Consider the following 55,522-nt stretch of genomic DNA (forward strand, 5'->3'; position numbering starts at 1 on the left):
GGTCATGAGTGAAAAAGCCGTCATCAAAGTATTTATTGCCGACGACCATGCCATCGTGCGCGAGGGCCTGAAGCAGATCCTGGCTGAAACCAAAGACATCGTCGTCGCCGGCGAAGCGGAAAATGGCCTCGATGCCATCAAGCTGTTCCGCAAGTCCGGCTGCAATGTCCTGCTGCTCGATATCTCCCTGCCCAACCGCAACGGCATCGAAGTGCTGAAACAGGTCAAGAAAGACAAACCCGAGCTGGCCGTGCTGATGCTGTCCATGCATCGCGAAGACCAGTACGCCATCCGCTCCCTCAAGGCCGGCGCTGCCGGCTACCTCACCAAGCAAAGTGCACCGAAAGAGTTAGTAAATGCAATCCGCCAGTGCGCAGCGGGGTTAAAATATGTTAGCCCGGCACTGGCCCAGGAATTGGCCAACCATGTCGGCGAGGACCATCAGGCTGCGCCGCACGAAACGCTGTCCGACCGCGAGTACCAGACCCTGACCATGATCGCCTCCGGCAAGACCGTAGGCACCATTGCCAAGGAGCTATCACTCTCGGTCAAGACCGTCAGCGAATACCGCTCCCGCCTGCTGGCCAAGATGAACCTGAAGAACAGCGCCGAACTCACGCACTACGCCATCAAGAACCAGCTGATCGATTAGAAAATGATGCCAAGAAGTAAGCACATTTTCTCCCGTTTATCATTGAATCATGCGACTGGACAGTGGCTTAAGATGCTGGTAATCGGTAAACCTTAATGAAGGCTGTACGTCAGATGTCTAGCAAACCCACCAATCCAGCCGCGGCGGACATGAATCCGGCTGATATCGCTCGCGAGGCATTCCGCCGCCTCGCTGTGCGCCGGATTGCCCCTACGCCAGACGCGTATCGCGACATCTACAATGAAATCGCCGGCATCGTGCCGGTGCCGCCGGCCCCGGTCGTGCAGGAGAGCCCGGCAGAAGCCATGCTGGTCCAGTTCGCCGCCCGCCTGACCGACCAGCCGGGCGACCTGGCCGACTTCGGCCGTCGTTTCAACCGTGCCGTCAAGGCGCGCGACTGGGATACCTACGCCCGCACCCTGGCTGCCCTGGCCGAACGGCCCCTGGTCAAGGTCGGCGCCGGCGGCCTGGTGCCTGAAGAAAACAACGAACAGGCGCGCCTGCTGCGCGAACTGCTGAGCCGCACCCTGACCTTTGCCGTCGCTTCCTTGCTGTCCGACAGCCCGAACCTGGTGGCCGAAGCCGAGTCGCTGGGTGCCGCCACCAAGGAAGCCCATACCGAGGCTGCACTGGCCGAGATCGGCAGCCGCCTCAAGGAGCTGTGTTACCAGATCGAGATCCGCAGCGGCGACACCGCCGAGCAGCAAGAACTGCTGCTGCGCCTGTTCCGCCTGCTGCTGGAAAACGTCAGCGAATTGCTCGATGACGACTCCTGGCTGCGCGGCCAGATCGACGCCGTGCAAAACCTGATTGCCGGCCCGATCGACCAGCGCGCGCTGGAAGAAGCCACGCGCAGCCTGAAAGACGTCATCTACAAGCAGAGCCAGCTCAAGCACTCAATCACCGACGTCAAGGCTACGGTCAAGAACATGATGATGACCTTCATCGACCGCCTTGGCGCTGTAGCGACCTCGACGGGCGACTTCCACGAAAAGATTGGTGGCTATTCCGACAAGATCCGCGCCGCCCGCGATATCGGCGAGCTGAACCAGATCCTTGACGACGTGCTGAAGGAAACCCGCCAGGTACAGAGCGAAGCCCTGAAGGCGCGCGACAATATGATGGTGGCGCGGCAGGAAGTGCAGGATGCCGAAGCGCGCATCCACGCGCTGGAAGCGAAGCTGCAGCACCTGAGCGAACTGGTGCGTGAAGACCAGTTGACCGGCTCGCTGAACCGGCGCGGCCTGGACGACGTGTTCGAGCGCGAAACCGCGCGCGCCGACCGCCGCGGCACCCCGCTGTGCATCGCCGTGCTGGACCTGGACGATTTCAAGAAGCTCAACGACACCATGGGCCACATCGCCGGCGACAACGCACTCAAGCACCTGGTCAAGGTAGTCAAGGAGACCCTGCGCTCGATGGACGTGATCGCCCGCTTCGGCGGCGAGGAATTCCTGATCCTGCTGCCCGAGACGACCATCGAGGCGGCGGAAGCCACCATGACCCGCCTGCAGCGTGAACTGACCCGCCACTTCTTCATGCATGAAAACGAAAAGGTACTGATCACGTTCTCGGCCGGTGTCGCCCTGCGCCGCCCGCACGAGGGCCAGTCCGACCTGGTCAAGCGCGCCGACGAGGCCATGTACAAGGCCAAGAAGTCGGGCAAGAACCGCGTGGTGGTTGCTGAATAGCAGGCTCAGGGCCTGAGCGAAAGAGCCCGCCCATGGCGGGCTCTTTTCTATTTAGCGCACGCGCCGGGCCGCCAGGTTTCGTGCCAGCGCCAGCATCGCCAAGCCCAGCAGCGTGAGCATGCCGGCGCCTGGCGCCGGCACATCGGAGGCCGGATCCGTTGCGGCAGGGTCCGGGATCATCCAGGTGGTGAAGGCCAACGAGCGGTCGGTTCTCCGCATCGGGAAATCCGAAAAGTTGTTCTTTTCGTACAGCGGCCCCAAGCCATGCTGCACCATGAATGCGCTGCCACCACCGCCAACATCAAAGACGATGTCGTCACCTGCATTCACGTGCAGCTTAAAGCCTGTCAAATCGACCAGCGTCCCGTCCAGGCGAGACGTAAACGGTGCAGTCCAGCCATCGGTCTGCCAGCTGTCGCCGCCGCCAATCTTGATCTTGACGCTGGTCGTCTGCCAAGTGTAGCCGGGGGCCGTGAATATGCCCAATCCCGACAGGAGTCCGGTTTGGGTCGCGAAAAAATGCTGTTGGTAATGACTATGGATCGCATCGACCGCGGCGCCCGGCCAACTGACCGGGTTATTGACGTCGACGACGGGCAGGACGCCGGCGCACGCCTGGGTACAAGCCACGGCGCATAAGGCGGCAGCCAAACGTTGAGGGAGAATATGCATTGTGATTAACAAAGAGTTATCGGAATTGCATAGTACTCAATATATTTCCAAATGCAAACGTTAATTACCAAGCATAAACATCCCTATTTCTCCGCCCGCCGAACTTTTTTTGCGCGTGAAAAATATTTTTTTTCGGCCTAAAGTTCATGAAAAGCCCGCCGACTAAGCGGCACTCCGTAGGCAACTTGAGGGGTAAAACAGGGGGATTTGCCGGCTAAATCGCCCTAAAGGTTCCCGTGCGGCAACCGTTACCCAAAACAACAGCGGCTTGATCGTCACAAGAACAGCGTGGCGGGCCAAAGTGAATGAGCAAATTGCCCAATCAGTAGTACCGAATGGAGAAATACCATGGCTTCCGTAATTAACACCAACATCTCGTCCCTGAACTCGCAGCGCAACCTGAACGCATCCCAGAGCAGCCTGTCGACCTCCCTGCAACGTCTGTCCTCCGGCCTGCGTATTAACAGCGCTAAGGACGATGCTGCTGGCCTGGCAATTTCGGACCGTATGAATTCCCAGATTCGCGGCATGAACCAGGCAATGCGCAACGCCAACGACGGCGTTTCGCTGGCTCAAACCGCTGAAGGCGCGCTGGCTTCCTCCGGCGACATCCTGCAGCGTATCCGTGAACTGGCAGTGCAGTCCTCCAACGCGACCAACTCGGCTTCGGACCGTCAGGCGCTGCAGACTGAAGTTGGCGAACTGGCATCCGAACTGAACCGCGTTGCCCAGACCACCAACTTCAACGGCAAAAACCTGCTGGACGGCTCGATGGGCACCGCCACCTTCCAGGTCGGCGCTGACGCGAACCAGACCATCCAGGCTGTTGGCGCCAACTTCCTGACCAGCACCTACGGCGACAACCGTATCGAAGGCGCGCCTGCTGCCGTGACCGCTGCCAACACCTCGGCTGCCACCACCGCGACCATCAACGGTTCCCGCGGTTCGGCAACCATCACCACCTTGGCCGCTACCAGCACCGCCAAGTCGGTCGCTGCCAGCATCAACGCACAGACCGCCAACACCGGCGTCACTGCATCGGCCAAAACCGACGCGGCACTGACCCTGGGCGCTGAGTCCTACACCATGACCGTCGAAGGCGACAACGCTGGCTCCCCAGTGACCGTGTCCTTCACCATCGGTACCGGTGCCAACTCGGCTGACGACTATGCTTCGGCGATCAATGCCTTCAATGCGCAATCGTCCAAGACCGGCGTGACTGCCCAGTACGACGAGACCAATAACAAGCTGAAACTGTCGCACTCGACCGGCTCCGACATCAAGCTGACCAACACCAAGACCGGTGGCAACACTGTCCTGAGCGCACAGAACTACAACGCCGCTGGCGCGCTGAACGGTGCAGCCAACGCGATGACTGCAGCAGCTGCTGTGTCGACCGTGATGGGCCGCGTGACCATGGACTCCGAGAGCTCGTTCTCGGTGACGGAAGCCGCTGCAACTGGCTTCAGCCTGGCTGGTGGTTCGACCCTGAAGTCGGTGGCAACCCTGGACGTGACGACCTTCGACAACGCCCAGCTGGCAATCAAGATCGCTGACGCCGCCCTGGCTTCGGTGAACAGCCAGCGCGCATCGTTCGGCGCACTGCAGTCCCGCTTCTCCTCGACCATCTCGAACCTGAGCGCGACGACCGAGAACCTGTCTGCATCGCGCAGCCGTATCGTGGACACCGACTTTGCTGCAGAAACCGCAAGCCTGACCCGCGGCCAGATCCTGCAACAAGCTGGTACCGCGATGCTGGCCCAGGCTAACTCGCTGCCTAACGGCGTGCTGAGCCTGCTGCGCGGCTAATCGCCAATAAGCTAGGTAAAAAAGCGGTTCCCCGCTCCGGTTCGCCGGACCGGGGAATTTTCCGTAGGAGGTCTGTATGACTATCGATTCAATAACTGCTACTGTGCCGCGCGCTGACCGCGGCATCGCGGTCCCGGATTTCGTGGCCCTCCCGGTGGCAGGCCGCAGCCCGGCTGCTGCGGTGGAAACCATCGATGCGGTCAAGGCCAAGGAAGCAACGCCTTCCAAGAAGGATGTGGAAGAAGCCGTTGCAAAGCTGAACAAATCGGTGCAGCAGCGGGCCCAAAGCCTGCTGTTCTCGATCGACGATGACAGCCACCGCACCGTCGTCAAAGTGATTGACCTGCATACCCAGGAAGTGCTGCGCCAGATTCCGACTCCGGAAGCCCTGGAGATCGCCAAGGCGATCGATGCCTTCAGGGGTTTGCTGGTCGATCAGGAAGCCTGACCACTAGCAACAGCGTTCCCGGCCCGGCCTGCCCTTGCGGCAGCCCGGGCTTTTTTGCGCTATGCTGGCCGCAGGGAAGCTTGTCATTTCAGACAAGAATAAACAGGTATTTCCCCCTCTCAAGTCCCCTTTGATTCTGCCGTAAACAAGTTAGACTTATCTTGTTTCCTCAGGAGTTTGCCGTGGCCCTTTCCAGCACCCCAGCACTATCATCTCCCGGTATCGGTTCCGGCTTGCAGGTCAACGACATCGTCGACAAACTCATGGCGGCCGAAGCGGCGCCACTGGCGGGCTACGACCGCAAGACCGCGTCCTACCAGGCCAAGGTGAGCGCCTTCGGTTCACTGACCGCAGCGGTCGGCGTGTTCCAGAGCGCCCTGGGCGGCCTGACCTCGGCCAACTCCTTCAAAGGCTTCTCTACCACGGTAGGCAACAAGGATTTGCTGACTGCCAGCGCTTCGGCCAAGGCAGTGGCGGGCAATTACAAGATCAATGTCAGCCAGCTGGCGCAGGCGCAGACCCTGATGACCACTGGCCTGGCGAGCAAGACGTCGACTATCGGCCTGGGCGGTTCGACGACCCTGTCCTTCCAGTTCGGTACGGCCAGCGGCAGCTTCGGCTTGCAAGGCACGGGCCTGAGCTCATCGATGCTGGCCAACGGCTTGGCCAATGGCTCGCTCAGCATCAACGGCACTGCCATTCCAACCTCAAGCGGCACCAATAGCGCCACGGCACTGGCAAATGCCATCAATGACAAGACCAGCACGACCGGCGTCACTGCCACGGTGGCGAATATTTTCTCCACCTTTGGCGACGTGGCGACCGATGGCACGGGCTCTTACGCGCTGAAAGTCGGCAACGTCACGATCGCCAGCCAGGGAGCAGGCGTCGCGGCGGGCGCCGGCGTCACGGCTGCTTCCCTCGATGCCGACCTGGCCAATGCGGGCGGCGCCACCGCTACCGCACTTGCTGCTGCCGGCATCACGTTTACCGGCAGTGCCGCCGCCGGCACCCTGGAATTCCGCAGTGCCAGCGGCGCCAGCGTGGCCATCACCGAAACCGCCAGCGGCGTCACCGGCGGCGCCAAGACTGCGGCGGGCGCCGCGAACGCCGGGGCCACCTACGCTTCGGCCAGCAGCGTCACCCTGACCTCGGCCAACGGCAGCCCAATCACCATCGCCGGCAACAATCCTGCCGCCGCCGGCCTGACTGCCGGCACCGGCGGCAGCATGTTGGGCGGTGGTTTCAGCCAGGATGCCAGCCAGCCAACGGGTTCCGTCGTCATCGACAGCACCAACAACACCCTGCAAGGCGTGGCCGACGCCATCAACAAAGCCAGCCTGGGCGTGACCGCCACCATCGTGTCCGACGGCAGCGCGTCCCCGTACCGTCTGGTGCTGACGTCGAACAAGACCGGCGAAAACGCGGCCATGAAGATCAGCCTGAGCGGTGATGGCAGCAACCCGCCGGACGCGGCCTTGAGCAGCCTGCTCAGCTATGATCCGGCCGGCACCCAGTCGATGCAGCAGACCAGTGCTGCCCAGGACACCAAGCTGACTGTCAACGGCATTGCCGTCAGCAGCCACTCCAACACTGTCAACGAATCGATCCAGGGCGTGGGCCTGACGGTCAACCAGGTCGGCAGCACGACGCTGAACGTGGCGCGCGACACCAACAGCGTGAAGACCAATCTGACGGCCTTCGTCAAGGCGTACAACGAACTCAACGGCGCGCTGAAAAAACTCACCGCCTACGACCCGGAAACCAAGAAAGCCGGCGCGCTGCAAGGCGACCCGACCGCCCAGTCGATGCAGGCGCAATTGCGCCGCATGATGAGCGGCCAGATCACCGGCCTGTCCGGCAGCCTGACCAATATGGGCCAGGTAGGCATTTCCTTTGCAAAAGACGGCACGCTCAGCCTCGACGACGCCAAGCTGAACAAGGCAATCGAGAAGAATTTCGGCGACATCGCCGGCCTGTTTACCGCGATCGGCAATGCCACCGACCCGAACGTCAGCTTTGTCAGCTCGACTGCAAAAACCAAGCCGGGCAGCTATGCGCTGAACATCACGGCACTGGCCAGCCAAGGTGCATTGACCAGCTCGGCAGCGCTGGGCAGCACCACGATTGCCGCCAACACCACCTGGGCGGTGACCCTGAACGACACCACGCCCAGCAACTCGAAAAATATCGCCAATGTCACCATCCCGGCAGGCACCTATTCGCCCGCCGAACTGGCCAAGATCGTACAGTCATCGATCAACGGCACAGCAGCCTTCTCGGATACCGGTTCCAGCGTCACCGCAGCGATCGACGGCAGCGGCAAATTGGTGCTCTCGTCCAGCAAATACGGCTCGGCCTCGAATATCGCCCTGACCAGTGTCAGCGGCAGCACCGTGGACAGCGTGTTCGGCGGCGCAACGCCGGTGGTCGGCACCGACGTGGCCGGCACCCTGGGTGGCAAGGCAGTGGTCGGAACCGGACAGACCCTCACCGGCGCCGAGGGCACCGATGCGGAAGGCCTGAAAATCGACATTACCGGCGGCGCCCTCGGCGATCGCGGCACCGTCTCCTTCTCGCAAGGCTATGCCTACCAGCTCAACAACCTGGCCACGTCATTCCTGGGCAGCAAAGGCTTGCTGACGACCGTGACCGAAGGCTTAAACAAGAGCATCAAGGACGTGGCCAAACAGCGCGACGCCTTCTCTTCCAAGCTGGACGACATTGAAAAACGCTACCGCACCCAATTTACGCGGCTTGATGCGACCTTGGCGAAAATGCAGAGCACGCAAGCGTATTTGACTCAGCAACTGGCGGCTATTGCCTCCAACAGCTGAGCGCAGGAATAAGGAGAGATTATGTTTGGAACTACTTCACGCGGCGTCAACGCCTACGCGAAAGTCGGTCTGGAAACCGGCGTCAGCTCCGCTTCGCCGCACAAGCTGATCGTCATGCTGTACGACGGCGCCCTGGCTGCGATCATGACTGCGCAGACCCAAATGAATGCAGGTAATGTGCAAGAAAAAGGCAAAGCCATCTCCAAAGCCATCCGCATCATCGACGATGGCTTACGTGCCAGCCTGGACAAGGAAGCCGGCGGCGAGATCGCCCGCAACCTGGATGCCCTGTATGACTACATGAGCCGCCGCTTGCTCGAAGCAAACATAAAGAACAGTCCGGAAATCCTGGACGAAGTGCGCGGCCTGCTGGCCGACCTGCGCGATACCTGGAACCAGATCGGCGGCAACCCTGCCGCGACCACCAATGCCCAGCCTGCTGCTTTGTCCAGCATGTAATCGAGGATGACAATGACGAACGTGGAAATTTTGACCGCCTACACCGCCATGGCAGCACTGACCCACAAGATGGTGGCGGCAGCAACGATGTCCGACTGGGACGGACTGGAAGTGCTGGAAAGCCAGGTAGCGGCCCAGGTGGCCCTGCTGCGCGGCAATGAGGAAGCAGTCGTGCTGGACGCCGCCGAGCGCCAGCAGAAGCTGGGCCTGATCAAGCAGATGCTGGACGACGACCGCCAGATCCGCGACCTGACCATGCCCTGGATGGCCCAGCTGTCCAAACTGATCAACAACACCGGCACTGAACGGCGCCTGGCCGCCGCCTACGGCGCCGTCTGAGCGGGGCGGCTGCCATGCTGCCCCCGCGCCTGGATGTCCGGGGCGTCAGCGCCACCAGCGCGGCTTCGGCCGCGCCAGCGGTTGCCGCACCGCGCCAGGAAGCCTTCCAGCGCGCCCTCTCGCAAATGGTCGGGCAAACCCTGCCCGCCCAGGTCCTCAGCAAATTCTCCGATGGCAGTTTCCTGGTGCGCGTGGCCGATACCAATGCGCGCATGTTGCTGCCAAACGGCATCAATGCCGGCGATGAACTGCCTCTGACCGTCGTCAGCGGCCAACCGCGCGCCACGCTGCAGGTGGGCGCCGGCAGTCCGCAAGCGGGCCAGATGGCGACCTTCGTGTCGGGCGACCAGATGCCCGACATGCCGGCCCAAGGGCGCCTGCCTTCGCAGGAAGCGGCCATCCTGAACCTGAGCGGCAAGCAACCGCAGGCAGCCGGCGGCGCAGAAGCCGGCCAAACTGGCGCCGCGCAAGCCCAGGGCCGCGCGCTGAGTGCCGGCGCTGCCCTGCTCAGCAAAGCCCCGCTGGTGCCGTCCGACCAGTTGCCCTCGCTCGGCAAGGACACGCCGCAGGCCGCGCTCAGTCCCGCCGCACGCGCCATCGCCAGCGCACTGGCCTCCGCCTACACGACGCCGGGCATGCCGGTCACCATCAACGGCAAGGCGCCGCTCAGTGCCGGCGGCCCGCCCGATACGGGAAAACTCAGCCAGGGCTTGCAGCGCGCCCTAGGCGACAGCGGCCTGTTTTACGAATCCCATGTGGCCGAATGGGCCTCAGGCAAGCGTTCGCTGCAAGACTTGCAGCGCGAGCCGCAAATGCAGCGCCAGGCTGCCGCGCAAGGTGCGGGACAAAGCCAGGCTGATGCCGTGGCGAAAGCGTTGGCAGGCCCCGATCTGTCCGCCGCGCAAATGATCAACCAGCAGTTGCACACCCACGAACAAGGCAAGGTCATGTGGCAAGGCGAAGCGTGGCCCGGCCAGCAAATGCAATGGCTGGTCGAGCGCGACCAGCAAGGCGAAGCCGGCGGCAAAGGCAGCCGCCGCGAGGGGCGCGACGGCGAAGCCGATCCCGTCTGGCGCAGCGGCGTGCGCTTCCGTTTCCCCATGCTGGGCAAGGTCGCGGCCAACGTCACCCTGGTCGGCGACCAGGTGCATATTGCTGTCCAGTCCGGTTCGGAAGACACGGCTGCCACCCTGCGCGCCTGGGCCAGCGCCTTGCAGCAAGCCATGGATGCCGCAGGCGCACCGCTGACCTCCCTCGCCATCAACGCGGAGGGCAACGATGGCGCCGAGTGAGCAGAACGAGCAGCCGCGCAAGCCGCTGCAAAGTGCCGTCGCCCTCGCCTACAAGAGCGGCGAAGCGGCACCAAAAGTCGTCGCCAAAGGACGCGGGCTGGTGGCCGAGCAAATCATTGCCGTCGCCGCCGAACATGGCGTGCACATCCACGAGTCGAAAGAACTGGTATCGCTGCTGATGGAAGTGGACCTGGACCAGCAGATCCCGCCACTGCTCTACCGTGTAATTGCGGAACTGTTAGCGTGGCTTTATCATATTGAAGCAGCGCAAAAGACTGGCCAGCCCCCGCCCCCGGCGCCCGATCTCAGCGTACCGAATGAATCCCCAGAAAACGGACTTTGATGCACAGCTATATTTCGGAATCGGACATGGAAAACTGGCATGATTTCGAGGTCGCATCGCGCCGTGAGATCACTGCGCTGCTGCGCAGTATCGGCGAGAAAAACCAGTTGATCCGCATGCTCATCAAGGGCGAGTCCGATGTCTGCGTCACGTCGATCCTGGAAGTCGATGCCGAGGGCGGCAACGTCATCCTCGACTGCTCCATCAGCCCCGACCAGAACCGCCGCATCCTTGGCGCAAAAAGGCTTTCCTTCGAAACCACGCTGGACAAGATCCGCATCATGTTCAGCGGTGAGCACATCGAATCGACCACGTTCGAAGGCAGCCCGGCCTTCAAGATGCCGCTGCCGGCCAGCCTGGTGCGCCTGCAGCGCCGCGAGTTCTACCGCATCGCCACGCCGGTCACCAACCCCGTGCGCGTCCTGATCCCGCAGCCGGCTGAGCTGGGCGGCGGCAGCAAGCCGTTCCCGCTGTCCGACATCAGCTGCGGCGGCATTGCGATCCTCGACAACAGCCTGGAATTGGGCGACACGATTGGCAAGGTCTACAACGACTGCCGCATTGAACTGCCCGAAGTGGCCACGATCACCACCGGCCTGCAGATCCGCAACTCGCTGGACCTGACGCTTTTAAACAACAAAACCAACCGCCGCCTCGGCTGCCAATTCGTCGACATGCCGCGCTCCTCGCTGACCGCCGTACAGCGCTACATCACCAAGCTCGAGCGGGAACGCAACGCCCGCATCGCCGGCCTGGAATGATGAAAGTCGGGGTCAGGTCTGGCAATCGGACAAATCGCGTCGCGATTTGTCCGATTGCCAGACCTGACCCCGACTTTCAAACCTGCATGTTCATGATGTCGTGGTAGGCCTGCACCAGCTTGTTGCGCACCTGGACGGTGGCCTGGAAGTTGATGCTGGCTTTCTGCATCGAGATCATCACGTCCGACAGGTTGACCGAATCGTCCCCCATCTGGAAACGCTTGGTCAGTCCTTCGGCCTTGTCTTGGCTGGCCTGCACCGCGTCCAGCGCGCCTTTCAGGGCGTTGGTGAAGTCGGGCTTCTCGGCCACTTTCTCGGTCTGGATCACCGGGGGCGTGGCTGACGGCCGCGTGGCCGCCGCATGCAGCTGGGCGATCATGGCCTGGATTTGGCTAGAATCAATTCCGCCTGTTCTCATTAGTTGACTCCAAGATACAATATTCCTGTTTTCAGGCTTCCAGAATACCCGTGTGAAAGCAAGGGGATAGCCTTGAGCAGCAAGGCAAACGGCCTCCTGTTCACGCATTTAAAGGACGCAACATCGCCTGATAATGTGCAACAGGCCCATTAACCCACAGTGATTACCCATGGCTGCAGCCGCCGAACAAATCGATATCGACGATCCAGAAGCCCAACAGGCGCCCAGGGGCCGCTTCGCCTTCTTCCAGACCCCTATGGGCAAGATGGTGATTCGCGGCGCTGCCGTGGCAGGCGTCCTGGCGCTCATCCTGATCCTGTGGATGTGGAATAAGGAACCGGATTACAAGGTCCTGTTCGCCAATTACACCGACAAGGATGGCGGCGCCATCACCGCTGCACTGGACCAGATGCAGGTCAAGTACAAGCTGGCCGAAGGCGGCCAGGCGATCCTCGTGCCCGCCGAGCAAGTGCACAATGTGCGCCTGCGCCTGGCCCAGCAGGGCTTGCCGAAAGGCGGCAATGTCGGCTTTGAGGTCATGGAAAACCAGAAGCTGGGCGTATCCCAGTTCCTGGAACAGGTCAATTACCAGCGCGCCCTGGAAGGCGAACTGGCGCGCTCCATCCAGTCCATCGGCGCGGTGGAGTCGGCGCGCGTGCACCTGGCCCTGCCGAAGCCTTCGGTCTTCGTCCGCGACCAGCAGAAGCCCACCGCTTCGGTGATCTTGCAACTGCACGCCAACCGCATGATCGATCCGGCCCAGGTCAGCGCCATCGTGCACCTGGTCGCTTCTTCCGTGCCGGAGCTGTCGCCGGCCAATGTGACCGTGGTCGACCAGGCCGGCAACCTGGTGTCCGACATCAACAAGAACGGCAACGCGGCCAACAACGCCAAGAACCTCGACGCATCCCAGCTCAAGTACGTGCAGGAGATGCAGAAGCAAGTCATCAAGCAGGTCGAGTCGATCATCACCCCGATCGTGGGCGAAGGCAATGTGCGCGCCGAGGCTGTGGCCGACGTCGACTTCTCCGCCATCGAACAAGCCGCCGAGACCTACAAGCCGAACTCGCCGCCCGCCGCTTCGGCCATCCGCAGCCAGCAAAGCAGCGAGACCAGCGGCAATGCCAACGCCAACCCCGGCGGCATTCCTGGCGCCCTGTCGAACCAGCCGCCGGGCGTTGCCACGGCCCCGCTGACGACCACGCCGCCAGGCGCTGCCGGTGCGCCGGGGCAGCCAGGCACAGGCGCCGCGACTGCCGCGGCCGGGCCAAGCCATAAGGAATCGACAACCAATTATGAAGTCGACAAGACGGTGCGCTATGAACAGAAGGCAATGGCCGGACTGAAGCGCATGACCGTCGGCGTCGTAGTAAACTATCGTCGGACCATCGATAAAAACGGCAAGGTCGTCGTCAAGCCGCTCAGCGCTGACGAAATGGCCAAGATCAACAGCCTGGTCAAGGAAGCCATGGGCTACAACCAGGACCGCGGCGATTCCGTCAGCGTGGCCAACGCGCCATTCGACGGCGTCGACAGGGAACCGGAGGCACCGCTCGAATGGTGGCGCGACCCGGCCAACCTGCCGCTGGCCAAGGAACTGGCGAAGTTCCTGATTACGGCCCTGATCCTGCTGTACATCCTGCTGCGTATCGTGCGTCCGATGATGCGTCCGGTATTCAAGAAGATCGACCAGATCAACGAACCGGAACCGGAACCAGAACCGGAGCCTATCGTGGAACCAGTCGGCCCGACACCGGAAGAATTGCTGGCGGAGGAGATCGCCAAGATGGAAGAAAACACTGCCCGCACCTACCGCGACAACCTGGCGCTGGCGAAGAAACTGGCTGCGGAAGATCCGCGCATCGTCGCCAACGTCATCAAGGAATGGATAGGCAACAATGACTGAGAATACCGGACTGCAAAAGGCCGCCATCCTGATGCTGGCCATGGGCGAAGCCGAGGCGGCCGAGGTGATGAAGTTCCTCGGCCCGCGCGAGGTGCTGAAGCTGGGCGCATCGATGGCCACCATGAAGAACATCCCGCATGAAATGGTGGTTGACGTGCTGGACGATTTCCGCGACCAGTACGCGGCCGCTTCCACCGTGGGCCTCGATTCGGACGAATACATCCGCCAGGTGCTGACCAAGGCGCTGGGCGACGACAAGGCGTCGGTCCTGCTGTCGCGCATTTTGGGCGGCAAGGATGCTTCCGGCATCGAATCGCTGAAGTGGATGGATTCGCAATCGGTCGCCGAATTGATCCGCAACGAACATCCGCAGATCATCGCCACCATCCTGGTCCACCTGGAGCGCGACCAGGCCTGCGAAATCCTGGGCCACTTCACCGACCGCCTGCGCAACGACGCGGTGCTGCGGATCGCCACGCTGGATGGGGTGCAGCCGGCCGCCTTGCGCGAGCTGAACGACGTGCTGACCAAGCTTCTGTCCGGCAATGAAAATATCAAGAAATCGACCCTGGGCGGCGTGCGCGCCGCGGCCGAGATCCTGAACTTCATGTCCGGCGAACAGGAACAGAACGTGATGGACAATATCAAGAACTACGACAACGACATGGCGCAGAAGATCATGGACGAAATGTTCGTGTTCGACAACCTGATCGACGTCGATGACCGCGGCATCCAGCTGCTGCTGCGCGAAGTGCAGTCCGAAATGCTGATCATTGCGCTGAAAGGCGCTTCGCAGGACTTGCGCGACAAGATCTTCAAGAACATGTCGGCGCGCGCCTCCGAAATGATGCGCGAAGATTTGGAAAACAAAGGCCCGGTACGCCTGTCCGAAGTGGAGACGCAGCAGAAGCAGATCCTGCAGATTGTGCGCCGCCTGGCGGATGAAGGCCAGATCGTGCTGGGCGGCAAGGGTGAGGATTCCTTCGTCTGATGACAAGCATCCCGAAAGAAAAACAGACGGCCTACCAGCGCTGGGAGTTGCAATCCTTCGGCGACGCGCGCCCGAGCGTGGTGGCCCAGCGCGAACGCGAGGAGGCGGAAGTGCGCGCCGCCCTGGCCGCCGAAGCCGCCGCACAGGCGGAAGTCGAGCAAGCCGAATACGCGGCGGAACCGGCTCCTGCCCCGGAATATCCAAGCGAAGAAGAACTGGCCGCGATCCGCGAGGAAGCACGCCAGCAGGGCTATGACGCCGGCTTCAAGGCCGGCCACGACGAAGGCGTGGCGCAGGCCCTGGACGAAGCGCGCGCCGCCACCGAGCAAGCGATTGCACCGGTGCGCGAGATCGCCGACAACTTCAGCAGCGCGCTGCGCGAAGCCGACCAGGCCATCAGCAATGAGGTGCTGGAACTGGCGCTGCACCTGGCCAAGGGCATGATCAAGACTGCCCTGCGCGTGAAGCCGGAACTGATCCTGCCGATCGTGCGCGAGGCCATCGAATACCTGCCGGTGCTGCAGCAGCCGGCACTGCTGATCCTGAATCCGGAAGACGCCGCCGTGGTGCGCGAGAGCATTGCGGAAGAACTCGACAAAGGCGGCTGGCGCGTGATCGACGACCCGACCGTCGAACGTGGCGGGTGCAAGGTCGATACAGCCTCCAACCAGATCGATGCCACCGTGGCGTCGCGCTGGCAGCGCCTGAGCCTGGCGCTTGGCAAAGACATTGACTGGATCGATTGAGATGGGCGCCCCCGACCCACAGGTGCACGCGGGCCGCTGGCGTTCTTACCTGAACGATTGCGCAACGCTGGTCGATTTCGTCGAACCGATGCAAGTGTCGGGCCGCGTCACCCGCGTGGCGGGCCTGGTGATGGAAGCAGTCGGCTTGCGCCTGGCGGTCGGCGCGGCCTGTACCGTGCCCCTGCCCTCCGGCGGCAAGGTCGAAGCCGAAGTGGTCGGCTTCGAGGGTGACAAGCTGTTCCTGATGCCGCAAAGCGACGTCGAAGGCATCATCCCCGGCACCCGCGTGTTCCCGGTAGAACAGAGCGTGCCGAAGCCCGGCAGCGTCAACCACCCGCGCCGCCGCCCCAGCGACCGCGCGCGCCATTTGCCCGTTGGCCCCGAGCTGCTTGGCCGCGTGGTCGATGGCGCCGGCCGCCCTCTCGACGGCCTGGGCCCGATCCAGACCAGCGATTCGGCGCCGATCAATGTGCGTCCCGCCAACCCGCTGGGCCGCGCACCGATCGTGGAAACGCTGGACGTCGGCGTGCGCTGCATCAATGCCATGCTGACCGTGGGACGCGGCCAGCGCATGGGGCTGTTTGCCGGCTCCGGCGTCGGCAAGTCCGTGCTGCTCGGCATGATGGCGCGCTACACCGAAGCCGACATCATCGTGGTCGGCCTGATCGGCGAGCGGGGACGTGAGGTGAAGGAGTTCATCGAGCAGATCCTGGGCGAGGAAGGCTTGCGCCGTTCCGTGGTCGTGGCAGCACCGGCCGACACGCCGCCGCTGATGCGCATGCAGGGGGCGGCGTATTCCACCGCGATCGCCGAGCACTTCCGCGACAAGGGCCAGAACGTCCTGCTGATCATGGATTCGCTGACCCGCTACGCGATGGCGCAGCGCGAAATCGCCCTGGCCATTGGCGAGCCGCCAGCCACCAAAGGTTACCCGCCTTCCGTGTTTGCAAAATTGCCAGTGCTGGTCGAGCGCGCCGGCAATGGCGAACTGGGCGGCGGCTCGATCACGGCTTTCTACACCGTATTGACCGAGGGCGACGACCAGCAGGATCCGATCGCCGACTCGGCGCGCGCGATCCTGGACGGCCACATCGTGCTGAACCGTCGCCTGGCCGAAGCCGGCCACTACCCGGCAATTGATATCGAACAGTCAATCAGCCGTGCCATGCACTCGATCACATCGCACACCCACCAGAACCAGGCGCGCCGGCTGAAACAGTTGTTTTCGCGCTACGAACGCAGCCGCGACCTGATCGCTGTCGGGGCGTACACGCCGGGCACCGATCCGGTGCTTGACCAGGCCATCAACCTGCACGATAAGATTGAACAATTCCTGCAACAGCAAATTACGGAGCAGGTGAACATGCCCGAGAGCTTGGGGCAGTTAACCTCTCTATTCGACTGATTGGTGCGTTTGGCCTTGCATATAATTGACTATCATGGCCTCTACCCAGCAACTTGAAACCCTGATCGACCTGGCGCAGCGGGAAACCGACGACGCTGCCAAGCGCCTTGGCGCGGCCTTGAAAGCCGTGGCGGACGCGGAAGAGAAGCTGAACATGCTGGTTGGTTACCGCGACGAATACGGCCGCCGTTTCGACGCTTCGCAGCAGCAAGGCATCACGCCGATGGCGTATCGCAATTTCCAGGCTTTCATGGAGAAACTGGATACTGCGATCCAGGGCCAGCAGGAAGTGGTCCGTCACAGCAAGGCACGCGGCGACAAGGAGAAGCAGTTGTGGCAGGACGCCGAACGCAAGCGCATGTCCTATTCCACCCTGCGCGACCGGGCCGAAGCCCAGGAGCTCAAGAAGGAAGCCAAGCGCGACCAGAAGGCCATGGATGAACACGCCTCCCGCCAGGCATTTTTCAAACGCTAGACCGATTCGATCATGCAAACCCAGACTGTCCAGAACTCCCCTCTTCTTTCCGGCAATTCGGCTGGTAGCCGTTCGTCCAATGGCGCGCAGGAAGACAAGCAGTTCGCACAGGCCCTGAACAGCCAGATCGAACGCCAGGCCAGGGCCTTGCCGCCATCGCTGCAGCCGCAAGCGAATGCCGCGCCGCGCCGCGCCGAGGCGCCGAAACCTGCCGCGCAGCAGCCAAGCCAGCAAGCGAAACCGGCATCCAGCGCGCCAGCGCCAGCCAACAAACCGGCCACGCAAGCGCAGGCGCCTGCCAAGGCCCAGCAAAGCGAGCAGCCAAACCAGGCCAATCATGCCGCTGCGCCTGCGGACGCGCAGCCGGCGCCGGCCGACGCGGCATCTGCCAGCTCTGCCACTGCCGCCAACGCCTCCAGCAGTGCCGGCGCGGCCAGCGACGAAACCGATAGCCAGCAAGCGGCCAACGATGCCGTCGCCGACATGCTGGCCATGATCCAGGGCCTGGTCCAGCCAACCGCGGCCGACGCGGCCAGCGCAGCAAGCGCGGCAGCCGCTGCGGCAGCAGCCTCCACCAAAGACGGCCGGGCCACCGAGGCCGAACTGGCCAGCGACGCCGTACTGTCCGGCAAAGGCGGCAGGAACGGCATTGCCGAGCGCCTGCCAGCGGAAGGCATGCCCGTCGACCAGGAGGCATTGCTGGCAGCGAAAGCTGCGGCAGAAGGCGCCGGCAAAGCACAAGATCCATCCCTGGCAGACGCGCTGGCGAAGGCACGCCACGGCGCAGCCGCCGAAACCGGCGACGCCAGTGCATCGTCCGCGGCTGCCGGCGGCAGCGACAAAGCCGCCGCCCAACCGCGCAGCGATTTCCAGGCCGCCCTGCAACAGGCCAGCGCCGACGCCGGCAAGGCCGCCGATGCCGCCGCGCTGGACACCAAACACGCCATCCAGCCGCAGGCCAGCGCCCTGCAGGCAGCCGCTACCGCCCTGGCGCCAGCCGGCGCAGCGAATGCACAAGCCGCCCAGGCCCTGGCCAGCAACCAGCTGCACGCCCGCGTCGGCAGCCAGGGCTGGGATCACCAGCTGGGCCAGAAAGTTGTCTGGATGGTCAATGGCGGCGAGCAGAGCGCCACCCTGACCCTGAACCCGCCCGACCTCGGCCCGCTGCAAGTGGTGCTGAGCGTCTCCAATGACCAGGCCAGCGTGGCCTTCACCGCTGCCCAGCCGGAAGTGCGCGAAGCGCTTGAGCAAGCACTGCCGAAGCTGCGCGAAACCATGGGTGAAGCCGGCATCACGCTCGGCGACACCAGCGTTTCCTCCGGCAGCCAGGACCAGCAGCAAGCGTTCGCTGATATGGCAGCCGCCGGGCGTGGCCGCGGCGTCGCCGATGGACAGAATGACAATACGGAGCAGGCCCCGCAAGCAGCCCCTCAAGTGCGCCGCAGCGTGCTCAGCGCTGTCGATACATTCGCCTAAGGCAGAGATAGCCCTGCTTCCTGCCTCTTTTCGGCGCATCGCTCCCCGAAAGCTTTCGCGATAATGACATAATGGCGTCATGATCCAACTCTTGCATCCAAGGCAGCAGAATTGAAAGCGAATCCAAAAATGAAGGCTGATGCTAAGGCAGAAGCAGCACCGCCGGCAGGTGGCGGTAAGAAAAAGCTGATCATCATCCTGGCAGCCGTGCTGGTGCTCGCACTGGCCGGGGGCGCCGGGGCCTGGTTCATGCTGCATGGCGATAGCGGCGACGAACATTCTGAAGAAGCCAAGCCCAACAAGAAAGCCAAGAAACCGGCCAAGAAAGCCGGCCCGCCGGTCTATATCCCTGTGGACCAGTTCACGGTCAACCTGCAGCCGGAAAATGGCGACCAGTACCTGCAACTGGCGATCACGCTGCAGGCAAGCAGCCTGGAAGAGTCGGAGGTCATCAAGACCAATATGCCGAAGGTGCGCAGCCGCATCCTGCTGCTGCTGTCGAGCAAGCACGCATCCGAGATCAACACTCCGGAAGGCAAGCAGCAGTTGAGCAAGGACATCATGGAAGCGGTCAACCTGCCGTTTGAAAACGGCGGCGAGCCGCAGGAAGTCTCCGAAGTGTTGTTTACCGCATTCATCATCCAGTAAGGCCCGGGTGAAGCATGGCTGATAATTTTCTCTCCCAGGAAGAAGTCGATGCCCTCCTGAAGGGCGTCAACGGCGACCAGGACGACGTCGCTGCGCCGGAGGAGACCTCGGGTGTCCGGACCTACAACCTGGCGACGCAGGAACGCATCGTCCGGGGCCGTATGCCGACCCTGGAAATTATCAACGAGCGCTTTGCGCGCCTGCTGCGCGTGGGCCTGTTCAACTTCCTGCGCCGCAGCGCGGAAGTGTCGGTGGGCTCGGTGCGGGTCTCCAAGTATTCCGAGTTCATCCGCAACCTGGTGGTGCCGACCAACCTCAACCTGGTGCACATGAAACCGCTGCGCGGCACCGCCCTGATGGTGTTCGACCCGGGCCTGGTGTTCCTGCTGGTCGACAACCTGTTCGGCGGCGACGGCCGCTTCCACACGCGCGTGGAAGGCCGCGACTTTACCCAGACCGAGCAGCGCATCATCCTGCGCATCCTCGACATCGTGTTCGAGGCCTATACCAAGTCGTGGGAACCCGTGTACCCGGTGGAATTCGAGTACATCCGTTCCGAAATGAATACGCAGTTTGCCAACATCGCCACGCCGAACGAGGTGGTGGTGGCGTCGACCTTCACGATTGAACTGGGGTCCGTATCGGGCCAGATCCACTTCTGCATGCCGTACTCGATGATCGAGCCGATCCGCGACGCGCTGACCTCCTCGCTGCAGGGCGAGGCGCTGGAAGTGGACAAGCGCTGGATTCGCCTGATGACGCAGCAGATCCAGATCGCCGAAGTGGAACTGGTGGCCAAGCTCGGCACTGCCAAGGTCAATTTCGACGAAATCCTGAACATGAAGGTCGGCGACGTGATCCCACTCAACATCCCGGACACCATCGAGGCGACCGTGGATGGCGTGCCTGTGCTCGATTGCACCTACGGGGTGTTGAACGGGCAATACGCATTGAAGGTGGAGAAACTGCTGGCAAACGCGGATAATATGAAATAAAGCTAGGAGAGAAACATGGCGGATAATCAAGACGACGATACAAGCATGGATGACGATTGGGGCGCCGCGATTGCCGAGCAGGCCGCTGCCGAGGCTGCCGCGATGCAGAACCAGGCTGCCACTGCTGCCGTGTTCAAGGACTTTTCCAAGCAGCCGAACAAGACCGAAACCCATAACGATATCGACTTCATCCTCGATATCCCGGTCCAGCTGACTGTGGAGCTGGGCCGTACCAAGATCGCCATCAAGAACCTGCTGCAACTGGCGCAGGGCTCAGTGGTGGAACTGGATGGCCTGGCCGGCGAACCGATGGACGTGCTGGTCAACGGCTGCCTGATCGCCCAGGGCGAGGTGGTGGTGGTGAACGACAAGTTCGGTATCCGCCTGACCGATATCATCACGCCTTCCGAACGCATCCGAAAATTGAATAAATGAAGCAGAGCATTCCTGCCCTTTACCTGCTGCGGCCGCTGACCATGGCGGCCGTCCTCTGTCTCGCCGGCGCGCCTGCGCTGGCGCAGCAAGCGTCCGCCCCAGACACCATTTCCACCAGTTCGCAAGCTGCCCCGGCCAATGCCGCCAGCCCAGTTGCGCCTGGCGCCGCGCAAACTACTGCACCGGCCGCCGCGCCAGCGGCGACACCCGAACAGCAGGCCGCCATGGCCGGCGCCCGTGCCGCCAACGCCCAGGCGCCGAGCAATGTGCTGGCGGCACAAGCACCGTCCGCTGCCGGTTCGCTGTTCCAGACCATCCTGTCGCTGGGCTTTGTCATCGCCCTGCTGGTCGGCCTGGCCTGGCTGCTGAAGCGTTTCGGCCCGAAACACATCACGGGCGGCAGCAAGCTCAAGCTGGTCGGGGCGCTGAGTGTCGGCGCCCGCGAACGCATCCTGCTGGTGGAAGTCGGCGAGCAATGGATCGTGGTCGGCGCCTCGCCTGGCCGCATGAATGCCCTGGCGACCATGCCGCGCCAGGAAAGCGACGAAACCGAACTGGCCGGCGCCCAGCCGGTGCCTGGCGCGAATTTCGCCGAATGGTTCAAACAGACGATTGAAAAGCGCAATGGCAAATAAACGCGCGTGGCGCATGGCCGGCTGCGCGGCTGCCGGCGCGGCGCTATTGCTGCCCTTGCTGGCGGCGGCCGAACCGACCATCCCTGCCTTCACCAGCACGCCCGCCGCGGGCGGCGGCACCAACTACGGCCTGACGCTGCAAACGCTGATCCTGATGACGGCGCTGACCTTCATCCCGGCAGCGCTGCTGATGATGACCGGCTTTACCCGCATCGTGATCGTGCTCTCGTTGCTGCGCCAGGCGCTCGGCACGCAGTCGGCGCCGCCCAACCAGGTCATCATCGGCCTGTCGCTGTTCCTGACCTTCTTCGTCATGAGCCCGGTGTTCGACAAGATCTACACCGACGCCTGGGTGCCGCTGCAGGACAACAAGATCACCATGCAGCAGGCGATGGAGCGCTCGGCCGCGCCGCTGAAGACTTTCATGCTGAAGCAGACGCGCCAGTCCGACCTGGCCCTGTTTGTCAAGATATCGCGCAGCCAGGAACTGCAAGGGCCGGAAGACGTGCCGCTCAAGATCCTGGTGCCGGCCTTCATCACCTCCGAACTGAAGACCGCCTTCCAGATCGGCTTTGCCATCTTCATCCCCTTCCTCATCATCGACATGGTGGTGGCGTCGGTGCTGATGTCGATGGGTATGATGATGATGTCGCCCGCCGTGATTTCACTGCCGTTCAAGCTGATGCTGTTCGTGCTGGTCGATGGCTGGCAATTGCTGCTGGGCTCGTTGTCCCAGAGCTTCTATTAGGGAGGCTGGCAATGACGCCTGAAACAGTCATGACCATGGGCCGCCAGGCCATGGAAGTCACGCTGATGGTGGCCGCGCCGCTGCTGCTGGTGGCGTTGCTGATCGGCCTGGTGGTCTCGATCTTCCAGGCCGCCACCCAGATCAACGAGGCGACCCTGTCCTTCATCCCGAAGCTGGTCGGCGTGTTCGTCACCCTGGTGGTGGCGGGACCGTGGATGATTTCGGTGATGGTCGACTACATGCGGCAAGTGCTGACTGGCATTCCTTCGCTGGTCTCGTGACCGATGCTGGTCGTCACCGCCGCTGAACTGAACACCTGGATCGCCGCCCTGTTATGGCCGGCAGCTCGCATCCTGTCGCTGATTGCGGCCTCCCCCATTTTCGGCAATGCCCGCATCCCGCAGAACGTCAAGCTCGCGCTGGGCGTGCTGATCGCCATGGTGGTCGCACCAGCCGTGCCGGCCATGCCGGCGCTCGATCCTGCCGGCTGGGCCGGACTGTCGGTGCTGGCGCGTGAAATCGTGATCGGCGCCGGCATGGGATTCGCGATGCGCCTGGTGTTTGCAGCAGTGGAAATGGCGGGCGAGATTTCCAGCCTGACCATGGGCCTCGGTTTCGCCAGCTTCTTCGACCCGATGTCGCAAGGCCGCTCCTCGGCGGTGTCGCAATTCCTGGTGTGGGTGGTGACGCTGGCAGTGCTGGCGGTGAATGCCCACCTGGTGCTGATCGAGGCGCTGGCGGAAAGCTTCTACACGCTGCCGGTAACCGCCATCGCCTTCCATAACGATGGCTTCTGGGACCTTGCGTTGTGGGGCTCGAAGATCTTCACGGCAGGCCTGCAGCTGTCGCTGCCGATTGTCGCGGCCCTGCTGATTACCAACGTCGCGCTGGGCATCCTGACGCGCGCCGCGCCGCAACTGAACCTGTTCGGCATCGGCTTCCCGATCACCCTGGGCGTGGGCTTCCTGACGCTGACCATGACCCTGCCCTACATGAGCATGCCGATCCAGTCGCTGGTCAACGAGGGCATAGAAAAAGCGCGGCAATTGCCGCGCGAGTGGGATAGCAGGAAAAAAGTCGGGGTCAGGTCTGGCAATCAGACACGGCCTCAGCCGTAGGCGACGCCTACGGCTGAGGCCGTGTCTGATTGCCAGACCTGACCCCGACTTTTTTAACGCAAGCCTCAGATCAAGTTAAACAACGACAAACCGGTCAGCGCCTTGTAGGATTTCTGCGCTGCTTCCAGCGTGGTTTGCTGCTGCGTGAAGCGGGAAATGGCTTCCACCGGGTCCAGGTCGACCAGGTCGGACAACTGGCTCGCATATTGCAGGTTCAGGTCGTCGCCAGCGCTGTCGAGGTGATCCAGCTCGCTCAGGCGGGCGCCGACGGATGCGCGTACCGACAGCACGTTGTCCAGCGAGTTGGTGATGTTCTGGTTGGCCAGGTTCAGCGCGTTCGTCAATGCCGTACCTGCCTGCGGCGTACCGCTCGGGCCGCGCAACGCGGCGATCAGGGTTGTCATGGTTTCGAACACCGACTGGTTCTTGCTCGGGTCAACGTTGAACACGTCGCCGTTGGCCGGCGCCCCGGTGATATCCATCTGGATGCCATCGAAAGCAATCGGCTGGCCGGACACATAGGGGACGTTCGACGCGACGGCAGTGCCAGCAGTGACGTCGTTGACGGTATAGGTAGTCACCGCCGGCGTGCCGGTCACGGTGAAATTCAGAGTGTAGTTGTGGCCAGTCACTGCCGAAGGGGTCTTCACCACGCCCGGGGAAATGATGCCGGTGCCGCCACGGGTATAGTTGTTCGGGTCGACGCTGGTCTGGAAGGTGCCGTTGCCGGTGATATTGCTTTCGAAGATGGCCGAGCCAGTCTCGCTGGTCGCCAGCTTGCGCGACGAGGCCACCTGCAGTTCGCGCTGGCCCTGGTCGCCGTTATAAGTGGCGCCGGTAGCGGAACGGGTAAATGGCTGGATGTCGCTCTTGTAGCCGGAGAACAGGTAGGCGCCGCTGCCGTCGGTAGCGTTGGCCTGGCCCAGCAAGTCTTCCAGGCGCCCCTCCAGTTCCTTCGCCAGCGCTTCGCGGTCGGCGAGCGTGAACCCTGGGTTGCCTGCGGCGACGATCTTGCTCTTGACTTCCTGCAGCAGGTCGTCGGTGTTCGCCAGCGTATTGTCCACCAGCGACAGCGAGGCATTGGCGTTCGTGCGATTGGTGACGTACTGGGTGTTGATTGATTTCGACTGCGACACTTCCAGCGCGCGTGCCGACGCGACCGGGTCGTCCGACGGTGTCACGACGCGCCGCATGGTCGATAACTGCAGCTGCGTCTTCTGCAGTTGCGCCTGCAGCGTGTTCAGCTGGCTGACGCCGTTCTCGTAAATCGTCCGGGTGGCAATACGCATGACCATGATGCTATTCCTTCAAAAATCTTACCTGCCCAGCGAAAGCAGGGTATCAAACAGTTCGCTTGCCACCTGGATCACCTTGCCGGATGCCTGGTAGGCCTGCTGGTAGCGCAGCAAGTTGGATGCTTCTTCGTCCAGGTTCACGCCGGAGACCGAATCGCGCGCGGCCTGGGCCTGCTCCACGGTGGTATCGGCCGCAGCACCGGCGATCTGCACTTCACGTGTCTTGTTGCCGACAAAGTTGACCATCTGCGCGTAGCTGGCCTGGAAGGTGGCATGGCCATCGTCCAGGATGTTCTTCGTCTGCAGGCCCGCCAGCAGCACGCCATTGCGCGCGTCGCCAACCCCGCTGCCAGGCGAGATGGTGAACTTGTCGTTGTTGGCAGGGTTGCCGGTAATCTCGATCTCGATGCCCTGGAACGTCATCTTGGCGCCAGCGGTGTACGGCACCGGGGTGCCGGCCGGATAGTTCGTGGTGGTGCCATTGACCGTGACGTCGACAGCCGTCGGGAAGCCGCTAAGCTGGTTGGTCGCGCTGTTGTAGGTCAGCGTGACCGGCGCCGCCAACTGGTTGCCCGGCAACAGGTAGTTCGAGTTCACCGCACCGGCGCTGATCTTGCCGGTGCCGGTATTGGCGGTCGGCACCGAAGTGCTGATCGGCGCTCCCAGCGCAATCTTGTTGCGGTCTTTCAGTTCGACGCCGAAATCCTGCGCCGCGTTATAGGTCGGGCGCACCAGGAAGTGGTCGGGGCCGCCGGCCGCACCGGTGATGGAGAAGGCGACGCCATCGATCACTTGCGGCTGGGTCTGCGGATACGGCGAAATGGTCGTGGTCACGCCATCGCTGGCGCGCGTCACGATGAAGTCGGTGCCGTTGTAATTGATGTCATAGTCCGACGCGGTCAGCTTGGCCGCGTCAACCACTACCGCATCGATTTTCACCGTGCTCGATGGCGAGTTGCGCGTGTCGTAGCCGACATAGGCGTGGATATCCTTGAAGAAGTTGCCGCCCAGGTTGCCATCCAGGTCGATGCCCAGCTTGTGCTGGTCATTGAAAGCATCGGCCAGGCCGGCGGCGATCTTGCCGAGGTTGGCATTTGCCACGTCCAGGCCGCTATTGCGGAAATCGATTAGGCCGCCCAACTGGCCGCCGGTCAGCACGCTGTCGGGCAGCTGCGAGAAAGTGCCGCCCTGGGTGCGGTAGCCGACCACGATGCGCTCCGGGTCAAAGGTCGAAGGCGCCGTGGCCAGTTCCTGGCTGCGATTACCGATCACCAGCGGCTGGCCGGTGCCGAACGAAACGTTCAGCATATTGTTCTCGGCCGGCCTGACAGTCACCTGGACCTGCTTGTTCATCTCCGCGATCAATGCGTCGCGCTGGTCCATCAGGTCGCTCGGCAAGGTCGATGGGTCGACCGACAGGCCGGCAATCGTATTGTTCAGCTCGGCGATACGGCGCGCGAAGGAATTGATTTCGTTGACGCTGGCGGCGACGCCGGTGTTGACGCCCTCGTTCAATTCCTTCATGCGGCTGGACAGACCGTTAAAGCGCGATGCCAGCGATTCTGCCGCGGACAGCATGGCCTGGCGCGCCGCGGTCGACTGCGGGTTCGAGTTGGCATTCTGCACGCCGCTGAAGAAGCTCTGCAGTGCCGGTCCCAGGCCGACCGTGGTATCGGCCAGCAGGTTGTCGATCTGGCTGACCTGGTTGAAATAGGTGTCGAGCTGGGCCTGGTTGGTCTGGGCGCCCAGCAATTGGCGGTTCAGGAAGTCGTCATAGACGCGCTTGATCTGCGCCACTTCGGTGCCGGTGCCGAGAAAACCTTCGCCGGTCTGGATCGGCTGCGTGGTGCTCTGCACCACCACCTGCCGGTTATAGCCGAGCACGTTGGCGTTGGTAATGTTGTGCCCAGTGGTGGCCAGGCCCGTCTGGGCAGCCAACAAACCACTTTTACCGATGCTGAGTAAGGACATTTTATTAATTACCTTCGCTAGATATTCAGTTTACGGCACATCCCGACAAAACTTGATGTTCGTCAGGCAAGAGTGCGCTTGATAATGCCGGCCAGCTTGCTGGCATAGTTGGGATCGGTGGCGTAGCCGGCGCGCTGCAAGCCCTTGGCAAACCCGGCGGCATCGGTGCCGTTGGCTGCCGCCAGCGCTTTTTCATAGCGCGGATTGCTGCTCAGCAGGCGGGCGTAATCCTTGAAGCTGTCCGCATAGCTGTCGTAGGCGCGGAATTTCTCGACGCGGGTCTGCGGCTTGCCGTTGACATACTCAGTTGTAGCCGTTTCGACAACACGCCCCTTCCAGTCCGGGCCGGCCTTGATGCCAAACAGGTTGTGGCTGTTGCTGCCGTCGCGGCCCTTGATTTCGCGCCGGCCCCAGCCGGTTTCCAGGGCGGCCTGGCCGAGCATGAACTTGGCCGGGATGCCGGAAGCGCGGCTGGCTTCTTCCGCGTGGCTGGCCAGTTTGTCCTGGAAGCTGCGCACGTGGGCCGGCTTGTCGCTGGCCGCTGCCGTGCTGGTCGCCGCCTTGGACATCGCCGCCGCCCCGCCGCTGGCTTCGATTGAGCGCTGCAGCCTGGCCTGCTCCATCAGGGCGCGTGTCATGGCCGGATCGGTCGGCACGCCATCCACCGGCGGCGAGGTTTTCGACAGCTGGCGCACCAGCACGTCGGCCAGGCCCAGGCCTTTCTTGGCGATGTCCTGGCTGGTCTGCTGGTCGAGCATGGTGGTGAACATCTTGGTTTGCTGGTTGTCCATCAAACCGTCTTGCGGCGTAGCATCGCGCATGCTCTTCATCATCATGTTGACGAACATCGCTTCGAACTGGGTGGCCGCGGTTTTCAGCGCCTCGGGCGAACCGGCACGCGCCGACTGGCGCAGCTCGGACATGCCCTTGGTGTCGATGGCAAGATTGGCGCTCAGGTCGGTGGCAGCGGAGGCTGTGCGGGGGATCATGGCGGCATCCTCAAATGATTTCCAGCTCGGCGCGCAGCGATCCCGCTGCCTTCATCGCCTGCAGGATGGCCAGCAAGTCTTGCGGGGAGGCGCCGATGGCGTTGAGGGCTTTCACCACGTCGGCCAGCGACGCACCGCCCTTCAGCATGATGACCTTGCCGGAGTCCTTCTTGATGTCGACGCTACCCTGCTGGGATACCACGGTCTGGCCACCGCTGAGTGGATTCGGCTGGCTGACCTGGGTGTCGGCACTGACCGATACTGACAGGTTGCCGTGCGAAATGGCGCACGTCTCAAGCGTGACCTCCTGGTTCATCACCACCGAGCCGGTGCGGGCGTTCATGATGACCTTGGCGGCCTGGCGCGCCGGGCGCACGTCCATGCTTTCCAGTTCGCCGATAAAGGCCACCCGCGCATCGCTCGACGAAGGCGCGGTGACGCGAATGGTACGGCCGTCCTGCGCATAGGCCACGCCGGCGCCGTATTTGTCGTTGATGGCGTTGACCACGCGGCTAGCCGTGGCAAAGTCGGTATTGTTCAGTTCGAGGCGAATCTGGTTGCTGTCGCCCAGCGTGGTGGGCACCGCGCGTTCCACCGTGGCGCCGCCGGAAATGCGGCCGACCGACAGGTGGTTGACGACGACAGCAGCGCCGCCGCCCGGCGCCTGCGCACCCACGCCACCGACCAGCACATTGCCTTGCGCCATGCCGTACACCTGGCCATCAGCGCCTTTCAATGGCGTCATCAGCAGCGTGCCGCCGCGCAGCGACTTGGCGTTACCCATCGACGACACGGTGACATCGATCTGCTGGCCCGGTTGCGCGAACGCCGGCAGGTTGGTGGTGACCATGACTGCCGCCACGTTCTTCAATTGCAGCGTGGTGCCGGGCGGCAGCGCCACCCCCATCGACTGCAGCATGGAAGCCACCGATTGCACGGTGAACGGGGTTTGCGTGGTCTGGTCGCCGGAACCGTCGAGGCCGACCACCAGGCCATAACCCATCAACTGGTTCTGCCGCACGCCGGCCACGCTGGCCAGGTCTTTCAGGCGTTCAGCCTGCACGGCCGGCGCCAGCAGCAAGGCGGCGCAAAGAGTGAGGAGCTGAAAAGTCTTCATGATCAGAAAGGCAGCAGGCTGAGGAAGAAGCGCGACAGCATCGACTGCACTTCGGCGCCATCGATATTGCTCTTGGTGCGGTATTCGACGCGGGCGTCGGCGATCGAGGTCGACGCCACCGAATTGCCGTTGATCGAATCCGGATTCACCATGCCGGAAATGCGGATGTATTCGGTCGCCTTGTTCATGCCGACCTGCTTTTCGCCGGCAATGATCAGGTTACCGTTGGACAGCACTTCCACCACGGTGGCGCCAATGGTGCCGCGGAAGCTGTTGCTCAGCGACTGGCTGTCGGCATCGGCAAACTTGTTGTCGGCACTGGTGGCGACGTTGGTGCCGAAGCGGTTTTGCAGCACGCCCGGAATGCCGAAGTTGACGCTGCCGGACTTGCTGCCCGCGCTGGCGCCGTTCTTGACGGCAGACGTGCTCTCCGTAATGACGACATTGATCACGTCGCCCACGTGGCGTGCGCGGCGGTCCTCAAAGGCCGGGCGGAAAGTGCTGGCCTGGTAGATCGCACCATTGTTCTGCGCCGCCGGCGGATACGGCGGCGGCAGCGGACGGGCGCTGGTCGGGCCGTTGACGATCGAGGTTGGCGCACCGGCGCAGGCAGACAGCAGCGCGGCGGCGATGATGGTGGCGGCAAGACGGAATCGCATGGCGGGCTCGTTCGATTACAGCTGCGACAGGCGCTGCAGCATCTGGTCGGAGGTGGTAATCGCCTTCGAATTGATTTCGTAAGCGCGCTGGGTCTGGATCATGTTCACCATTTCCTCGACCACGTTGACGTTCGAGGTTTCCACATAGCCCTGCAGGATCACGCCCGTGCCGTTGGTACCGGGCTGGTTCTGGGTCGCAGCACCGGACGAACCGGTTTCCACGTACAGGTTCTCGCCCTTCGATTCCAGGCCGGTCGGGTTGATGAAGGTCGCCAGCTGGATGGCGCCGATCTGCTGCGGGGCAGCCTGGCCCGGCAGGGTGACCGAGACGATGCCGTCGCGGCCGACCGTTATGCTGGTGGCATTGATCGGGATCGTAATCGCCGGCTGCAGCACGAAGCCGCTGGAAGTCACCATCTGGCCGTTGTTATCGCGCTGGAAGGAACCGTCGCGGGTATAGGCGGTGGTACCGTCCGGCAGCAGCACCGGGAAGAAGCCGTTGCCGTTGACCATCAGGTCCTTGTCGTTGCCGGTCGACTGCGGGTTGCCCTGGGTATGGATGCGCTCAATGGATACCGGGCGCACGCCGGTGCCGAGCTGCATCCCCGACGGAAGCTGGGTCTGCTGCGAGGACGCGGCGCCCGGCTGGCGGATGTTCTGGTACAGCAGGTCTTCGAAGACCGCGCGCGACTTCTTGAAGCCGTTAGTGCTCACATTCGCCAGGTTGTTGGACACCACGTCCATCTGGGTCTGCTGCGCTTCCATGCCGGTCTTGGCAATCCACAGTGATCGAATCATTTGCTGCCCCTTAAACGGTAAAACCAAGCGGTTTTTCTATACAGGCATTATCCCGTGGCAAGGATCAACTCAAAGCTTCGATCTGGCTGGTTTTCCCCCGCCTATTCACGCGTGTGGCGCGAATTGTTCAGCTCTGCTATTGTTTGCGATTTGATAATTATTGCTGTATGCCGCACGACCAAGAAGTCCCATCTGCCGGAAAACGCCTTGTCGCGTTCGTGTTCGCCCTCCTTGCCGCGTGTGGAAACTGCGCTGCCGCATGTTTCCAGGCCAACCCAATGGTTCCGCCATCACATGACATCGGCGTCTACACGGGCGAAACGCCGGAGGGCCTCATGGCATTCGGCGAATCCCCTTACGGGCGGACTCGCGCACCGTATCCGCCGCCACCGCCTGCGGGCATAACGAAACAGGATCAACAGCGTTTACCAGGCGAGGCCGGCACGGTAAAGCTGTGGTACTTCGAGGCCAGTCCCAAAGACCGCTCGCTGCGTGTCTGCAGGGTTGATGTATGGTTGCCGCGCCAGCATCTGGGACAGGGGCAAGGGATGTTTGAGCAGATAGCACGGCATTCCAAAGGGAATGCCCTATCCCGCAGCCTGCTGGACCAGGACTTGACGCTTGCGTACAGCACCACCTATTCCTACGACAGCAAAGGCCGGATCGAACAGATTATCCAGGCCGATTTGTCAAAAGACCTTCCGGTCGACACAACTGCACAACATTGCAACCGCTACGATGACAGCGACCGCGTGATCCTGTGGGTGAATCCGGAACATACGAAGAAGTGTCCGACAGGCGAGCCGTCCCTGCGCGATGAATGGCGCGAGTTCAGGTACGCAACAGTCGATGGGAAGGAAGTCCAGTTACGTTCGCGCTGGCATCTCCCCAAGTCCACTGCGCGCTGGCGGGAAGAATGGTCGCCATTTCAAATCGATCCGACTCCCGATTCGGTGTGGGGAAATGCATTTGTCGACTCGCGGCGCGGCGTGTATGAGATATTCGGCTCAACTTACGGAAAGCTGGACAATAACGCGGCCAATATGGTCGTCGACGTATTCGGTCGGTGGAACGGGTCCAACTATACTTTCCTGAAGCCGCCGGTTCGCATTTCCCTGCTCGAGAATCCGGACGAGCTTTACAAATACGAACGGCGCCGCATGACACGCCTGGATGGGCACATCCGTTTATACGAGCTGTTCAAGGCGAACGAGCACATTTCCCGGCACCGCTTTTACATTCTGGAGGGATACGTCCTGCGGCATGAGCAACTCGATGCGAAGGGCAAGATCAAACGCATCATCACGGTCAACGACTGGCGCCAGCCGCGCCCTGGGCCCAATCCGGATTTCGACGACAGGCTGTTGAAGACGAGTGCTCCGCTCCTGATTGCCCACCAGGTGTACCACCGTGTCTACGAGATAGATGCGAATGGCCGGCCAACCCTGGTTGCCTTGAGCTGGAATCGATCCGTGCGCAACCCTTTAAAGAGGACTCCGCTGACGATGGCTGACCTGGTGTTCGGAACGCCAGACGGCCAGGAAAAATGGAAGACTCGCGAAGAGTTCGACAAGGCTTTTGATACAAGCGAATACGCCCTTCAAATCTTCCCCGAACGACCGATGGACGACGACGAATAGGCAAGCAACTCAACCCCAAAAGCCGACCAACTTTCGATTCTTGAAATGACAAAGACTTCTGCGATCTTCTTTACCACGGCGCTGCTTTACTCGCTGCCACTGGCTTCCTTGGCACAAGCAGGCTTCGCGCTCACCGATCAGGAGAATCGCTATATCAGCGCCCTGCTTGAGTACCAACAGGCAGCTGACTTGCCCGCGCCAGCCAGGCAGTTCATGGCGGCGCGGGCACACGAGTATGGCGGCGACCTCGAACGGGATGACGAGCGCGCGCAGAAGCTCTATATCCTTGCAGCCGATGGTGGCCACATCGGTGCGCAGAAGCAGCTGGTAGCGGCCCACAAGCAAAACAGTTCCGGTTCGACGCCAAGCGCAAAGCAGGTGGCAGCATGGGAGGCAAACATCAAACGGAATGAAGGAGCCGCCCGCGCTTTGCCTTCCATATCGGCTCCCTCGCAGCAGCAGGCACTTGCCCTTCTTGAAAAATCTGCGGAATCCGGGCACATACAGGCCCAGCTTCAACTGGCAAACACATACCGGCGCGGCCTGGAAGGCGTCAAACGCAACGCCGCCAGCAGCAAGCAATGGTATTTGAAGGCTGCCGAGCAGCTCTGGCCAATGGCCGACAGAGGAAATCCCATCGCTGCCAGTATCCTGGCCGAATTGAGCCTGCAGAACAAGGGCTTGCCCTATGACCCGGAACTGGCGGGCCTCCTGCTGAAAGTCTCGCAGCAGCGCTTGGCCGGAAATGAACGCGACGCGGAGGCATTGGACAAGCTGGAACGGGAGCTTGCGCCCGAACGACTCGCTCGCCTGAATGCCACGGCAGCACAATGGCGGCCGGGGGCGGAGCTGCCGCGTGACCTGCGGCAGGCAATTTGTACCTCGTCCGACTTTGTCCAGCCGAATTTCGACCGGCCGAAAGCCCTGGCGGAGTTTGCCGACTTCCAGGCACGCCTGCGGAAGGCTATTGATGACGTGAGTGCAGTCGAGCCTTCGCTTATTGGCCAAACTGCCGCACTCAACACCTTGCGTACTGCATTTGCGGGAACCATCGCGGCTGGGGCAAAAGGCGAGGCGTTGCTGGCCGACTTCATCCAGCCATCGCCCAGGGGCGTGGTGTCGCCGCTGGGATCCATGTTTGAGAAGATCAAGGGGAAATCGTGCCCGGTGGGATACGGCGGCAGCTTCACTGAAGACGGAAATACGGTGGAGCTTTGGTATGTGGATCTCGATCCGGCCGACCGCGGCGCACTCCAGGCGTTCTCGCAAGCGGCGTTGCCCGCACACGGAAGCCTGGTGCGCGGAAAATTCCCTGCGCTTGTTTTTACGAGAAACGAGAGCGGGAAACTGCAGCTTTACGCGATGTCGCAGGAGATGGCGAAGGTCATGCAATATTGGTGGGGCATACAGCTGATGTAAGCGCCAGGGTCAGAGCGCAGCTTCCTTGTCCGCCTGCCGGGCTGCCTGCAGGGGCTCGGGCCGCCCTACACCATATCCCTGGGCAAAATCGACACCCATCGCGCGCAGGCAGGCCAGCACTGCGTCGTCCTCGACGAATTCGGCAATGGTCTGCTTGCCCATCACGTGCGCGATCTGGTTGATCGATTCGACCATGGCACGCTCGGTTGGGCTGTGCAGGATGCCTTTAATGAAGCTGCCATCGATCTTTACGTAATCGACAGGCAGGTGTTTCAGGTAGGCGAAGGAGGACATGCCGGCGCCAAAGTCGTCGAGCGCGAAGCGGGCGCCCTGTGCCTGCAGGTCCTGGATCAGCGTTGCCGCCTGCGCCAGGTTGGCCACCGCCACCGTTTCCGTGATTTCAAAGCACACGTCCTCCAGCGCCACGCCGGTCCTGCGCTGCTGCTCCAGCACGAATTCCAGCAAACCCTCGTCGCACACCGAGGCGCCGGACAGGTTGATGGCCCAGCTCGTACCGGCAGCTTGCTGCGCCAGCGCTTCGAAGGCGTGGCGGATGACCCAGCGATCAAGCAGCGGCATCAGGTCGTAACGTTCCGCGGCCGGGATGAAGGCCATTGGCGGCACCAGGCCGCCCTGCTCGTCCAGCATGCGCACCAGTACTTCGGCATGGGCGCGGCCGCCGCGCAGCGGGGCGATCGTCTGCAGGTGCAGGCAGAAGCGGTCGTTTTCCAGCGCGGCGCGGATGCGCGACACGGCTTCCATCTCAGTCTGGCGCACGGACAGTTCGGCATCGTCGTCGCTGTACAGGTGGATGCGGTTGCGGCCTTTTTCTTTCGCCATGTAGCAGGCGGCATCGGCTGCTTTCATCACTTCCTTCAGGCTGCTGCTGCGGCTATCGAGCAGCACCAGGCCGATGCTGACGCCAATGCGGTAGCTGCGCACGCCCCAGGCGAAATGCAGGTCGACCACGGCCTTGCGCACTTTTTCCGCGACGCGCAAGGCGTCCTCGTGGCTGCACTGGGTCAGCATGATGCCGAATTCGTCGCCGCCCAGGCGGCCGACGATATCGCGTTCGCGCAGCGTGGCTTGCAGGAGCTGGCTGACTTGCTTGATCAATTCGTCGCCGGCTGCGTGGCCGCTGGTGTCGTTGATGATCTTGAAGCGGTCCAGGTCGAGGTATAGTACGGCATGCTCGCCGCCGCTGCCCTGCCGTAAAGCCGCCAGCAGTTCGCGCAGGCGCCGTTCGAATTCGCGCCGGTTAAGGATGTCGGTCAGCTCGTCGTGCGTGGCCTGGTAGCTCAATTGCGCGGCGTGCCGGCGCGCTTCGCTGGCGTCGTGCAGCACGATGACCTGGCCGATGGCAGCGCCGTCCGGCGCGTGGATCGGCGCCACCGAGCGGTCGACTGGCAGCAGCGTGCCGTCGGCCGCCAGCAGGTGCAGCGCTCCGCCCTCGCCTTCCAGCCGGCACACTTGATCCAGCGGGCGGCCGAGCATGTCGGCGCCTGGCATGCCCAGCATCTGTTCGGCATTGCGGTTGCTGTAGCTGACGCGTTGCTCGCGGTCGGTCGTGATGACGGCGTCGGCAATCGAACCCAGGGTCACCTGCACCAGCTCTTTCTCGGCGAAGGCTTCCGCCTCGCTTTGGCGCAGTTGCTGCAGCAGGCGTTCGCGGCGGGCAAAGGAACGGCGCAGGTAGCTGTTGCCGCTCCAGGCCAGCACGGCCGCTGCCAGCAACAGCACGGCCAGCAAGGCCGTCGAGACCTGGCGCGCGGCATCGTTGATGGCGGCGGCAAAGCCGATGGCAAGCGGAGTCAGACGGCGGTCGATTTCCTGGATTTCCAGCAGCACCACCGGTGCTCGGCGTGCAGCCGGCGGCATCCCGTGCACGCGCTCGCCCAGTTCACGCAGGCGCAACAGGTGCTCGTCGCTATGTTCCCAGTAGGTGATGGCGCGCGCCATCAGGTAGATATCCTTGAAATTACGGTACAGCCAGACCATGCCGCGCACGTCTTCTTCGGCATTACGGCCGCCCAGGAAGCCTTCGCGCACCACTTCCCAGTCCATCTGTTCCTGGTCCATCTCGCGCCGCGCGCGCATGTCCGATAGCGGCACGGCCAGTTCGGACTGGAATTGGGCGTAATCCTGTTCGTCAGCGGTAACGAGATAGCGCTGCAGCGAGGCGATGGCGGCCTTCTGCCCTTTGGACCAATGACTTTCGCCGCCGACGTAGGCGCGCAGCGTGGCGGCAATCGACAGGCTGAACACGGCCACCAGGGTGAGCGCTGCCACGGCCAGCACAAACGGCAGGACCACAGTGGCGTAACGTTCCTCGGGACGAGCCATAACCTTGTACTGCTGAGATGAAAGGTCCCATGATGGGGAATCCCGGCGCAGTGCGCAATGGCGCAGGCGTGATTCGTTGCCTCAAAGCAACAACATTAATGCAATATTAATTCAACGCCAAGATTTGCGTGGCCTTGGCAGCATTGTTTTCCGCGTTTTTCAGCAAACTCATTTGCGTTTCGAAAGAACGTGCCAGGGTGATCATATTGACCATGGCGTCGATCGGGTTGACGTTGCTGCCCTCCAGCGTGCCGTCGGCCAGGCGCACGTTCTGGTCGGGATCGGCCGGCAGGCCGCTTTGCTGGCGGAACAGGCCGTCGTCGCCGCGCACCAGGCCTTTGACGTCCGGATTGACCAGCTTGATGCGGCCCAGCACATTCGATGGGCCGGGCTGGGTCTGGGTGGTGTCGATGGCCGACACGGTGCCGTCGGCGGCAATGGCCACCTGGGCGTCGGGCGGAATGGCGATCGGGCCGTTTTCGCCCACCAGCGTGAGCCCGGCCGCCGTTTGCAGCATGCCGTTTTCACTGACCTTCAGGCTGCCGTTGCGGGTATAGGCTTCGGAGCCGTCGGTCGATTGCACGGCAATGAAGCCGTCGCCGCGCAGGGCCACGTCCAGCGCCCGCCCCGTGGTCTGCATCGCGCCGGCGCGGAAATCCGAGCCGACCGTGTTGTCGACCACGAAGGTACGGGTCGGCAAACCTTCCGCCACCACCGGCACGGCACGGAAGGAATCGAGCTGGGCGCGGAAGCCGGTCGTGGTGGCGTTGGCCAGGTTGTTCGACGTGGTGGCCTGCTGCTCCAGGATATGGCGCGCGCCGGTGGCGGCGGTGTAGACAAGGCGGTCCATCGCTTGCTCGCTTTATCCGATTAACGCAGGTTGACCAGGGTTTGCAGCACCGAGTCCTGGGTCTTGATGGTCTGCGCATTGGCCTGGTAGACGCGCTGCGCGGTGATCATGTCGACCAGTTCCTTGGTCAGGTCCACGTTGGACGATTCGACCGAGGAGGAGCGCAACTGGCCCAGGTTGCCCTCGCCCGGCGTGCCGACCTGCGGTGCACCGGAGGCCGAGCTTTCCGCCCACACGTTGTTACCGAGCGGGATCAGGCCGTCCGGGCTGGCGAAGTTGGCCAGCACGAATTGCGCCAGCGGCCGCGACTTGCCGTTGCTGTACTGGCCGATGATGGTGCCGCTGGCATCGGTCGAGAAGCGCTGCAGGCTGCCCGAGGAGTAGCCGTTCTGCGTCGATTCCTTCTCGCTGGTCGGCGAGCCGTACTGCGTGGTGCCGACGAAGTTGGTGGTAATCGTCATCGTCAGGTCGGCGCCGTTGTCCGGGAAAATCGGCAGGTCGATCGAGAACGGCAAGGTCTGAGGCGGCGTCAGCAGCGCCATGCGCGCTGCGCTCAACTGGCCGTTGGTGTCGAAAGCCAGGGTGCCGGCCTTGACCGCTGGGACCGTAATTGCCGCCGCCAGTTTCTGGTCAATGATGTCGGGCGTATTGCCCGGGACGGCGCCAACGTCGGTCGGCGGCGTGTACACCGCCGCCAGCCTCGCCAGTTGGGCCGGCGTAGCGCCCGCTGCCGTCGCGGCAGCGGTCATGGCCGCACCGGCAGCAGCGGAATACGCTTGCTGGGCCGCCAGCATGCCGGCGGCATTGCCCGCCGCCGCCGCGGTGTTGTAGGCGGCGCGCGCCGCCAGCGAAGCCGGGTCGGTCAGCACGGCTTGCGCGATCGCCTTGGAGTCGACCTGCACGCCATCGCTACCGGCGTACACATCCCATACGCCGCTGCCCTTGTTCACGTAGAACACCGACATGGTGTGGGCATTGCCCAGGCTGTCGAACACATCCATCACGGTCTGCTTGGTGTAGGTCAGCGGATCGGTGGCGTCGAACGGCACCTTGGTCGGTACCGGCGAGGTGGACGACAGGTTGATCTTGAAGTTCGCTTCGGTGGTCTCGACCGGGGTCAGGTCGGCCGTATCGATCTTGATCGGCACCGGCGCGCCTGCCAGGATCACACCTTGCTGGTTGGCCAGGTAGCCGGTGATGGCGTTGCCCTGGGCGTTGGTGATGATGCCGTTCTTATCGAGCAGGAACTGGCCGTTGCGCGAATACTGCACTTCGCCGCTGGGCGCCACGGTGCGGAAGAAGCCGCCGCCGTTGATGGAAACGTCCAGCGGGTTGTTGGTGGTCTCGATATTGCCCTGCGTGAATTGTTGCGCGATGCGCGAAATGCTCACGCCGATACCCGGGTTGTTGCCCGCCACGCCGTTCAGCGAGTTGGCATACAGGTCGGCAAACTGCGCCTGCGAACTTTTGAAGCCCACCGTGCTCGCGTTGGCGATATTGTTGCCGATCACGTCGAGCGACTTGCCTGCGGCGTTCAGGCCGCTGAGACCTTGTTGAAACATGGTATTTCCCCTATCAGGTTGGGCTTACAAAACTTGCTTGATATCGTCCATGGTCAGTTGACCGATGGCTGGAACATTGAGCTTGGTGCCGCCGGCGCCGGTGGACACGCTGGCCACGGTGCCGAAGGTCAGCGCCTGCACGCCTTCGGCCGCCTTGCCGCCCAGGGTGCCGCTGACGCTGACGGTGTACATGCCGTCCGCGGCGGTGGTGCCGTCTTCCAGCTTGCCGTCCCAGCCTAGTGGCAGCACGCCGGCATCGACCGCCTGCAGGGTCTGCGTGTGCACCACCTTGCCGGCGGCATTCTTGATGTCGATCTGCAGCGAGTCGACGGCGTTCTTCAGCTCGACACCGAACAGGCCCTTGCCCGACACCAGTTGCAGGTTCTTGCCGGCCGCGAGCACGCCGTGGTTGATCAGGTTGGTCGCCTGCAGCGAAGCCGAATTGGCGTAATCTTTCTTCAATGATTCGATCGTCTCGTTCAGCTTGTTGATGCCGGTGACGGTCTGCAGTTGCGCCAGCTGGCTGGTCACTTGGGCGTTGTCCAGTGGATTCAGCGGATCCTGGTTCTTCAGCTGCGTGATCAGCAGCGTCATGAATTTGTCCTGGTCGGCCGAGACGCTTTTGTCCGAGCCGGTAGTGCCGCGCGTGTTGACTGCGTTGAGCAGGGCTTGCGACGGCGCGCCGCCGCCAGTGACGGGGGTGTTGGTGATGGCCATGGTTACTGTCCGATCGTCAGGGTTTTTAGCAGCATGGTCTTGGCTGCATTCATGGTTTCCACATTGGTCTGGTAGGAGCGCGAGGCCGACAGCATATTGACCATCTCGTCGACCACGTTCACGTTTGGCATCGTCACATAGCCCTTCTCGTCCGCCAGCGGATGCTTGGGGTCGTAGACTTGCTTGAGCGGCGACGGGTCTTCCACCACCTGGCTGACCTTCACGCTGGTGGCGGCGCCATTGGCGGTCGGGGTGGCTTCGAACACGACCTGCTTGGCGCGGTAGGCTTCGCCGCTGGCCGAGGTGGCGCTGTCGGCGTTGGCCAGGTTGGAGGCCACCACGTTCAGGCGCTGCGCCTGGGCGCTCATGGCCGAACCGGAAACATTGAAGATGCTGAACAAGGACATTACTGGCCTCCCTGGATCGCGGCCAGCAGGCCTTTGATCTGCGAATTAATAAAGGTCACGCCGGCTTCGTAGCGCAAGGCATTGTCGGCAAAGTTGTTACGTTCGACATCCATGTCGACGGTATTGCCGTCCACCGCGCCCTGCGCCGGGTGGCGATACAGCAGCGGCGTGCCGTCCGGCAGGGTGCTGCCGTCTTGCGGCGGGCGCGGGAAATGCTTGTTGGCAGTCGTATTCAGCGGCTGCGGCGTGGCCGCCCGCTGCATGGCTTCCTGCAGGTTGGCGGAAAAGTCGATGTCGCGCGCCTTGTAGTTTGGCGTGTCGGCATTGGCGATGTTCGACGCCAGCACGGCCTGGCGCTTCTCGCGCAGGCTGAGGGCGGTTTCGTTGAACAGCAGGTAGTTGTCGAGTTTGCCTAACATGGCACTTCTCCGCTTGATGACAGGTTCGATGATACGGAGCAATGTGCTTGCTTGATCGGAAGAGAAAGGCGGGGTTTTTGCCCCTATTCGCGGCTTGCGGCTGTCGCGCGAGGGCTAAGATGGGCAGCATGAAACAAATCCTCATCATTGCAAGCTTGTTGGCCGCCAGCGTGGTCCAGGCCGCCCCGGCCCGCATGGAGCCGACGGCCCTGCGCCAGGTCGCCGAGCAATTCCTGCAAGTACAGACCGCCGGCCTGCCCGGCAAGGTCACCGTCAACATCGGTGCGGTGGACCCGCGCCTGAACCTGGCGCCCTGCCCTGCGCCGGAAGCCTTCCTGATGCCAGGCGCGCGCGCCTGGGGCAAGACCACCGTGGGCGTGCGTTGTGCGGCGCCTTCGCCGTGGACGGTATATATTCAGTCTCAGGTATCCGTGTTGGGCAGTTACGTGGCCGCAGCCGTGCCGCTGGTGCAGGGCCAGTCCATCGAGGATGGACAGTTGGCGATGATGCAAGGCGAATTGACCGCCCTGCCGCCCGGCATTGCCACCGACAAGGCGCAACTGGTCGGCAAGTCCAGCAGCATGTCGATTTCGGCCGGCACCCCGGTCCGGGTGGACATGGTGAAGGCGAAGCCGGTGATCCTGCAGGGCCAGCTGGTCAAGCTGGTCACCCGCGGCAACGGCTTCTCGGTTTCGGCCGAAGGCAAGGCGGCCGGTTCGGCGGCCGAGGGGCAGGTAGTGGCAGTTCGCACCGGCAATGGCCAGCAAATCAGCGGGATTGCCCGCCTGGGCGGACTGGTCGAAGTAGCTTTTTGAACAAGTTTCACGATGCCAGCTAAAGTTTGGCCGCAGGTTGCCGTAATAGACTCGTATGCCGGGGTAAAGTACTCCAACCAGACGAGGATAATGCTGTGAAGATCAACGATACATTGAAGAACACGCCGGGCTTGCCGAGTTCGCCCGCGACGTCCGGCAACGCGCGCAGCGCGGACAGGACTGCCGCAGCGACTTCCACCGCACCACAGGCAAGTACCGACAATGTGCGCCTGTCCCCGCAAGGACAGGCAATGGCGGCCAGTGGCGCAGCAGCCAGCAATGCCGTGTTCGACACCAAGAAAGTCGAACGCATCAAGATGGCAATTGCTGACGGCCAGTTCCAGGTCAATTCGGAAAAAGTGGCAGACGGTTTGCTGGACACGGTCCGCGACCTGCTGCACGCGCGTAAGCAACGCTAAGGAAGCATGATGGCCGCAGTCTCCCCCAAACACAGCCTGCAGGCTGAGTTAAGCAAGATCACGGAATTGCTGGAAGTCCTGAAACAGGAACAGCAAGACCTGGTAGCGGCCGACATCGACCACCTGACCTCGCTGACCCCGCACAAGTCGGCCCTGGTCAATGAAATGGCCACCCTGGCCACCGCGCGCCACCGCGCCCTGGCCGACGCCGGTTATCCAGCGATGGAACTGGGCATGGAGTCCTGGCTGGAAGCCCAGCATGACGATGCCGCCAATATCCTGTGGCAGCAGTTGCTGGACCAGACTCGGGCGGCAAAGGAACTGAACCGCCTGAACGGCGTACTGATCAACAAGCACCTGGGCCACACCCAGGGCGCGCTGCAGGCCTTGCGCCCGCAGCAGACCACGGTCTACGGCCCGAGCGGCATGACGACCACCGGCACGACGCGCCGCGGCTTCATCGCCGGCTAGGCCTTTGCGCAACCGGCACGGTGCCGGAACTTTCGAAATGTGTGACTTTTTATGCAACCTTCTGCATAATGGGCGCATGCGTACATTTCTCTCAGGAATTATTCTGGCGGCCACGACCGCCCAAGCTGATGCTGCCTCCGTTCACTCCGCCCTTGGCGGGGAACAGTTCGGCTTGCAGCCTGCCGACAATTATCAACTGGCCAATGGCCGCTGCAAGGACTGCGGCCAGAAACAGGCCTTGTGGTATTTCCAGGACGAGCTGATCGCCCTGCCGCCCGCCAGTGCCAAGGATGCGCCGGGCCTGGTCTGGCTCGGTTCGCCGCAACTGGTGCCGCAGGCGCGCTTTGACGGCAAAGCGCTGCATACGGCCGATGGGACCACGCTCAACTTCCGCCTCGCGCCAAAGATCGCCACCAACCGCTCCTATTTCAACGCGAGCTCGGAAGCCTTCTTCCGTCAGCGCGAGGTGCGCGTGCGCGGCCAATGGGATGAGGCCGGGCAGCAGTTCGTGGCGCGCACGATCTGGCCGCGCGACTATGTGATCGATGCCGGCAAGCTGCCGGTGCAGCCGCTGTCCGGCGCCGACGACCTGCAGGGCTTCGTACGGCATGCCGAGGGCGGCGCGCGCGGCGAGTACACGGTGCGCAAGGTGTGGCAGCGCCCCGGCGCCACGCCGGCCGAGCTGTCCGGCAAGCCGGTGCTGGCCATGATGCTGAGCGGCGCCCAGGGCGACGACGACGAAGCTTACGGCGGCCATTTCGCCATCGCCACCGGCCGGCTGGGGCCGCAAGGCGAGTGGTCCGACTGGCTGGTGAATAACTTCTACGGCCTGGATTCGTACAGCGAAAAAGGCATCGTGGCGTCGGCACTGCCGATGGATAACTACCTGATGGACCTGAACAGCGGCCAGCAGTACTACCGGCCGTCGTACATGCTGGTGGCCGTGCTGAAGGATCCGCGCACGGCGCAGGCTTACCAGGCCAACGTGAACCAGGTGTTCCGCGATTTCTATGCCCATCATTTCAGCTACCAGCATGCGGCTGCCAACTGCACGGGGATCAATGTCGACGTGCTGCGCAAGCTGGGCTGGCAATGGCCGCTGCAAGGGCCGACCAATCGCCTGAAAGCCGTTGGCGCCTTTGCGTATATGGCGGCGAAGGAGATGAGCATTGCCAGCGGCAAGAAGGCCTACAGCTATTTCACCGAGGAGCAGACCCGCTTGCACCCGGCGGTGGCATTCGATGCGCTGGGCAAGGATTTGCTGAACGTGCTGGGCGGGCAGGCTGGACGCCAGTTGAGCGGCTTCGAACAGCAGTTGCAGTCGGATGTGGAGGCTGTGATGCTGGTGCGGATTCCGCAGGTGCCTTCCAGCCGGGCGTTTGGTTCGGCGCCGGCGTATTCGATCGATGAATTCATGGCGCGTGCGCCGGAGGATCGCAGCAAATGGCAGGTGGTGCCGACGGAGCCAAGGCCGTTTCCTGAGGAGTTGATGGACGAGCAAGCCAGGAAGAATTTGCAGACGTCGGCCTGGCCGATGGCGGCGCTGGTGTTGCTGGTGGCGGCGATCGGGACTGCGTGGCACTGGCGGCGCAGGCAAAAGCTGCGGCAGCAGGTGCCGCATCCGGAGCGGCTGCGCGCGTAAAACCGGCAAACCGGGGTACGACCCGCAGGGTCGGACCCCAGCCAGCGACCGCCGCGTACTAGGGTCTGACCCTATGGGTCTGACCCCGGTTTACCGGTTTAAGGGTTTAAGGGCTTGGAATTTCAGTAGCAGGATCCGGAATCCCGGACAGGATCGTCACCGCCACCCGCCGATTGCGCGCCCGCGATTCCGGGTTGTCATTCGACGCCACCGGCTGGTTGTCCGCATGCCCCACCGCCGTCATGCGTGAAGCAGCAATCCCCGACTCGATAAACAGCCTGACCACGCTGCCCGCCCGCACCGCAGACAACTCCCAGTTCGACGGAAAGATCGCATTCCTGATCGGGACATTATCGGTATGCCCCTCTACCTGCACATTATGCGGGTCGTCCTTGAGCAGCGTCGCCACAGCCGTCAGCGCCTCGCGCGATTCCTCGGTCAGGCTCGCATCGCCAGCCCTGAACAGCACCGAAGCATTGATTTCCACGCTCACCCCGCGGCTATTCTGGGTCACCCGCACCTTGCCCTCCTTGACGAGGGGCGCCAGGGTGCTGGCCAGGTCCTTGGCCAGGCGCGTCATCTGCTCCTTCTCCTTCTTGATCGCCTCATTGCGCTTGCGCGAAGCCGGATTCGGAATCGGCAGACTCTGGACTTCGGTATTGGTCGGCGGCGCAGCGCCGGCGCCGCCAAACGCATCGCCCAGCGCATCGGAAAACACCTTGTACTTGCCGGTATTGATCGAGGAGACCGCGTACATCACGACAAAGAAGGCAAACAGCAGCGTGATGAAGTCGGCGTAGGAAATCAGCCAGCGCTCATGGTTCTCAGGATCGTCGTCGAACTTGCGGCGTGCGCGGCGGTATTGCATGTCACGGCTCCCGCATCAGGGTCGCGATCCGTTCATCGATGACGCGCGTGAAATCGCCGGTGGCGATATCGTAGAACACCGACGCCGTCAGCTCCTGCAGGTAGACCTGGCGCGTGACGATGGTCTTCAGCTTGTTGGCAATCGGGTAAAAGAACAGGTTGGCCAGGCCGACGCCGTAAATGGTCGACACGAAGGCCACGGCAATGCCGGAACCGAGCCTGCTCGGGTCGGTCAGGTTTTCCATCACATGGATCAGGCCCAGCACGGCGCCCAGGATGCCGATGGTCGGCGAGTAGCCGGCCGCCGATTCCCAGATGCGCACCGCCTGGCGTTCGGCCGTTTCGAAAGCGGTGATTTCCATGTCCAGCAACTGGCGCATCTTGTCGGGGTTGATGCCGTCGACGATCATGCGCAAGCCCTTGGCGACAAACTTGTCCTTGGCGCCGAGCATGGGGCGCTCCAGCGCCAGCAGCCCGTCGCGGCGGGCCAGCATGCTCCAGTTGTTGATGTCGCGCGCCAACTGGGCCCGATTGTCTGGTGGAGGCTTGAACACCCAGCGCAGCATGGTCAGCCCGCGGCGCAGGGTTGGCCGGGTGGTTTGCAGCATGACGGCGCCGAACGTGCCAATCACAACAATCGCGAAGGCAGCCGGCTGCAGCAAGGAAGTCACCTTGCCGCCTTCCAGCCCCTGGCCGACGATGATGCCGGCCAGCGCCAGCAAGACGCCGGCTACGCTGGACCAGTCCATGCCTGCTCCCTGAGCGAGGCACGCAGGCGCGCCACGGCTTGTGTGTGCAATTGCGATACCCGGGACTCGGACACGCCCATCACCGCGCCGATCTCCTTCAGGTTCAGCTCTTCCTCGTAGTAAAGGCCCATCAGCATTTTCTCACGTGGGGGTAGCGCTTCAATCGCATCGATCACAGCCTGGCGGAAGTCGGTGTCGAGCAGCGCGCGCAGCGGATCGGCATCTTCATCATGGGCATAGCGGTCGAGGAAGCTGTCGTTGCCGTCTTCCTCGTGAAAATCTTCGTAGTACACCAGTTGGTGGCCGCCGCCTTCGGACAGCATTTCCTGGTAATCGGCCAGCGACAATTTGAGCGATTTCGCCACTTCCGACTCGGTCGGCGGGCGGCCCAGGCGCTGCTGCAGCGTGGCCATGGCGTTTTCAATCTTCCGCATGTCCTGCCGCATCGAGCGCGGCATCCAGTCGGAAGAGCGCAATTCATCGAGCATGGCGCCGCGGATACGCATCACCGCGTAGGTCTCGAACTGGGCGCCGTGGGTTTCTTCATATCGATTAATAGCGTCAAGCAAGCCGATCATGCCGGCCTGTACCAGGTCATCCACTTCCACACTGGGCGGCAATTTTGCCTTCATATGGTGGGCCAGGCGCTTGACCAACGGCATGTGCGTCGTCAGCAAGGAATCCTTGTCCACCTTCCCTTTGACCGTGTACATAAAGGTTCTAATTCTTTTCAGGCTCTAAAATGGTTGCAGCTCCCCATCGCAAAACGCCCTGCCAGCTGGCGGAAGGCCACTGAAGCCCCGGCCAATGGGAAGGCGTCCACCACCGCACGACCCAGGCGGGCTGCACGCTGCAGGTATTCGTCAGCCGGCACAGAACCCATGGAAACAAGGTTGACTGCCAGGTAACGGCTTGCCGCATGTGCCATATTATCGTAAACCACCCTTGCTTCGGCCTCCGAAGCGCCGGTGACCAGGATGCCGAACGGCCGGCGGCCCAGTTCATGGTTGAGCCGCTTGATCATCATATAAGCATTCTTGATCGAAGTGGCGCTATTCGACACCTGTACCACGATCTCGGAACTGGCCATCAAGGGTACCGGGAAGGCTTCGCCGTCGAACTCGCCGTCCACCAGCACGATGCCGGCCTGGCTGGCCAGCACGCCGAAGGCCTTGGCCAGGCGGCGCCCTTCGTCCGGGCCGCGGCGCGCTTCGCCGCGCGTCATCGACACCACATTGAAGCCTTGCGGTGCAGCATGCAACACCTGGTTCAAGCCGCAGCGCTGGCGCGCCACGTCGAGCAGGCTGGCGCCGTGGTCCAGCCCAAGGCGGGACACCACCCCGTGGGCACTGGCGCAGGCATCGACCAGCAGCACGTCGTTGCCGGCCTGCGACAGCGAGGCGCCCAGGTTAACCAGCATGGCGCCCTTGTCGTCCTGCGGCGTGGCCGACAGGAAGGTGATGATGCGTGGCCGGGGCCCGGCCAGCATCCGGCGCAGGCCTTCGGCCTGGTCGAAGTCAAAATTAGCCAAAGCGTACCTCGCGCAGCATTGGGTCATGGGCGGCACCGGCTACCAGCAGCGGCAGTTCGGCATCGCCGTATTTCGGGGCGGACTGGCCACCGAAAGCGCGCCCTACCAGCGCTGCCGAGTCGGCCAGGTGCAGGTCTTCCGGCACGCGCTGGCCGTTGGACATGTAGAACAGGCGCAGCTTGTGGCGAATCACCACGTCCAGGGCGGAGCCGATCGAGGCAGCTTCGTCGAGCTTGGTGATGATGGCACCGGCCAGGCCGCTGCCCTGGTAGGCGCGCACGACTTCGGACAAGGTTTCCTGGGTCGAAGTAGCGTTCATGCACAGGATGCGCTGCACGTCGGTGCCGACGCCCTGCAGCATGGCGACCTGTTCGGCCACCATCTGGTCACGCTGGCTGACACCAACGGTATCAATCAGTACGGTGTGCTTGTTGCGCAGCTCGTTCAGGGCGATGCGCAGGTCCGCTTCGTCCTTCACCGAGTGCACCATCACGCCCAGGATCTTGCCGTAGATGCGCAGTTGTTCGTGGGCGCCGATACGATAGGCGTCGGTGGTGATCAGGGCCAGCTTTTCCGGGCCGTGGCGCATCACGCAGCGCGCAGCCAGCTTGGCGGTGGTGGTGGTCTTGCCGACGCCGGTCGGGCCGACCAGGGCGAACACGCCGCCCTTTTCCAGCAGCGCGTCTTCGTTGTTCACGGCATTGATGTTGCGCGCGAGGACAGTGCGCATCCATTGCAGCGCTTCGGCGCTGTCGCGGGTGGCCGGCAGCTTGTCGGTCAGGTAGCGCGCCAGGCTGGCGGAGAAGCCGGCTGCCAGCAGTTCGCGCAGCACCACGGTTTTGTGCGGTTCGCGTTGCTGGGTGTTGGCGAAGGCCAGTTCGTTGAGCTGGGTTTCCATCATGCCGCGCATGGCGCGCAGCTCGCTCATCATGCTGGTCATCTCGGCGGCGGCGCTGGCTTTGGCGCTGGCGACGGCTTCGGCGACCAGGGAGGAAATGCGGTCCATGTCCACGGCTGGTGCGGCCGCTACCGGTGCGATCGGGCGGGCCGCTGCACGCGGGGCGGCCGGCGCCGGGCGTGCGGTGGCGCGTACCACTGGCGCTGCCGGCTGGGAGACCAGGGCCGGCGCCAGGTCCAGTTGCGGCGCCGGTGCGGCCATCGGGGAATCCGGGGAGTGCGGGGCCAGCGCGGCGGCATCGTCGCCGGCCAGGGCCAGGATTTCCACCGCGCCGTCGACGGCGCGGTTGGACAGGATCACCGCATCCGGGCCGAGCGCTTCGCGCACTTTGCGCAGCGCTTCACGAGATGTTGGGGCGGTAAATTTTTTAACGTTCATTTCCTGCTACTCCGACAGATTCGCACATGGTCAGATTATTGACGATGCGTGGAGGTAACAATCGGTGGAATAGCTTGGGAAATGCGGCTTAATTCAAAACCCGGTAAACCTGGGTCTGACCCGCAGGGTCAGACCCTGTCTGTTCGACGGCCGACAGGTGTGGGTTCGAAGCTTTTGACTTTTGACGAAGATCAACGGCGCACAACCAACCCCGTTGGCCGCGCCGCAGACAGGGTCTGACCCTGCGGGTCAGACCCTGGTTTACCGGTTTACTGCGCACCCACCAGCGACGTCACCCGAATCGTCTTCGTCTCCGGAATCTCCGAATGCGACAGCACTTTCAGCTGCGGCAGTGCGCGGCGCAGGAACTTGGACAGCAGCGGGCGCAGTGCGCCCGGCACCAGCAGCACCGGCGTCACGCCCAGCGCCTCCTGCTGCTGCGTTGCCGCCGCAGCCTGCTGGGCAATCGTATCGGCCAGCCCCGGCTCAATGCCCGCCGCATCGCCGGCACCACTCGTCATGGCCTGCATCAGCAAGCGCTCGAGGCGATTGTCAAGCGTCATGACCGACAGCTCCCCGCCGGCCGGGAACAACTGCTGCACGATCGCCCGGCCCAGGGCCACACGCACCTGCGCAGTCAGCTCATTCGGATCCTGGATATGCGGCGTGAACTCGGCCAGCGTCTCGATAATGGTGCGCATGTCGCGGATATGCACGCCCTCTGCCAACAGGTTCTGCAGCACCTTCTGCAGCGCCGACAGCGACAGCATCTTCGGCACCAGGTCCTCCACCAGCTTCGGCGAATCCTTGCCCAGGTGATCCAGCAAGGACTGCACTTCTGCGCGGCCAAGCAATTCGGAAGCATGCGATGTGATCAGGTGATTCAGGTGGGTGGCCACGACGGTGCCCGCATCGACCACGGTATAACCCATGCCGGTAGCCTGGTCGCGCAGCGAGGCGTCGATCCAGATGGCCGGCAGGCCGAAAGCCGGATCGGTAGTGACCATGCCCGGCAGCGTGCCGCTTGCCATGCCCGGATTGATCGCCAGGTACTGGCCGTTGAATGCCTCGCCGGTACCGACCTCTACGCCCTTCAGCGTGATACGGTAGGCAGAAGGCTTCAACTCCAGGTTGTCGCGGATGTGCACCGGCGGCGCAAGGAAGCCAACTTCCTGCGCAAATTTCTTGCGAATGCCCTTGATACGCTTCAGCAGTTCGCCCCCCTGGGTCTTGTCGACCAGCGGGATCAGCCGATAGCCCACTTCCAGGCCGAGGGTATCGACCGCCATCACGTCCTGCCAGGTCGCCTCTTCCTGCTCTGGGGCCGCCTGCCCACCGCCCGCGGCGCCGGCAGCGCCACCACCGCCAGGGCCGCCGGCCTCCTGCGCGGCAACCGTTTCCGCCTTTTCCTTCGCGCGCTTCTGCAGCATGTAGCCGGAGCCGATCAGGACCGACGCCAGCAGGATGAACACCAGGTTAGGCATGCCGGGAATCAGGCCGAGACCGCCGATGATGCCGCCAGTGATGAACAGCACTTGCGGCTTGGCGAACAACTGGCTGATCACCTGCGTGCCGATGTCGGTCTCGGAGGCGACCCGCGACACCACGATACCGGCTGCAATCGAAATCACCAGCGAAGGAATCTGCGCCACCAGGCCGTCACCGATCGCCAGCAGCACATAATTTTTCAGCGCGTCGGCAAATCCCATATCGTGCTGGATCATGCCCACCAGCAGGCCGCCCACCACGTTGATCACGGTCACCAGGATGCCTGCCACCGCGTCGCCGCGCACGTATTTCGAGGCACCGTCCATGGCGCCGTAGAACTCGGCCTCCTGCGACACTTCATTGCGGCGGCGCTTGGCTTCCGGTTCGCCGATCAGGCCGGCATTCAGGTCGGCGTCAATCGCCATCTGCTTGCCGGGCATTGCGTCCAGGGCGAAACGGGCGCCCACTTCAGCGATACGGCCAGCACCTTTGGTCACCACCACGAAGTTGATGATGGTCAGGATTACGAACACCACGATACCGACGGTGTAGTTACCGCCGATCAGGAAGTGGCCGAAAGCCTCGATCACCTTGCCGGCAGCATCCGGCCCGGTGTGGCCTTCGGTCAGCACGACGCGGGTCGAGGCCACGTTCAACGACAGGCGCAGCATGGTCGAGACCAGCAGCACGGTCGGAAAAGCCATGAAGTCCAGCGGCTTGACCGTGTACAGGCTGGTCAGCAGCACGATGATCGACAGTGCGATATTGAAGCTGAAGAACAGGTCGAGCACGAACGCCGGCAAGGGCAGGATCATCATCGCCAGTAGCATGATGATCAGGATCGGCGCAGCCAGGGCTTGCCCGTTACCGGCAATGCCTCTCATCCATGGCGGCATGTTCAGGGCGTTCATTCTCTACTCCGTTTATTTCTTGTTCAGTGGGTCCATATCGTCCGGCACATCGAGCCTGGTCGGTCGATCCGGGTAGCGCAGGCCTGGACGATAGGCCTTGATCTGGTACACATACGCCAGCACTTCAGCCACGGCGGCGTACAGGCGCGGCGGGATTTCATCGCCGATTTCGGTATGCTTGTGCAGGGCACGCGCCAGCGGCGGCGCTTCCAGGATGGCAACCCGGTGCTCTTTGGCCAGCTCGCGGATCTTGGCCGCCACTTCGTCGGTGCCCTTGGCCACCACGCGCGGCGCACCCTGCCCGCCTTCGGCGTATTTCAGCGCCACCGCATAGTGGGTCGGGTTGGTCACCACGACGTCGGCGGTCGGCACTTCCTGCATCATGCGTTTCTTCGCCATTTCGCGCTGGAGCTGGCGGATCTTGCCCTTGATTTGCGGGTTGCCGTCCGACTCCTTGGATTCCTGGATCAGCTCCTGGCGCGTCATCTTCAGCTTGTTCGCGTAATGCCACATCTGGTACGGTGCATCGATCAGGGCGATGAAGCCCAGCGCGCCGACGATCACGATGAAGCTGAAGCCCAGCATATTCATGACATGCGTGCTGCCGGTATGCAGCGGCTCGAGCATCAGGCCGATTGCCTCCTGCTGCTGGCGCGAAATGACCATATAGGCCACCACGCCGACGATGATGGACTTGATGATGGCCTTGACCAGCTCCACCAGCGAGTTGGTGGAGAACATGTTGCCGATGCCCGTGATGGGATTCAGCTTCATGAAATTGGGGGTGAAGGCCTTGGCCGAAAACAGCCAGCCGCCGACCAGCAGCGGCGAGGCCAGGGCCACCACCATCACGGCGACGGCGATCGGCAGGCAGGCCAGCATCACGTGCACCACATCGACCAGGATGCGGGTCACCAGTACATCTGGGTTGTAGACTTGCTCACGCGTCAGCGACAGCCCCGAAGTGAGGCTGCGGCTCAATTCGCGCACCAGGCCGGAGCCGGTCATCCACAGGCCGGCACCCGCTGCCATGAGAACGGTAAAGGTCGCGACTTCGCGCGACCTGGGTACGTCCCCTTCTTCACGCGCCTGCTCGAGGCGCCTCTGTGACGCGGGTTCTGTTTTCTCGGCTTCGCTGTCTTCAGCCATTGACCGCTCCTGTTATCGACCGTGCCATTATCGCTGCGGCCGAGCAAGAGCTATCGATGGAAAAAGCGGGGAAAACCTGCCTTACTCGGCCCCGTCGGCGGCTGGCGCCGCCTCTGGCACGGCTTTCGCACGGCCCAATTGCCAGACCTGCTGGTCGATGGCGCCGAAGATGGACTTGCCGTCGGCATCCAGCATTTCGATCTTGATGGTGTCGCCGAAGGACATGAAGGAAGTTGTCGGTTTGCCATCGGCGATCATTTCCAGGCAGCGCTTTTCGGCGATGCAGGAATAGCCCCTTTTAGCATCCTTGTTGGACACGGTGCCCGAACCGACGATGGTGCCGGCGCGCGCATTGCGGGTTTTCACCAGGTGCGAAATCAACTGGGCGAAGTTGAACACCATGTCCACGCCCGCATTCGGCTGGCCTACCAGCTTGCCGTTCCAGGTCGAGCGCAGCGGCAGGTGGACCTTGGCGTCGCTCCAGGCTTCGCCCAGTTCGTCCGGGGTCACCGCCACCGGCGAGAAGCTGCTGGCCGGCTTGGACTGGAAGAAGCCGAAGCCTTTGGCCAGCTCCTCGGGGATCAGGTTGCGCAGCGAGACGTCGTTGACCAGCACCAGCAGGCGAATCTGCTGGAAAGCCAGGTCGGGCGTGGCGCCCATCGGCACATCGTCGGTAATCACGGCGATTTCCGACTCGAAGTCGATGCCCCATTCTTCATGCTTCAACTCGATGTCGTCGCAAGGACCGATGAAATCGTCACTGGCACCCTGGTACATCAGCGGATCTTCCCAGAACGAGGCCGGCATCTCGGCATTGCGTGCCTTGCGCACCAGCTCGACATGATTGACGTAGGCCGAACCGTCGGCCCACTGGAAGGCGCGCGGCAGCGGTGCCATGCAGTTCTTCGGCTCGAAGTCGAAGCTGCGGCGGGCCTTGCCCTCGTTGAGCTGGCGGTACAGGTCGTCAAGCTGGGGCGAGATGAACGTCCAGTCATCCAGGGCGCGTTGCAGGCTGCGGGCGATTCCATCGGCGACCACGGCAGTTTTCAGGTCGCGGGAGACGACGAGCAATTGGCCGTCGCGGGTACCGTCTTTAAGGGTGGCAAGTTTCATTTCAGGAATGCTATCGATTCGGTAGAGATAATCAATTTTACCTCCTGGATGCGAATCATTACCATTTGGCTCAACTAGAAAGGAATTCGATCATGGCAATCGCAGCGAAGAAAATGAGCCAAGTCACCGCCCACATGGGCATCGCCTTCGGCCTGATGTACGTATTGACAGGGTCGGTGGCATTCGGCGGCCTGGCTGCCGTGCTGGAACCGGTGATCAACGTCGTGCTGCTGCCATTCCATGAGCGCGCCTGGCACGCGCTGCGCCAGCGCTTCGCTCACCGCCGGCTGGCATTGATCGCAGCCGAGAAAATCTCGCAAACCGCAATGCATGCGCTCATTGCCTTCGGCACCTTATACGCTGCCACTGGATCAATCGCGTTCGGTGGCCTGGCGGCAGTGTTGGAACCGATCATCAATGTGATCGCCCTGCCCTTCCACGACCGCCTGTTTGACCGCCATCTAATGCGAAGCGCCGCATCGCCGATGGCTGCCTGACAATAATCGCCTGGCTTGCCATCGGATGCATCCTGGCCGCTACCGCGATAACAACTCCGGCGGCACGCTCGCGCTGTCAATGAGGACGTGAATCCAGTCCAGCAGTTGCTCGGGCGCCGCTTGCTCCAGAACCTGGGCACCGGCCTGGGATAGTGGCTTTCCAGCATGCTCGAGCAGTAATCTCACAGTATTGCGCCGCTCAGCCAACAGGGCGTTTTTCGCCCCTTCCTGCTGTCCCTCATGCCAACCTTCCTGCAAGCCTTCTTGCCGGCCTTCCTGCCGGCCTTCCTCCCACCCCTCGCGTCGACCGCGGAGCAAGGTTCGGTACTCGAGTACCTCTGTGTAGTTGCGAAAATCATGTTCGAACATCATGGCGATTTTCTCCATAGTTAGCGCCTGGGCCATGTCCGCATCGGGGAACTGGGCAGAAAGACGCATTTGCACCCAAGCAGTGAGCGTCCTCGACAACAAATCATTGTGCTGGCGCTCCAGCCACACCGACAACGTTCGAGTCAGCGCTGGAATATCGCTGGCCTCGTCATCGGCCCGATCAAGTTCAAGCAAGGCTCTGATGACACCCTGTCCGATGCTTCGATCGACCAGCACATAATTTAGTTCCGGCTGCAGCGATTCCAGGCCAGGTGGCGCCTGCGGCCGGAATGCCCCCAGGGACCGGCTATACGGCCATGCCTCGCGGCCACTATAGAGAACGATGGGGAGCAGCAGCGGTTCCTTTCCGTGGGTCGCCCTGCGCGCCTTGATGAGGTCATCGGAAAGTAGCGCTGCATAACCCTGCATGCGTGTCGCCATCCATTTGTCCGGGATCGATTGGAATTCGATAAGCATATGGATGCTCGGACGACGAGATCGATGCACACACCACACGACGTCATCATGACGATGCGTGCCATTCGGCGATACATAGCTGGCATTCAGGCGTACAAAGTCGTCTGGGCGGACCGCTCTCGTCCATTCCTGCGGCACAGCCACGCACAACAGCTCGCGCGCCAACTCCGGGAACGAAAACAGCTGTTTGTAGCCGGTATCACTGGGGGAAGCCATGCAGGAAGTCTATGCGGCCCCTGTTTAAGCACTTTGGGCAAGCGCAAGCTGTTGCGACAAACCGGCCAGCCCCGGTGTGCGACAGCGAACGGACGCTTAGCGCCCAGGGGCCTAATCTCCACGCATCGAGTTCAAGCCGGGAGGCGAATATGCTGGCAGACAAAGATGCTATTGCGATGATCGCAGTAAAGAATCTGGATGCGGCGGCGAAATTTTACGGTGAAGTTCTCGGCCTTGAGAAGCTCGACAGCCCCGAACAGGAAGTGCTGGTCTTCCGCAGTGGGACCAGCACGATCAACGTCTATCGGTCGCAGTTTGCCGGTACAAACAAGGCAACCAATGTCATGTGGAACGTGGGCAGCGAACTGGAAGAAATTGCAGAACGCTTGAGAACGCAAGGTGTCATATTCGAGCACTACGATATGCCCGGCCTGAAACGCGAGGGCAACGTACACGTTGGCGGCAGTATGAAAGTGGCATGGTTCAGGGATCTCGATGGCAATATCCTCAGCATTGTTAGTGGCTAGGAGGCCAATATGAAAGCACTTAGCTTCATCGCAGGCGCACTAATCTCGGCACAGGCAATCGCCGGACCTGAGGTCGATAAGGAATTCAATTCCATGGATGCCGACCAGAATGGCAAGGTATCGGCGGCTGAACATGCGGCCGGTGCGAAGAGGATGTTCGAGCATATGGATGCCAACCATGATGGCAAAGTGGGTGCTGCAGAAATGACTGCTGCACACAAGGCCATTACGGGACAGGCAACGAAAAAGTCGGACATGTCAGCAGCCGACAAGATCAAGGCCGTCGATTCTGACGGCGATGGCGTGCTTACTGCCGAAGAGCACGCCAAAGCGTCGGCATCCATGTTTGCGAAAATGGATACCGACAAGGACGGATTCCTGAGCAAGCAGGAAATGGCCGCGGGACATGCGGCCATGATGAAGAAACAGTGATCAGGCCGGCGCCAATAACGCGAGCTGTTCGGGGGTGAGATAGCACCATTCCCCTTCCTGCAAGCCCAGAGAATCGAGTTGCAATTGGCCGATGGCGGAGCGGTGCAGCGCAGAGCAATGATTGCCGGCAGCAGCGAGCATGCGCTTGACCTGGTGGTATTTGCCTTGTTCGAGCACGATCTCGAGCTGGTGCTCGCCGCGCTTGATGCAGGTGACGGCAGCCAGGGGAGCGGGCTCATCATGCAACTGGACGCCGGCCAGCATCTGGGCCACCAGCTCGTCGGTCACCGGTTCGGCCGTGGTGGCCAGGTAGACCTTGGGCACGTGGCGCTTGGGCGAAGACTGCGCATGGATGAACGGGCCGTCATCGGACATCAGCAGCATGCCGGTGGTGTCATGGTCGAGGCGGCCGACCGGCTGGACTTCGCGCCAGGTGAATTGCTCAGGCAACAAGGTCAGCACGCCCGGGTGGTGGCTGGGCTTGCGGGAGCATTCGTAGTCGGAAGGCTTGTACAGGGCAATATAGAGGTGCTCGCGATACACCCACTCTTCGCCGAACACTTCCAGCACCAGGCCGTCGGTTTCGATAGTCGCTTTATAGTTGTCCTGCACTTCGCCGCCGATGGAAACGTCACCGTCTTCGATCAGGGCGCGGCAGTATTTACGGGTGCCGAAGCCTTGCGACTGCAGGATTCGGTCCAGGGATAATTTACTCATGGGGCGGGATTTTACCGGATTTACGCTACCGCAAGCCTCCCTATTGATGCAGATCAAAGGGCGTGACAGTCGAGTTGGTACACTTAAATAGCATTAGGAATCTGCTGACTGGGCTATAGGAATTTCTTTGGGAGATCTCAGCAATGAAGCTCTACATCAACCGTAAGTCGTTGGCACAGGCCCATGCCGCTTCGCTGGAAACCAAATTGGCTGTCGCGCGCTGGAGCGGCCAGGCAGGGTCAATGCCGCAAGCGTTGTGGCGGCGTCAACAGGGAGCGGAGTTGCTCGAGTGGCTGCTGCAAGGCGGCTTT

At 62.4% G+C, this 55,522-nt stretch carries 58 protein-coding genes (2 of these 58 only partly in view); 34 read left to right on the top strand and 24 right to left on the bottom strand.

Going from position 1 to position 55,522, the window contains the following annotated elements:
- From ACN9MY_RS24740 to ACN9MY_RS24750, 3 genes are all read left to right on the top strand, one after another.
- A protein-coding gene (locus ACN9MY_RS24740) for a histidine kinase (RefSeq protein WP_426172293.1) crosses the window boundary here: on the top strand, positions 1 to 12 show its final stretch. 1,080 nt of this gene lie to the left of the window's left edge; the window shows 12 of its 1,092 coding nt (coding positions 1,081–1,092); its start codon lies off the left edge, out of view; its stop codon occupies positions 10 to 12.
- The gene (locus ACN9MY_RS24745; RefSeq protein WP_426336280.1) at positions 5 to 652 is read left to right on the top strand and encodes a response regulator; all 648 of its coding nucleotides are present in this window, start codon (positions 5 to 7) and stop codon (positions 650 to 652) included. The genes ACN9MY_RS24740 and ACN9MY_RS24745 overlap by 8 nt, the downstream gene beginning before the upstream one ends.
- 113 nt (positions 653 to 765) lie before the next feature.
- On the top strand, positions 766 to 2,343 hold the full coding sequence (locus ACN9MY_RS24750) for a GGDEF domain-containing protein (RefSeq protein WP_426318961.1): 1,578 nt from the start codon (positions 766 to 768) through the stop codon (positions 2,341 to 2,343).
- A 51-nt stretch (positions 2,344 to 2,394) separates the two neighbouring features.
- Here ACN9MY_RS24750 and ACN9MY_RS24755 read toward each other — a convergent pair whose 3' ends face one another.
- Entirely contained in the window at positions 2,395 to 3,015 is a 621-nt protein-coding gene (locus tag ACN9MY_RS24755) for a hypothetical protein (protein ID WP_426163724.1), read from the bottom strand.
- A gap of 348 nt (positions 3,016 to 3,363) precedes the next feature.
- Between ACN9MY_RS24755 and ACN9MY_RS24760 the strand changes: the two genes are divergently transcribed.
- The 8 genes from ACN9MY_RS24760 to ACN9MY_RS24795 all read left to right on the top strand — a co-directional run bounded on the left by ACN9MY_RS24760 (position 3,364) and on the right by ACN9MY_RS24795 (position 11,303).
- Entirely contained in the window at positions 3,364 to 4,824 is a 1,461-nt protein-coding gene (locus ACN9MY_RS24760; RefSeq protein ID WP_426163726.1) for a flagellin, read from the top strand.
- 76 nt (positions 4,825 to 4,900) lie between these two features.
- Positions 4,901 to 5,272 (top strand): flagellar protein FlaG, encoded by a 372-nt coding sequence (locus ACN9MY_RS24765; RefSeq protein ID WP_426163728.1) that lies wholly within the window; start codon positions 4,901 to 4,903, stop codon positions 5,270 to 5,272.
- Positions 5,273 to 5,454: 182 nt separating this feature from the next.
- A complete protein-coding gene (gene fliD / locus ACN9MY_RS24770) occupies positions 5,455 to 8,109 on the top strand; it encodes a flagellar filament capping protein FliD (RefSeq protein ID WP_426318963.1) in 2,655 nt (884 codons plus the stop codon).
- A 21-nt stretch (positions 8,110 to 8,130) separates the two neighbouring features.
- Positions 8,131 to 8,568 (top strand): flagellar export chaperone FliS, encoded by a 438-nt coding sequence (gene fliS / locus ACN9MY_RS24775; protein WP_426163733.1) that lies wholly within the window; start codon positions 8,131 to 8,133, stop codon positions 8,566 to 8,568.
- A 12-nt stretch (positions 8,569 to 8,580) separates the two neighbouring features.
- Positions 8,581 to 8,907: a flagellar protein FliT gene (locus ACN9MY_RS24780; RefSeq protein ID WP_426318964.1), complete on the top strand. Its 327-nt coding sequence runs from the start codon at positions 8,581 to 8,583 to the stop codon at positions 8,905 to 8,907.
- 14 nt (positions 8,908 to 8,921) lie between these two features.
- The gene (locus tag ACN9MY_RS24785) at positions 8,922 to 10,199 is read left to right on the top strand and encodes a flagellar hook-length control protein FliK (RefSeq protein ID WP_426163738.1); all 1,278 of its coding nucleotides are present in this window, start codon (positions 8,922 to 8,924) and stop codon (positions 10,197 to 10,199) included.
- On the top strand, positions 10,186 to 10,542 hold the full coding sequence (locus ACN9MY_RS24790) for an EscU/YscU/HrcU family type III secretion system export apparatus switch protein (RefSeq protein WP_426163740.1): 357 nt from the start codon (positions 10,186 to 10,188) through the stop codon (positions 10,540 to 10,542). Before ACN9MY_RS24785 ends, ACN9MY_RS24790 begins: the two co-directional genes overlap by 14 nt.
- A gap of 26 nt (positions 10,543 to 10,568) precedes the next feature.
- Positions 10,569 to 11,303: a flagellar brake protein gene (locus ACN9MY_RS24795; protein WP_426318965.1), complete on the top strand. Its 735-nt coding sequence runs from the start codon at positions 10,569 to 10,571 to the stop codon at positions 11,301 to 11,303.
- Positions 11,304 to 11,379: 76 nt separating this feature from the next.
- Here the strand turns inward: ACN9MY_RS24795 and fliE are convergent, their stop codons facing one another.
- A complete protein-coding gene (gene fliE / locus ACN9MY_RS24800; RefSeq protein WP_426163745.1) occupies positions 11,380 to 11,721 on the bottom strand; it encodes a flagellar hook-basal body complex protein FliE in 342 nt (113 codons plus the stop codon).
- Positions 11,722 to 11,890: 169 nt separating this feature from the next.
- On the opposite strand from fliE, the gene fliF reads away from it, so the two are divergent.
- From fliF to fliR, 13 genes are all read left to right on the top strand, one after another.
- On the top strand, positions 11,891 to 13,627 hold the full coding sequence (gene fliF, locus ACN9MY_RS24805; RefSeq protein ID WP_426318966.1) for a flagellar basal-body MS-ring/collar protein FliF: 1,737 nt from the start codon (positions 11,891 to 11,893) through the stop codon (positions 13,625 to 13,627).
- Positions 13,620 to 14,618, top strand: coding sequence for a flagellar motor switch protein FliG (fliG, locus tag ACN9MY_RS24810; RefSeq protein ID WP_426163749.1), 999 nt, complete (start codon positions 13,620 to 13,622; stop codon positions 14,616 to 14,618). Before fliF ends, fliG begins: the two co-directional genes overlap by 8 nt.
- Entirely contained in the window at positions 14,618 to 15,364 is a 747-nt protein-coding gene (locus tag ACN9MY_RS24815) for a flagellar assembly protein FliH (protein ID WP_426336281.1), read from the top strand. The genes fliG and ACN9MY_RS24815 overlap by 1 nt, the downstream gene beginning before the upstream one ends.
- Position 15,365: 1 nt before the next feature.
- Complete coding sequence (fliI, locus tag ACN9MY_RS24820; RefSeq protein ID WP_426172295.1) at positions 15,366 to 16,769, top strand: flagellar protein export ATPase FliI; 1,404 nt, start codon at positions 15,366 to 15,368, stop codon at positions 16,767 to 16,769.
- Between the two features lie 34 nt (positions 16,770 to 16,803).
- On the top strand, positions 16,804 to 17,244 hold the full coding sequence (gene fliJ, locus ACN9MY_RS24825) for a flagellar export protein FliJ (RefSeq protein WP_426163753.1): 441 nt from the start codon (positions 16,804 to 16,806) through the stop codon (positions 17,242 to 17,244).
- A 12-nt stretch (positions 17,245 to 17,256) separates the two neighbouring features.
- Entirely contained in the window at positions 17,257 to 18,720 is a 1,464-nt protein-coding gene (locus ACN9MY_RS24830; protein WP_426318968.1) for a flagellar hook-length control protein FliK, read from the top strand.
- Positions 18,721 to 18,849: 129 nt separating this feature from the next.
- Positions 18,850 to 19,368 (top strand): flagellar basal body-associated protein FliL, encoded by a 519-nt coding sequence (gene fliL / locus ACN9MY_RS24835; protein WP_426163757.1) that lies wholly within the window; start codon positions 18,850 to 18,852, stop codon positions 19,366 to 19,368.
- 14 nt (positions 19,369 to 19,382) lie between these two features.
- Entirely contained in the window at positions 19,383 to 20,363 is a 981-nt protein-coding gene (gene fliM, locus ACN9MY_RS24840; protein WP_426163759.1) for a flagellar motor switch protein FliM, read from the top strand.
- Positions 20,364 to 20,378: 15 nt separating this feature from the next.
- On the top strand, positions 20,379 to 20,798 hold the full coding sequence (fliN, locus tag ACN9MY_RS24845; RefSeq protein ID WP_055930721.1) for a flagellar motor switch protein FliN: 420 nt from the start codon (positions 20,379 to 20,381) through the stop codon (positions 20,796 to 20,798).
- Positions 20,795 to 21,433: a flagellar biosynthetic protein FliO gene (gene fliO, locus ACN9MY_RS24850; RefSeq protein WP_426318969.1), complete on the top strand. Its 639-nt coding sequence runs from the start codon at positions 20,795 to 20,797 to the stop codon at positions 21,431 to 21,433. Before fliN ends, fliO begins: the two co-directional genes overlap by 4 nt.
- Entirely contained in the window at positions 21,423 to 22,181 is a 759-nt protein-coding gene (gene fliP, locus ACN9MY_RS24855; RefSeq protein WP_426163764.1) for a flagellar type III secretion system pore protein FliP, read from the top strand. The genes fliO and fliP overlap by 11 nt, the downstream gene beginning before the upstream one ends.
- 11 nt (positions 22,182 to 22,192) lie before the next feature.
- Positions 22,193 to 22,462: a flagellar biosynthesis protein FliQ gene (fliQ, locus tag ACN9MY_RS24860; RefSeq protein ID WP_055930712.1), complete on the top strand. Its 270-nt coding sequence runs from the start codon at positions 22,193 to 22,195 to the stop codon at positions 22,460 to 22,462.
- A gap of 3 nt (positions 22,463 to 22,465) precedes the next feature.
- On the top strand, positions 22,466 to 23,299 hold the full coding sequence (fliR, locus tag ACN9MY_RS24865; protein ID WP_426318970.1) for a flagellar biosynthetic protein FliR: 834 nt from the start codon (positions 22,466 to 22,468) through the stop codon (positions 23,297 to 23,299).
- Between the two features lie 65 nt (positions 23,300 to 23,364).
- Here fliR and flgL read toward each other — a convergent pair whose 3' ends face one another.
- From flgL to flgG, 6 genes are all read right to left on the bottom strand, one after another.
- On the bottom strand, positions 23,365 to 24,594 hold the full coding sequence (gene flgL, locus ACN9MY_RS24870) for a flagellar hook-associated protein FlgL (RefSeq protein ID WP_426163770.1): 1,230 nt from the start codon (positions 24,592 to 24,594) through the stop codon (positions 23,365 to 23,367).
- A gap of 21 nt (positions 24,595 to 24,615) precedes the next feature.
- Positions 24,616 to 26,565: a flagellar hook-associated protein FlgK gene (gene flgK / locus ACN9MY_RS24875; protein ID WP_426318971.1), complete on the bottom strand. Its 1,950-nt coding sequence runs from the start codon at positions 26,563 to 26,565 to the stop codon at positions 24,616 to 24,618.
- A gap of 62 nt (positions 26,566 to 26,627) precedes the next feature.
- Complete coding sequence (gene flgJ / locus ACN9MY_RS24880; RefSeq protein WP_426318972.1) at positions 26,628 to 27,554, bottom strand: flagellar assembly peptidoglycan hydrolase FlgJ; 927 nt, start codon at positions 27,552 to 27,554, stop codon at positions 26,628 to 26,630.
- A gap of 10 nt (positions 27,555 to 27,564) precedes the next feature.
- Positions 27,565 to 28,671, bottom strand: coding sequence for a flagellar basal body P-ring protein FlgI (locus ACN9MY_RS24885; protein WP_426163777.1), 1,107 nt, complete (start codon positions 28,669 to 28,671; stop codon positions 27,565 to 27,567).
- A 2-nt stretch (positions 28,672 to 28,673) separates the two neighbouring features.
- Positions 28,674 to 29,330 carry a flagellar basal body L-ring protein FlgH gene (locus tag ACN9MY_RS24890; RefSeq protein WP_426318973.1) on the bottom strand — a complete coding sequence of 219 codons (657 nt, stop codon included), beginning with the start codon at positions 29,328 to 29,330 and terminating at the stop codon, positions 28,674 to 28,676.
- Between the two features lie 15 nt (positions 29,331 to 29,345).
- The gene (gene flgG / locus ACN9MY_RS24895; protein WP_426163781.1) at positions 29,346 to 30,128 is read right to left on the bottom strand and encodes a flagellar basal-body rod protein FlgG; all 783 of its coding nucleotides are present in this window, start codon (positions 30,126 to 30,128) and stop codon (positions 29,346 to 29,348) included.
- A gap of 335 nt (positions 30,129 to 30,463) precedes the next feature.
- Between flgG and ACN9MY_RS24900 the strand changes: the two genes are divergently transcribed.
- Positions 30,464 to 31,768, top strand: a complete 1,305-nt coding sequence (locus ACN9MY_RS24900) for a hypothetical protein (protein WP_426336282.1) — start codon at positions 30,464 to 30,466, stop codon at positions 31,766 to 31,768.
- Positions 31,769 to 31,813: 45 nt separating this feature from the next.
- Entirely contained in the window at positions 31,814 to 33,187 is a 1,374-nt protein-coding gene (locus tag ACN9MY_RS24905) for a tetratricopeptide repeat protein (protein WP_426336283.1), read from the top strand.
- 9 nt (positions 33,188 to 33,196) lie between these two features.
- Here ACN9MY_RS24905 and ACN9MY_RS24910 read toward each other — a convergent pair whose 3' ends face one another.
- The 6 genes from ACN9MY_RS24910 to flgB form a co-directional block, all read right to left on the bottom strand.
- Positions 33,197 to 35,530, bottom strand: a complete 2,334-nt coding sequence (locus ACN9MY_RS24910) for an EAL domain-containing protein (protein WP_426163787.1) — start codon at positions 35,528 to 35,530, stop codon at positions 33,197 to 33,199.
- Between the two features lie 106 nt (positions 35,531 to 35,636).
- Positions 35,637 to 36,380, bottom strand: a complete 744-nt coding sequence (gene flgF / locus ACN9MY_RS24915) for a flagellar basal-body rod protein FlgF (RefSeq protein WP_426163790.1) — start codon at positions 36,378 to 36,380, stop codon at positions 35,637 to 35,639.
- 20 nt (positions 36,381 to 36,400) lie between these two features.
- Complete coding sequence (locus ACN9MY_RS24920) at positions 36,401 to 37,942, bottom strand: flagellar hook protein FlgE (protein WP_426163792.1); 1,542 nt, start codon at positions 37,940 to 37,942, stop codon at positions 36,401 to 36,403.
- Positions 37,943 to 37,966: 24 nt separating this feature from the next.
- Positions 37,967 to 38,659, bottom strand: coding sequence for a flagellar hook assembly protein FlgD (locus ACN9MY_RS24925; RefSeq protein WP_426163794.1), 693 nt, complete (start codon positions 38,657 to 38,659; stop codon positions 37,967 to 37,969).
- 2 nt (positions 38,660 to 38,661) lie between these two features.
- Positions 38,662 to 39,066 (bottom strand): flagellar basal body rod protein FlgC, encoded by a 405-nt coding sequence (gene flgC, locus ACN9MY_RS24930; RefSeq protein WP_426163796.1) that lies wholly within the window; start codon positions 39,064 to 39,066, stop codon positions 38,662 to 38,664.
- Positions 39,066 to 39,485: a flagellar basal body rod protein FlgB gene (flgB, locus tag ACN9MY_RS24935; RefSeq protein ID WP_426163798.1), complete on the bottom strand. Its 420-nt coding sequence runs from the start codon at positions 39,483 to 39,485 to the stop codon at positions 39,066 to 39,068. Before flgB ends, flgC begins: the two co-directional genes overlap by 1 nt.
- Before the next feature lie 128 nt (positions 39,486 to 39,613).
- On the opposite strand from flgB, the gene flgA reads away from it, so the two are divergent.
- The 4 genes from flgA (at position 39,614) to ACN9MY_RS24955 (ending at position 42,832) form a co-directional block, all read left to right on the top strand.
- The gene (gene flgA / locus ACN9MY_RS24940; protein WP_426163800.1) at positions 39,614 to 40,300 is read left to right on the top strand and encodes a flagellar basal body P-ring formation chaperone FlgA; all 687 of its coding nucleotides are present in this window, start codon (positions 39,614 to 39,616) and stop codon (positions 40,298 to 40,300) included.
- Between the two features lie 95 nt (positions 40,301 to 40,395).
- Positions 40,396 to 40,719, top strand: coding sequence for a flagellar biosynthesis anti-sigma factor FlgM (flgM, locus tag ACN9MY_RS24945; RefSeq protein ID WP_426163802.1), 324 nt, complete (start codon positions 40,396 to 40,398; stop codon positions 40,717 to 40,719).
- 6 nt (positions 40,720 to 40,725) lie between these two features.
- The gene (locus tag ACN9MY_RS24950) at positions 40,726 to 41,190 is read left to right on the top strand and encodes a flagella synthesis protein FlgN (protein WP_426163804.1); all 465 of its coding nucleotides are present in this window, start codon (positions 40,726 to 40,728) and stop codon (positions 41,188 to 41,190) included.
- A gap of 76 nt (positions 41,191 to 41,266) precedes the next feature.
- Entirely contained in the window at positions 41,267 to 42,832 is a 1,566-nt protein-coding gene (locus tag ACN9MY_RS24955) for a hypothetical protein (protein ID WP_426318976.1), read from the top strand.
- Between the two features lie 106 nt (positions 42,833 to 42,938).
- On the opposite strand, the gene motD is transcribed toward ACN9MY_RS24955, so the two are convergent.
- From motD to ACN9MY_RS24995, 8 genes are all read right to left on the bottom strand, one after another.
- Positions 42,939 to 43,700, bottom strand: coding sequence for a flagellar motor protein MotD (gene motD / locus ACN9MY_RS24960; protein WP_426163808.1), 762 nt, complete (start codon positions 43,698 to 43,700; stop codon positions 42,939 to 42,941).
- 1 nt (position 43,701) lies between these two features.
- Positions 43,702 to 44,448, bottom strand: coding sequence for a flagellar motor protein (locus ACN9MY_RS24965; protein WP_426163811.1), 747 nt, complete (start codon positions 44,446 to 44,448; stop codon positions 43,702 to 43,704).
- Positions 44,430 to 45,161, bottom strand: coding sequence for an RNA polymerase sigma factor FliA (locus ACN9MY_RS24970; RefSeq protein WP_057260429.1), 732 nt, complete (start codon positions 45,159 to 45,161; stop codon positions 44,430 to 44,432). The genes ACN9MY_RS24965 and ACN9MY_RS24970 overlap by 19 nt, the downstream gene beginning before the upstream one ends.
- A gap of 17 nt (positions 45,162 to 45,178) precedes the next feature.
- A complete protein-coding gene (locus ACN9MY_RS24975; RefSeq protein WP_426163814.1) occupies positions 45,179 to 45,979 on the bottom strand; it encodes a MinD/ParA family ATP-binding protein in 801 nt (266 codons plus the stop codon).
- Positions 45,972 to 47,315, bottom strand: a complete 1,344-nt coding sequence (gene flhF / locus ACN9MY_RS24980; RefSeq protein ID WP_426318977.1) for a flagellar biosynthesis protein FlhF — start codon at positions 47,313 to 47,315, stop codon at positions 45,972 to 45,974. Before flhF ends, ACN9MY_RS24975 begins: the two co-directional genes overlap by 8 nt.
- 269 nt (positions 47,316 to 47,584) lie before the next feature.
- A complete protein-coding gene (gene flhA, locus ACN9MY_RS24985) occupies positions 47,585 to 49,714 on the bottom strand; it encodes a flagellar biosynthesis protein FlhA (RefSeq protein ID WP_426336284.1) in 2,130 nt (709 codons plus the stop codon).
- A gap of 12 nt (positions 49,715 to 49,726) precedes the next feature.
- A complete protein-coding gene (gene flhB / locus ACN9MY_RS24990; RefSeq protein ID WP_426163820.1) occupies positions 49,727 to 50,863 on the bottom strand; it encodes a flagellar biosynthesis protein FlhB in 1,137 nt (378 codons plus the stop codon).
- A gap of 81 nt (positions 50,864 to 50,944) precedes the next feature.
- Entirely contained in the window at positions 50,945 to 51,976 is a 1,032-nt protein-coding gene (locus ACN9MY_RS24995; RefSeq protein ID WP_426318979.1) for a fumarylacetoacetate hydrolase family protein, read from the bottom strand.
- 92 nt (positions 51,977 to 52,068) lie between these two features.
- On the opposite strand from ACN9MY_RS24995, the gene ACN9MY_RS25000 reads away from it, so the two are divergent.
- A complete protein-coding gene (locus ACN9MY_RS25000; RefSeq protein ID WP_426318980.1) occupies positions 52,069 to 52,473 on the top strand; it encodes a DUF2061 domain-containing protein in 405 nt (134 codons plus the stop codon).
- A 39-nt stretch (positions 52,474 to 52,512) separates the two neighbouring features.
- On the opposite strand, the gene ACN9MY_RS25005 is transcribed toward ACN9MY_RS25000, so the two are convergent.
- Positions 52,513 to 53,535, bottom strand: coding sequence for an Rpn family recombination-promoting nuclease/putative transposase (locus ACN9MY_RS25005; RefSeq protein WP_426318981.1), 1,023 nt, complete (start codon positions 53,533 to 53,535; stop codon positions 52,513 to 52,515).
- A 149-nt stretch (positions 53,536 to 53,684) separates the two neighbouring features.
- On the opposite strand from ACN9MY_RS25005, the gene ACN9MY_RS25010 reads away from it, so the two are divergent.
- Together ACN9MY_RS25010 and ACN9MY_RS25015 are read left to right on the top strand one after the other, a co-directional pair.
- Complete coding sequence (locus tag ACN9MY_RS25010) at positions 53,685 to 54,062, top strand: VOC family protein (protein WP_426163829.1); 378 nt, start codon at positions 53,685 to 53,687, stop codon at positions 54,060 to 54,062.
- A gap of 9 nt (positions 54,063 to 54,071) precedes the next feature.
- Positions 54,072 to 54,494: an EF-hand domain-containing protein gene (locus ACN9MY_RS25015; RefSeq protein ID WP_426318982.1), complete on the top strand. Its 423-nt coding sequence runs from the start codon at positions 54,072 to 54,074 to the stop codon at positions 54,492 to 54,494.
- On the opposite strand, the gene ACN9MY_RS25020 is transcribed toward ACN9MY_RS25015, so the two are convergent.
- Positions 54,495 to 55,211, bottom strand: a complete 717-nt coding sequence (locus ACN9MY_RS25020; RefSeq protein WP_426336285.1) for a pseudouridine synthase — start codon at positions 55,209 to 55,211, stop codon at positions 54,495 to 54,497.
- A gap of 143 nt (positions 55,212 to 55,354) precedes the next feature.
- Here ACN9MY_RS25020 and ACN9MY_RS25025 point away from each other — a divergent pair, with 143 nt between their 5' ends.
- On the top strand, positions 55,355 to 55,522 hold the 5' portion of the coding sequence (locus tag ACN9MY_RS25025) for a hypothetical protein (RefSeq protein ID WP_426318984.1). Its footprint extends 126 nt past the window's final position; only the first 168 of its 294 coding nucleotides appear in the window; the start codon lies at positions 55,355 to 55,357; its stop codon lies beyond the right edge, outside the window.

It is taken from the genome of Pseudoduganella sp. R-31 (assembly GCF_049913235.1).
In the GTDB taxonomy this organism is placed as follows: Bacteria; Pseudomonadota; Gammaproteobacteria; order Burkholderiales; family Burkholderiaceae_D; genus Rugamonas.

Coding starts and splice junctions, on each gene's coding strand:
- fliG (WP_426163749.1), top strand. CDS start 13,620: ATGACTGAGAATACCGGACTGCAAAAGGCCGCCATCCTGATGCTGGCC.
- flgK (WP_426318971.1), bottom strand. CDS start 26,565: ATGTCCTTACTCAGCATCGGTAAAAGTGGTTTGTTGGCTGCCCAGACG.
- motD (WP_426163808.1), bottom strand. CDS start 43,700: ATGCAATACCGCCGCGCACGCCGCAAGTTCGACGACGATCCTGAGAAC.
- ACN9MY_RS24965 (WP_426163811.1), bottom strand. CDS start 44,448: ATGGACTGGTCCAGCGTAGCCGGCGTCTTGCTGGCGCTGGCCGGCATC.
- fliI (WP_426172295.1), top strand. CDS start 15,366: ATGGGCGCCCCCGACCCACAGGTGCACGCGGGCCGCTGGCGTTCTTAC.
- ACN9MY_RS24955 (WP_426318976.1), top strand. CDS start 41,267: ATGCGTACATTTCTCTCAGGAATTATTCTGGCGGCCACGACCGCCCAA.
- ACN9MY_RS25020 (WP_426336285.1), bottom strand. CDS start 55,211: ATGAGTAAATTATCCCTGGACCGAATCCTGCAGTCGCAAGGCTTCGGC.
- flgJ (WP_426318972.1), bottom strand. CDS start 27,554: ATGATCCCCCGCACAGCCTCCGCTGCCACCGACCTGAGCGCCAATCTT.
- ACN9MY_RS24750 (WP_426318961.1), top strand. CDS start 766: ATGTCTAGCAAACCCACCAATCCAGCCGCGGCGGACATGAATCCGGCT.
- ACN9MY_RS25010 (WP_426163829.1), top strand. CDS start 53,685: ATGCTGGCAGACAAAGATGCTATTGCGATGATCGCAGTAAAGAATCTG.
- fliP (WP_426163764.1), top strand. CDS start 21,423: ATGGCAAATAAACGCGCGTGGCGCATGGCCGGCTGCGCGGCTGCCGGC.
- ACN9MY_RS24900 (WP_426336282.1), top strand. CDS start 30,464: ATGGCATTCGGCGAATCCCCTTACGGGCGGACTCGCGCACCGTATCCG.
- fliQ (WP_055930712.1), top strand. CDS start 22,193: ATGACGCCTGAAACAGTCATGACCATGGGCCGCCAGGCCATGGAAGTC.
- ACN9MY_RS24970 (WP_057260429.1), bottom strand. CDS start 45,161: ATGTACACGGTCAAAGGGAAGGTGGACAAGGATTCCTTGCTGACGACG.
- ACN9MY_RS25015 (WP_426318982.1), top strand. CDS start 54,072: ATGAAAGCACTTAGCTTCATCGCAGGCGCACTAATCTCGGCACAGGCA.
- ACN9MY_RS24910 (WP_426163787.1), bottom strand. CDS start 35,530: ATGGCTCGTCCCGAGGAACGTTACGCCACTGTGGTCCTGCCGTTTGTG.
- ACN9MY_RS24995 (WP_426318979.1), bottom strand. CDS start 51,976: ATGAAACTTGCCACCCTTAAAGACGGTACCCGCGACGGCCAATTGCTC.
- ACN9MY_RS24780 (WP_426318964.1), top strand. CDS start 8,581: ATGACGAACGTGGAAATTTTGACCGCCTACACCGCCATGGCAGCACTG.
- fliE (WP_426163745.1), bottom strand. CDS start 11,721: ATGAGAACAGGCGGAATTGATTCTAGCCAAATCCAGGCCATGATCGCC.
- flgB (WP_426163798.1), bottom strand. CDS start 39,485: ATGTTAGGCAAACTCGACAACTACCTGCTGTTCAACGAAACCGCCCTC.
- flgA (WP_426163800.1), top strand. CDS start 39,614: ATGAAACAAATCCTCATCATTGCAAGCTTGTTGGCCGCCAGCGTGGTC.
- fliL (WP_426163757.1), top strand. CDS start 18,850: ATGAAGGCTGATGCTAAGGCAGAAGCAGCACCGCCGGCAGGTGGCGGT.
- fliR (WP_426318970.1), top strand. CDS start 22,466: ATGCTGGTCGTCACCGCCGCTGAACTGAACACCTGGATCGCCGCCCTG.
- ACN9MY_RS24760 (WP_426163726.1), top strand. CDS start 3,364: ATGGCTTCCGTAATTAACACCAACATCTCGTCCCTGAACTCGCAGCGC.
- fliJ (WP_426163753.1), top strand. CDS start 16,804: ATGGCCTCTACCCAGCAACTTGAAACCCTGATCGACCTGGCGCAGCGG.
- flhF (WP_426318977.1), bottom strand. CDS start 47,315: ATGAACGTTAAAAAATTTACCGCCCCAACATCTCGTGAAGCGCTGCGC.
- fliF (WP_426318966.1), top strand. CDS start 11,891: ATGGCTGCAGCCGCCGAACAAATCGATATCGACGATCCAGAAGCCCAA.
- flgL (WP_426163770.1), bottom strand. CDS start 24,594: ATGGTCATGCGTATTGCCACCCGGACGATTTACGAGAACGGCGTCAGC.
- ACN9MY_RS24790 (WP_426163740.1), top strand. CDS start 10,186: ATGGCGCCGAGTGAGCAGAACGAGCAGCCGCGCAAGCCGCTGCAAAGT.
- flhA (WP_426336284.1), bottom strand. CDS start 49,714: ATGAACGCCCTGAACATGCCGCCATGGATGAGAGGCATTGCCGGTAAC.
- fliS (WP_426163733.1), top strand. CDS start 8,131: ATGTTTGGAACTACTTCACGCGGCGTCAACGCCTACGCGAAAGTCGGT.
- ACN9MY_RS24890 (WP_426318973.1), bottom strand. CDS start 29,330: ATGCGATTCCGTCTTGCCGCCACCATCATCGCCGCCGCGCTGCTGTCT.
- ACN9MY_RS24905 (WP_426336283.1), top strand. CDS start 31,814: ATGACAAAGACTTCTGCGATCTTCTTTACCACGGCGCTGCTTTACTCG.
- ACN9MY_RS25000 (WP_426318980.1), top strand. CDS start 52,069: ATGGCAATCGCAGCGAAGAAAATGAGCCAAGTCACCGCCCACATGGGC.
- fliO (WP_426318969.1), top strand. CDS start 20,795: ATGAAGCAGAGCATTCCTGCCCTTTACCTGCTGCGGCCGCTGACCATG.
- ACN9MY_RS24785 (WP_426163738.1), top strand. CDS start 8,922: ATGCTGCCCCCGCGCCTGGATGTCCGGGGCGTCAGCGCCACCAGCGCG.
- ACN9MY_RS24830 (WP_426318968.1), top strand. CDS start 17,257: ATGCAAACCCAGACTGTCCAGAACTCCCCTCTTCTTTCCGGCAATTCG.
- ACN9MY_RS24925 (WP_426163794.1), bottom strand. CDS start 38,659: ATGGCCATCACCAACACCCCCGTCACTGGCGGCGGCGCGCCGTCGCAA.
- flgC (WP_426163796.1), bottom strand. CDS start 39,066: ATGTCCTTGTTCAGCATCTTCAATGTTTCCGGTTCGGCCATGAGCGCC.
- ACN9MY_RS24755 (WP_426163724.1), bottom strand. CDS start 3,015: ATGCATATTCTCCCTCAACGTTTGGCTGCCGCCTTATGCGCCGTGGCT.
- flgG (WP_426163781.1), bottom strand. CDS start 30,128: ATGATTCGATCACTGTGGATTGCCAAGACCGGCATGGAAGCGCAGCAG.
- fliM (WP_426163759.1), top strand. CDS start 19,383: ATGGCTGATAATTTTCTCTCCCAGGAAGAAGTCGATGCCCTCCTGAAG.
- ACN9MY_RS24795 (WP_426318965.1), top strand. CDS start 10,569: ATGGAAAACTGGCATGATTTCGAGGTCGCATCGCGCCGTGAGATCACT.
- ACN9MY_RS24745 (WP_426336280.1), top strand. CDS start 5: ATGAGTGAAAAAGCCGTCATCAAAGTATTTATTGCCGACGACCATGCC.
- ACN9MY_RS25005 (WP_426318981.1), bottom strand. CDS start 53,535: ATGGCTTCCCCCAGTGATACCGGCTACAAACAGCTGTTTTCGTTCCCG.
- ACN9MY_RS24885 (WP_426163777.1), bottom strand. CDS start 28,671: ATGAAGACTTTTCAGCTCCTCACTCTTTGCGCCGCCTTGCTGCTGGCG.
- ACN9MY_RS24765 (WP_426163728.1), top strand. CDS start 4,901: ATGACTATCGATTCAATAACTGCTACTGTGCCGCGCGCTGACCGCGGC.
- fliN (WP_055930721.1), top strand. CDS start 20,379: ATGGCGGATAATCAAGACGACGATACAAGCATGGATGACGATTGGGGC.
- ACN9MY_RS24920 (WP_426163792.1), bottom strand. CDS start 37,942: ATGTTTCAACAAGGTCTCAGCGGCCTGAACGCCGCAGGCAAGTCGCTC.
- flhB (WP_426163820.1), bottom strand. CDS start 50,863: ATGGCTGAAGACAGCGAAGCCGAGAAAACAGAACCCGCGTCACAGAGG.
- ACN9MY_RS24815 (WP_426336281.1), top strand. CDS start 14,618: ATGACAAGCATCCCGAAAGAAAAACAGACGGCCTACCAGCGCTGGGAG.
- ACN9MY_RS24950 (WP_426163804.1), top strand. CDS start 40,726: ATGATGGCCGCAGTCTCCCCCAAACACAGCCTGCAGGCTGAGTTAAGC.
- flgF (WP_426163790.1), bottom strand. CDS start 36,380: ATGGACCGCCTTGTCTACACCGCCGCCACCGGCGCGCGCCATATCCTG.